Annotated in this window: 45 protein-coding genes and 1 pseudogene; 29 read left to right on the top strand and 17 right to left on the bottom strand. The window is 68.0% G+C overall.

Features of this window, described 5'->3' with window-relative positions; all coding sequences use genetic code 11:
- A partial coding sequence (locus tag Q8M82_RS07440; RefSeq protein ID WP_305690735.1) for an FAD-binding oxidoreductase occupies positions 1-1183 on the top strand: 1183 nt, incomplete at its 5' end.
- A gap of 120 nt (positions 1184-1303) precedes the next feature.
- The gene (locus Q8M82_RS07435; protein ID WP_305690734.1) at positions 1304-1600 is read left to right on the top strand and encodes a hypothetical protein; all 297 of its coding nucleotides are present in this window, start codon (positions 1304-1306) and stop codon (positions 1598-1600) included.
- A gap of 126 nt (positions 1601-1726) precedes the next feature.
- Here the strand turns inward: Q8M82_RS07435 and Q8M82_RS07430 are convergent, their stop codons facing one another.
- Positions 1727-2332, bottom strand: coding sequence for an FMN-dependent NADH-azoreductase (locus Q8M82_RS07430; protein WP_305690733.1), 606 nt, complete (start codon positions 2330-2332; stop codon positions 1727-1729).
- Between the two features lie 114 nt (positions 2333-2446).
- Between Q8M82_RS07430 and Q8M82_RS07425 the strand changes: the two genes are divergently transcribed.
- From Q8M82_RS07425 to Q8M82_RS07415, 3 genes are all read left to right on the top strand, one after another.
- The gene (locus Q8M82_RS07425) at positions 2447-3442 is read left to right on the top strand and encodes a LysR family transcriptional regulator (RefSeq protein WP_305690732.1); all 996 of its coding nucleotides are present in this window, start codon (positions 2447-2449) and stop codon (positions 3440-3442) included.
- Positions 3443-3521: 79 nt separating this feature from the next.
- A complete protein-coding gene (locus Q8M82_RS07420; RefSeq protein WP_305690731.1) occupies positions 3522-4130 on the top strand; it encodes a glutathione S-transferase family protein in 609 nt (202 codons plus the stop codon).
- A gap of 174 nt (positions 4131-4304) precedes the next feature.
- On the top strand, positions 4305-4919 hold the full coding sequence (locus tag Q8M82_RS07415) for a GNAT family N-acetyltransferase (RefSeq protein WP_305690730.1): 615 nt from the start codon (positions 4305-4307) through the stop codon (positions 4917-4919).
- 4 nt (positions 4920-4923) lie between these two features.
- Here Q8M82_RS07415 and Q8M82_RS07410 read toward each other — a convergent pair whose 3' ends face one another.
- Complete coding sequence (locus Q8M82_RS07410) at positions 4924-5613, bottom strand: AprI/Inh family metalloprotease inhibitor (RefSeq protein WP_371126264.1); 690 nt, start codon at positions 5611-5613, stop codon at positions 4924-4926.
- A gap of 205 nt (positions 5614-5818) precedes the next feature.
- Between Q8M82_RS07410 and Q8M82_RS07405 the strand changes: the two genes are divergently transcribed.
- Entirely contained in the window at positions 5819-6238 is a 420-nt protein-coding gene (locus Q8M82_RS07405; protein ID WP_305690729.1) for a RidA family protein, read from the top strand.
- Positions 6239-6251: 13 nt separating this feature from the next.
- On the opposite strand, the gene Q8M82_RS07400 is transcribed toward Q8M82_RS07405, so the two are convergent.
- Complete coding sequence (locus Q8M82_RS07400; protein WP_305690728.1) at positions 6252-7160, bottom strand: DMT family transporter; 909 nt, start codon at positions 7158-7160, stop codon at positions 6252-6254.
- A gap of 249 nt (positions 7161-7409) precedes the next feature.
- On the opposite strand from Q8M82_RS07400, the gene Q8M82_RS07395 reads away from it, so the two are divergent.
- A complete protein-coding gene (locus tag Q8M82_RS07395; protein ID WP_305690727.1) occupies positions 7410-8276 on the top strand; it encodes a LysR family transcriptional regulator in 867 nt (288 codons plus the stop codon).
- A 55-nt stretch (positions 8277-8331) separates the two neighbouring features.
- The gene (gene obgE, locus Q8M82_RS07390) at positions 8332-9375 is read left to right on the top strand and encodes a GTPase ObgE (protein WP_305690726.1); all 1044 of its coding nucleotides are present in this window, start codon (positions 8332-8334) and stop codon (positions 9373-9375) included.
- Between the two features lie 55 nt (positions 9376-9430).
- Here obgE and Q8M82_RS07385 read toward each other — a convergent pair whose 3' ends face one another.
- On the bottom strand, positions 9431-9640 hold the full coding sequence (locus Q8M82_RS07385) for a hypothetical protein (protein WP_305690725.1): 210 nt from the start codon (positions 9638-9640) through the stop codon (positions 9431-9433).
- 294 nt (positions 9641-9934) lie between these two features.
- Between Q8M82_RS07385 and ykgO the strand changes: the two genes are divergently transcribed.
- The 8 genes from ykgO to Q8M82_RS07345 all read left to right on the top strand — a co-directional run bounded on the left by ykgO (position 9935) and on the right by Q8M82_RS07345 (position 15542).
- The gene (gene ykgO, locus Q8M82_RS07380; protein WP_038363015.1) at positions 9935-10060 is read left to right on the top strand and encodes a type B 50S ribosomal protein L36; all 126 of its coding nucleotides are present in this window, start codon (positions 9935-9937) and stop codon (positions 10058-10060) included.
- Positions 10061-10199: 139 nt separating this feature from the next.
- Positions 10200-10847 carry a tetratricopeptide repeat protein gene (locus Q8M82_RS07375; protein WP_305690724.1) on the top strand — a complete coding sequence of 216 codons (648 nt, stop codon included), beginning with the start codon at positions 10200-10202 and terminating at the stop codon, positions 10845-10847.
- Between the two features lie 43 nt (positions 10848-10890).
- Positions 10891-11880, top strand: coding sequence for an alpha/beta fold hydrolase (locus Q8M82_RS07370; protein WP_305690723.1), 990 nt, complete (start codon positions 10891-10893; stop codon positions 11878-11880).
- Between the two features lie 152 nt (positions 11881-12032).
- Positions 12033-12293, top strand: a complete 261-nt coding sequence (locus Q8M82_RS07365) for a DUF4212 domain-containing protein (RefSeq protein WP_305690722.1) — start codon at positions 12033-12035, stop codon at positions 12291-12293.
- Positions 12294-12306: 13 nt separating this feature from the next.
- Complete coding sequence (locus Q8M82_RS07360) at positions 12307-14262, top strand: sodium:solute symporter family protein (RefSeq protein ID WP_305690721.1); 1956 nt, start codon at positions 12307-12309, stop codon at positions 14260-14262.
- Positions 14263-14419: 157 nt separating this feature from the next.
- Positions 14420-14743: a hypothetical protein gene (locus Q8M82_RS07355; protein ID WP_305690720.1), complete on the top strand. Its 324-nt coding sequence runs from the start codon at positions 14420-14422 to the stop codon at positions 14741-14743.
- Positions 14740-15087, top strand: a complete 348-nt coding sequence (locus Q8M82_RS07350) for a hypothetical protein (RefSeq protein ID WP_305690719.1) — start codon at positions 14740-14742, stop codon at positions 15085-15087. Before Q8M82_RS07355 ends, Q8M82_RS07350 begins: the two co-directional genes overlap by 4 nt.
- A gap of 89 nt (positions 15088-15176) precedes the next feature.
- A complete protein-coding gene (locus Q8M82_RS07345) occupies positions 15177-15542 on the top strand; it encodes a hypothetical protein (protein WP_305690718.1) in 366 nt (121 codons plus the stop codon).
- Here the strand turns inward: Q8M82_RS07345 and pyk are convergent, their stop codons facing one another.
- Genes pyk through Q8M82_RS07330 form a run of 3 tightly spaced genes read right to left on the bottom strand, consistent with a single transcriptional unit; the run spans position 15543 to position 18715 of the window.
- Positions 15543-16982 (bottom strand): pyruvate kinase, encoded by a 1440-nt coding sequence (gene pyk, locus Q8M82_RS07340; protein ID WP_305690717.1) that lies wholly within the window; start codon positions 16980-16982, stop codon positions 15543-15545.
- A gap of 11 nt (positions 16983-16993) precedes the next feature.
- Positions 16994-17437 carry a DUF1036 domain-containing protein gene (locus Q8M82_RS07335; protein ID WP_305690716.1) on the bottom strand — a complete coding sequence of 148 codons (444 nt, stop codon included), beginning with the start codon at positions 17435-17437 and terminating at the stop codon, positions 16994-16996.
- Positions 17438-17440: 3 nt separating this feature from the next.
- A complete protein-coding gene (locus tag Q8M82_RS07330) occupies positions 17441-18715 on the bottom strand; it encodes a glycerate kinase type-2 family protein (RefSeq protein ID WP_305690739.1) in 1275 nt (424 codons plus the stop codon).
- Between the two features lie 296 nt (positions 18716-19011).
- Here Q8M82_RS07330 and Q8M82_RS07325 point away from each other — a divergent pair, with 296 nt between their 5' ends.
- Positions 19012-19254 (top strand): DUF2312 domain-containing protein, encoded by a 243-nt coding sequence (locus Q8M82_RS07325; RefSeq protein ID WP_066717565.1) that lies wholly within the window; start codon positions 19012-19014, stop codon positions 19252-19254.
- Positions 19255-19347: 93 nt separating this feature from the next.
- Here Q8M82_RS07325 and Q8M82_RS07320 read toward each other — a convergent pair.
- The 4 genes and pseudogenes from Q8M82_RS07320 to Q8M82_RS07305 form a co-directional block, all read right to left on the bottom strand.
- Positions 19348-20793: pseudogene (locus tag Q8M82_RS07320) on the bottom strand (aspartate aminotransferase family protein).
- Positions 20790-21794, bottom strand: a complete 1005-nt coding sequence (locus tag Q8M82_RS07315; RefSeq protein WP_305690715.1) for an NAD-dependent epimerase/dehydratase family protein — start codon at positions 21792-21794, stop codon at positions 20790-20792. The pseudogene Q8M82_RS07320 and the gene Q8M82_RS07315 overlap by 4 nt, the downstream one beginning before the upstream one ends.
- A 138-nt stretch (positions 21795-21932) precedes the next feature.
- Positions 21933-22301, bottom strand: a complete 369-nt coding sequence (locus Q8M82_RS07310; RefSeq protein WP_305690714.1) for a DMT family transporter — start codon at positions 22299-22301, stop codon at positions 21933-21935.
- Positions 22302-22467: 166 nt separating this feature from the next.
- On the bottom strand, positions 22468-24336 hold the full coding sequence (locus Q8M82_RS07305) for a sigma 54-interacting transcriptional regulator (RefSeq protein ID WP_305690738.1): 1869 nt from the start codon (positions 24334-24336) through the stop codon (positions 22468-22470).
- 232 nt (positions 24337-24568) lie between these two features.
- On the opposite strand from Q8M82_RS07305, the gene Q8M82_RS07300 reads away from it, so the two are divergent.
- From Q8M82_RS07300 to cynS, 4 genes are all read left to right on the top strand, one after another.
- Positions 24569-25942 (top strand): CmpA/NrtA family ABC transporter substrate-binding protein, encoded by a 1374-nt coding sequence (locus Q8M82_RS07300; protein ID WP_305690713.1) that lies wholly within the window; start codon positions 24569-24571, stop codon positions 25940-25942.
- 163 nt (positions 25943-26105) lie between these two features.
- Positions 26106-26951: a nitrate ABC transporter permease gene (gene ntrB / locus Q8M82_RS07295; protein WP_305690712.1), complete on the top strand. Its 846-nt coding sequence runs from the start codon at positions 26106-26108 to the stop codon at positions 26949-26951.
- Between the two features lie 4 nt (positions 26952-26955).
- Entirely contained in the window at positions 26956-27840 is an 885-nt protein-coding gene (locus tag Q8M82_RS07290) for an ABC transporter ATP-binding protein (protein ID WP_305690711.1), read from the top strand.
- 188 nt (positions 27841-28028) lie between these two features.
- Complete coding sequence (gene cynS, locus Q8M82_RS07285; RefSeq protein WP_305690710.1) at positions 28029-28517, top strand: cyanase; 489 nt, start codon at positions 28029-28031, stop codon at positions 28515-28517.
- 18 nt (positions 28518-28535) lie between these two features.
- Here the strand turns inward: cynS and Q8M82_RS07280 are convergent, their stop codons facing one another.
- Complete coding sequence (locus Q8M82_RS07280) at positions 28536-29834, bottom strand: DUF3422 family protein (RefSeq protein WP_305690709.1); 1299 nt, start codon at positions 29832-29834, stop codon at positions 28536-28538.
- A 156-nt stretch (positions 29835-29990) separates the two neighbouring features.
- On the opposite strand from Q8M82_RS07280, the gene Q8M82_RS07275 reads away from it, so the two are divergent.
- From Q8M82_RS07275 to Q8M82_RS07260, 4 genes are all read left to right on the top strand, one after another.
- Positions 29991-30614 carry a hypothetical protein gene (locus Q8M82_RS07275; RefSeq protein WP_305690708.1) on the top strand — a complete coding sequence of 208 codons (624 nt, stop codon included), beginning with the start codon at positions 29991-29993 and terminating at the stop codon, positions 30612-30614.
- A gap of 308 nt (positions 30615-30922) precedes the next feature.
- Positions 30923-31222, top strand: coding sequence for a hypothetical protein (locus Q8M82_RS07270; protein ID WP_305690707.1), 300 nt, complete (start codon positions 30923-30925; stop codon positions 31220-31222).
- A 356-nt stretch (positions 31223-31578) separates the two neighbouring features.
- The gene (locus Q8M82_RS07265) at positions 31579-32505 is read left to right on the top strand and encodes an ABC transporter ATP-binding protein (protein WP_305690737.1); all 927 of its coding nucleotides are present in this window, start codon (positions 31579-31581) and stop codon (positions 32503-32505) included.
- Positions 32502-33293, top strand: coding sequence for an ABC transporter permease (locus tag Q8M82_RS07260; RefSeq protein WP_305690706.1), 792 nt, complete (start codon positions 32502-32504; stop codon positions 33291-33293). Before Q8M82_RS07265 ends, Q8M82_RS07260 begins: the two co-directional genes overlap by 4 nt.
- 22 nt (positions 33294-33315) lie before the next feature.
- Here Q8M82_RS07260 and Q8M82_RS07255 read toward each other — a convergent pair whose 3' ends face one another.
- From Q8M82_RS07255 to Q8M82_RS07245, 3 genes are all read right to left on the bottom strand, one after another.
- The gene (locus tag Q8M82_RS07255; RefSeq protein ID WP_305690705.1) at positions 33316-34170 is read right to left on the bottom strand and encodes an SAM-dependent methyltransferase; all 855 of its coding nucleotides are present in this window, start codon (positions 34168-34170) and stop codon (positions 33316-33318) included.
- Positions 34170-35579: an APC family permease gene (locus tag Q8M82_RS07250; protein ID WP_305690704.1), complete on the bottom strand. Its 1410-nt coding sequence runs from the start codon at positions 35577-35579 to the stop codon at positions 34170-34172. The genes Q8M82_RS07255 and Q8M82_RS07250 overlap by 1 nt, the downstream gene beginning before the upstream one ends.
- 139 nt (positions 35580-35718) lie before the next feature.
- The gene (locus Q8M82_RS07245) at positions 35719-37398 is read right to left on the bottom strand and encodes a methyl-accepting chemotaxis protein (RefSeq protein WP_305690703.1); all 1680 of its coding nucleotides are present in this window, start codon (positions 37396-37398) and stop codon (positions 35719-35721) included.
- Between the two features lie 132 nt (positions 37399-37530).
- On the opposite strand from Q8M82_RS07245, the gene Q8M82_RS07240 reads away from it, so the two are divergent.
- Complete coding sequence (locus Q8M82_RS07240; protein WP_305690702.1) at positions 37531-39153, top strand: peptide chain release factor 3; 1623 nt, start codon at positions 37531-37533, stop codon at positions 39151-39153.
- Positions 39154-39306: 153 nt separating this feature from the next.
- Entirely contained in the window at positions 39307-39993 is a 687-nt protein-coding gene (locus Q8M82_RS07235) for an OmpW/AlkL family protein (protein ID WP_305690701.1), read from the top strand.
- Positions 39994-40074: 81 nt separating this feature from the next.
- On the opposite strand, the gene Q8M82_RS07230 is transcribed toward Q8M82_RS07235, so the two are convergent.
- On the bottom strand, positions 40075-40554 hold the full coding sequence (locus Q8M82_RS07230; RefSeq protein ID WP_305690700.1) for an Lrp/AsnC family transcriptional regulator: 480 nt from the start codon (positions 40552-40554) through the stop codon (positions 40075-40077).
- Positions 40555-40734: 180 nt separating this feature from the next.
- Between Q8M82_RS07230 and Q8M82_RS07225 the strand changes: the two genes are divergently transcribed.
- Positions 40735-41256: a cysteine dioxygenase gene (locus Q8M82_RS07225; RefSeq protein ID WP_305690699.1), complete on the top strand. Its 522-nt coding sequence runs from the start codon at positions 40735-40737 to the stop codon at positions 41254-41256.
- A 100-nt stretch (positions 41257-41356) separates the two neighbouring features.
- Positions 41357-41941: a glycoside hydrolase family 19 protein gene (locus tag Q8M82_RS07220; protein ID WP_305690698.1), complete on the top strand. Its 585-nt coding sequence runs from the start codon at positions 41357-41359 to the stop codon at positions 41939-41941.
- 104 nt (positions 41942-42045) lie between these two features.
- Here Q8M82_RS07220 and Q8M82_RS07215 read toward each other — a convergent pair.
- Positions 42046-42216: PLP-dependent transferase (locus tag Q8M82_RS07215; RefSeq protein WP_305690736.1), on the bottom strand; the 171-nt coding region annotated here is incomplete at its 5' end.

Here is a 42216-nt window from a genome sequence, read left to right as displayed (position 1 = left end):
CCGCTCCTATGGCGATTCCTGCCTGAACGACGGTGGACGCCTGATCCTGGCGCGCCGCCTCGACCGCGTTCTGGCCTTCGACCGCGAGAGCGGCCTCGTCACCTGCGAGGCCGGCGTCCTGCTCGACGATCTCCTGAACCTCGTCGTGCCCGCCGGCTGGTTCCCGCCCGTGACGCCCGGCACCTGCTACGTCACCCTCGGCGGCGCGCTCGCCAACGATGTCCACGGCAAGAACCACCACCGCGCCGGCACCTTCGGCCGCCATGTCCGCGCCTTCGAGCTCGTCCGCTCCGACGGGCGGCGCCTCACCTGCGCGCCCGACATGAACGGCGCCCTCTTCGCCGCCACCATCGGCGGCATGGGTCTCACCGGCCTCGTCACGCAGGTGACGCTGCAGCTCATGCCCATCGATTCCGCCGAGATGATGCAGGAGGCCGTTCATTTCGGCGGGCTCGACGATTTCTTCGCGCTCGCCGCCGACTCTGACGCCAGCCATGACTACACCGTCGCCTGGATCGACGCGCTGGCCGGCGGCGCCGGCTTCGGCCGAGGCGTCTTCTTCCGCGCCAACCATGCGCCGGCCGGCGACGTGCCGCACCGCCGCCCCGCGCGGCGCCTCAGCTTGCCAATCAAGCCACCCTTTCCCCTGATCAACCGGTTGACGCTGAGGGCCTTCAACGCGCTCTACCGCGCCGCCCAGCCGCGCTCGCCCGAGCCGCGGCGCATCGCCTACCGCCCTTTCTTCTATCCGCTCGATCGCGTCTCCAACTGGAACCGCGCCTATGGGCCGGGAGGACTGCGCCAATTCCAGTGCGCGATTCCAACGGCACAGGCCCGGCAGGCCGTTGAGGAGATGCTGCGCCGGACGCTGGCGGCGGGCGAGGCCTCCTTCCTCACCGTGCTGAAGCTCTTCGGTGATGTGCCCTCGCCGGGAATGATGTCGTTCCCGATCGCGGGGGCGACGCTGACGCTCGACTTCCCCAACCGCGGCGCGCGCACCGAGCGTCTGCTGGCGGAGCTGGACGCCGTGACGCTGGCCGCAGGCGGCCGCGTCAACCCCTACAAGGACGCCCGCATGTCGCCGGCGACCTTCGAGGCCTCCTTCCCGCATTGGCGCGATTTCGCGGCGCATGTCGATCCGGGCTTCTCGTCGAGCTTCTGGCGCCGCGTCACCGCCGGCTGACGGCCGCCTTCCGCCCCTGCGAAAAAATCGACATCGCCTTGAACCTCCCGAGCCCGGGCCGCGACCAACGGTCATGGAGGGCGAATGGTTCGCTCCCGAAGCCTCAGGGAGACCCTGACGATGACCCGCTTCAAGACGATCGCCGCCGGCACCCTCGCCGCTCTGACCCTGGCCACCACCCTCGCCGCCACCTCCGCCGAGGCCCGCCCGCGCCATTGGGGCTATGGCCGTGGCCCGGCCATCGGCGCCGGCATCGTCGGTGCGCTCGCCGCAGGTGCTCTCGTCGCCGCCGCCACCCGCCCGGCCTATGCCCACGGCTATTACGGCTACGCCCCGGTGCGCCAGTGCGACATGATCGAGCGCGTCAACCGCTATGGCGAGGTTGTCGGCTACCGCCGCGTCTGCGGCTACTACTGACCCGGCCTTCCGGGGCCCAGGAACCCCGGCAAGCCGCCTTCCGAGTTCGAGACCTCCCGATACGACTTGGGCTCCCCGGTTTCCCGGAGAGCCCTTTTTCGTTGGGTCGGGCGTGGGCGGAGCGCGTCAGGCGACGCGGGCCAGCTCCGCCTTGGCGTCGTTGATCGCCTGCTCGCGCGCCTCCGGGCCGTAGCCCAGCTTCTCGGCGCGCACGAAGGTGACGTCGCTGATGCCGATGAAGCCCAGCATCGTGCGCAGATGCGGCTCCTGCGAATCCAGCGACTGCGTCGGGCCGGAGCTGTAGAGGCCGCCACGGCTCTCAACGACGATGGCGCGCTTGCCCTCGAGCAGGCCGACCGGGCCGTTCTCGCCATATTTGAAGGTCACGCCGGCCCGCAGCACATGGTCGAACCAGGACTTCAGCGTCGAGGGAATGCCGAAATTATACATCGGCGCACCGATGATCACGGTATCGGCTGCCTTCAGCTCGGCCACGAGCGCATCCGACAGGGCTTTCGCCGCACGCTGTGCGTCGTTGGCAGGGTCGCTACCGCGGATGGCGGCGGTGGAATCGGCAGTCAGATGCGGCACGGGGTTCGCGCCGAGATCGCGCTCCACCACGATCAGCGCGGGATCGGCCGAGCGCAGGCGGGCAACCGTCTCGTCGATGAGCTGCTTCGAGACCGAAGCCGGACCGGCGGCGCTGCTGTTGATGACGAGAAGATGGGACATGATGCTTGATCCTGAAACCGGGAACGGGTTCGATGCCGCTGATGTAGCGGCGCACATCCAGCAACGGAATGCGCAAGCGAAGCACCAAACTGTTGCGTGCATAGGAACACCGTCATGTCCGAGCTGGACGACATCCGCAGTTTCGTTGCCGTGGTCGAGAGCGGCGGCTTCGGGCGCGCCGGGCATCGGCTCGGTCTGTCCAAGTCGATCATCAGCCGCCGCGTCGCCCGGCTCGAGGCCGAGCTCGGCACGCGCCTGCTCAGCCGCACCACGCGCGGCATCGCCGCCACCGAGGCCGGTCTCGAATTCAAGGCGCGCGGCGAACGCATCCTGGCCGATCTCGCCGAAGCCCGCGACGCGGTGGCGCAGCAGGCGGGCGGGGTCGTCGGGCGGCTGCGTCTGTCGATGCCGCTGACCTTCGGCAACCGGCATGTCGCCCCCATCCTCGGCGAACTCGCCAGCCGCCATCCCGGGCTCGAACTCGATGTCGAGGCCAGCGACCGCTATGTCGACCTGATCGGCGAGCGCTTCGACGCCGCCATCCGGATCGGCACGCTGAAGGATTCGAGCCTGATCGCCCGCCGCATCGCCCCGATACACAGCGTCATCCTGGCGAGCCCGGCCTATCTCGCTTCGCGGGGGCGGCCCGCCACCCCGGCCGATCTCGCCGGCCATGACTGCCTGCTCTACACCGGCACCAGCGTTCCCGACTGGACCTTCCGGGTCGGCCGGCGCCGCGTCTCGGTTCGCCCGGCCGGGCGCCTGCGCTCGGACAGCGGCGAGACGCTGCTGGACTGGGCCAGGGCGGGGCTCGGAATCGTGCAACTGCCGACCTTCATCGCCAGCGACTCCATTCGCGACGGCGCGCTCGAGCCGCTGCTCTGGGAGTTCCCGCTGCAGGAACACGCCCTCTTCGTCGTGAGGCCACCGGGAGCCTATGTGCCGGGCAAGGTTCGCGTGCTGATCGACCTGCTGGTCGAGCGCTTCGGCGGCGCGCCCTATTGGGACCCCTGCCAGGCGGCGGCGCGCGAGCACGGCGTCACGCTGGGGTTCCAGCCCGGCTTCGAGAGCGACGCGGAGGAAGCAGAGGAGGATCATCAGCCGGCGTGATCGCGATCATCACGCGATTTCGCGTGGCATTGCGGCGCGGTCCCGGCACTCTGCCCGCCATGTTGAACGGAGACCGCCGATGCTGCTCGTGGGAATGCTCGATAGCCCCTATGTCCGCCGCGCCGCGGTCACCGGCACCTTGCTGGAGCTGGAATTCGAACACCGCTCCGTCTCCGTCTTCCGGCACATGGACGAGTTCCGGGCGATCAACCCCCTGATCAAGGCGCCGAGCCTCGTGACCGACGACGGCACGGTGATCAGCGAATCGCTGCTGATCATCCAGCATTTCGAGGATCTCGCCGGACGCTCGCTGCGCCCCGTCGAGGCGAGCGCCCGGATGCGGGACCTGTCGCTGACCGGGATCGGCATCGTCGCGGCCGACAAGGCGGTGGGCATCGAGTATGAGCGCAAGCGGCCCGAAGCGCAGCGCTACGCCCCCTGGCAGGAGCGCATCGCGACACAACTCCACACCGCGCTCGACCTGCTCGATGCGGCGGCCGGCGGCGGCGAACTCAGCGCCGGCCCCGAACTGCTGCCCAGCGACATCGCGGCGGCGATCGCCTGGGGCTTCTGCCGCTTCGTCATACCCGACTTTGCGCCCGTCGAGCGCTGGCCGGCATTGGCGGCTCAGGCCAGCGCCTGCGAGGCGCTCGACGTCTTCAAACGGTGGCCGATCGACCGCGAATAGGCTCCGAATCGAAGAAATCGGTGATTTGGCGGTCACCATGCCGAAAATTGCTGCACCGCAACAGCTCGCGCCTCTTGAAATGGGACGCGGGCAGCGCATCTTCCGCAGCGAGTTAGGGAAGAATCGCCTCCTGGTCGGTCCCGTGCATCCAGCGCTGACAGCAGGAGATGACAATTGGCTCGTTCCAGAAAGGCCGGCACGACGACCGGCCATGGCGAAGTCCGCCGGCTCTGGCCCGCGGAACGCGACCTCTTCAAGGCCCATCTGCTGAGGCTCGACGAGGCGACACGCCGCGAACGCTTCGGCACCGCGGTAAATGACGACTTTCTCGAGACCTACGCGGTCACCACCTTCGGTGTCGGCGGGCTCGTCTATGCCTATCTCGAGGATGGCGCCGTGCGCGGCGCGGCCGAGTTGCGCGGGCTCGAGGACATCATGGCCCAGACCGGCGAGGCCGCCTTCAGCGTCGAGCGCGACTGGCGCCGGCGCGGCATCGGCGGCACGTTGTTCGGCCGGCTGATCACGGCGGCGCGAAACCGCGGCATCCGCACGCTCTACATGACCTGCCTGCCGGAGAACGCGGCGATGCGCCGCCTCGCCCGCAAGTTCGAGGCCGATCTCGCCGGCGGCTATGCCGATGTCGAGGGCGTCATCGCCACCGGCGGGCCGACGCCCTTCACCATCCTCGACGAGGCGCTAGACACCGCCCGCGGCTTCGCTGCGCTGGCGCTGTCGCTGCAGCGGCGCCTCTGGCGGCCGGGCCTGTTCGGCCGCTCGCCGGGCGCCTGAACACTCAGCGGCTCAGCGAGAGCGCAGCGCCCGATTTGGTCACCGCGCCGTCCATCGCGCCGCCGCCGCTGGTGCGCAGCCGCGCCACCACCGTGCCGCCCTGCTGGTAGAGATAGACTTCGCCGTCGCGGTAATCCCAGGCCGTGACCCTCTGCAGATCGCGGTTCGAGCAGCCCGAGGCATTGGCGCGGTAGAGGTCGAGCGCCGGCGCGCTCGAGAGCTGCACCCGGCACGACCCGCCGGTGGCCTCGCGCGCGGTCCAGTTACCGATCACGCCGTCGCGCGAGGTCACGGCCGGGCGAGCGGCATTGCTCCCGGCGCCGAGCGTCGCGATCTGGCCACCGCCGCCGCGCAGCGTCGGCACTTCGCCGGGTTGCGAGCCGGCCGGGGCCGGCGTCTGCTGCGGCATGCCGGGGGCACTGGGGTTGTAATAGGGATCCTGCGGCGGCGGCAGCGCACCCGGCTGGTCCGGCATCGGCGCGGACGCGACTGGGTAACCGCCGGGTGGCGGCAGCGGCTCGGAAACGACCGGTGCCGAGCTGATCGCAGGCGCCGGCGGCAGGCTGGGTTGGCCATAGGCCTGCGGCGCAGGACCAACGAAGCGCTGCGAGCCGGCGCAGGCGGTCAGCGCCAGCAGCGGCAGCAGGCCGGCGGCTTTGAGGGTCATGGCCATGGTCTTGGTCTTCTTGGTCATGAGGCGTCGGTTCCGATCGATCGTGCGGTGCGGGCGGCGAACGCGTTGCAGGAAACGGTTGAATCCTAGACCATTCCCGTGAACGTGGCATGAGCAGGATCGTGCTGGGCGTCCATAGCCCAGTCGATCTGGTTTGCGAACCCGCCGCGCGCGCTCCGGTTCCCGTTCGTCACCCGATCGGTTGCCGCGGCGCAGGAGAGACCGGATGACGTCACCCCCCTCAACAGTGCCCGGCGCGGCGCTGCAGCCCTTGCTGCCGGCCGCGATCGCGCCGCCCTTCGCGCGCTACAGCCACGGCATCGCCGTGCCCGCCGGCCATCGGCTCGTCGCCTGCTCCGGCCAGCTTGGAATGGCGCGCGACGGCTCGGTGCCCGAGGACGTCCGCGCGCAGGCGGATCTGTGTTTCGCCAACATCGCCGCGATCCTGGCCGAGGCCGGCATGACGCTGGCCGACATCGTGCGCCTCAACGCCTATGTCACCGACCGCGCTCATATGAAGGGCTATATGGAGTCGCGCGACGCCCATGTCGCCACGCCCCCGCCCGCCTCGACGCTGATGATCGTCTCCGGCTTCACCCTGCCGGCTTTCAAGGTCGAGATCGAGGTGCTGGCGGCCGCGCCCTGAGCGCCTGCGGCCGTCAGCCCTTGCGGACCATGAGCACGGCGGCGAGGATCGCGATGCCGCCGAAGGCCTGCGCCGGCGAGGGCTGCTCGCCGAAGATCGCCCAGGCGGCGAGCACGGACACCAGCGCCGGCCAGACCATGACGAGCGAGGCCGCGCTGGCGCCGTACTGGCCGAGCGAGAGCGTGATCAGGCCCTGCCCCAGCGCATGGGAGACCAGGCCGAGCGCGATCACCGCGAGCCAGCCCTGCAGGCTCGACGGCAGGATCGCCTCGCCCAGGGCCAATGCGGCGACGAGACAGAAGACCGCGCAAATCGCGCTGGCGATCAGGCTGATGCGTCCGGCCTCGGCCCGGTCCCGGGCGCGGCGGACCGCCATGATGTAGGCGGCATAGGACAGTGCGGCACCGACCGCCAGGCTGTCGCCGAACAGGCTGCCGGGGATGCCCGACGACGCCCCGGCGATTTTCGGCAGGACCAGCATCAGCGCGCCGCCGATCGCGAGCGCCAGCGCGCCGAGGATGCGCCGGCTCGGGCGCTCGGCGAAGAGCAGCCAGCCGCCCAGCACCACCGCCACCGGCGAGAGATTGCCGAGCAGCGAGGCGTTGGCGATCGTCGTGAAGCCGAGCGCAGCGTTGTACAGAACGACGTCGACGCCGAAGGCGAGGCCGGCGAGCACGATCGGCAGCATCGCGCCGCCGGACGCGGCCGGGTGGCCCGGGCGACGCCGCTCCAGCCCCATCCAGAGCCCGAGCACCGGCAGGGCGAAGATCATCCGCCAGAACCCGGCCGCCGCCGGCCCGACATCGGCGAAGCGCACGAACACACCCGAAAAGCCGATGCAGGTCGCCCCCGTCAGCAAGGCGAGAAACATGGCGAGAGCAGGCGCGGTCGGAGCTGGCAGGACGGTCGCGGGGGCGGACATGGGTGGGACCTGATTGACCGTTGCGAGCCCTCATCCTGAGGAGGCCGCCCTGGCGGCCGTCTCGAAGGATGGTCCAGGAGGCTCCGAAGATGACTGGAGCATCCTTCGAGACGCGGCCTTTCGGCCGCTCCTCAGGATGAGGGCTGAGGATGGTGCATGACCAGGATCGCTTTACCCCTCTTCTATCCATCGGAAAAACGGATTATTCTGATTTAACCATTCTTAAAACCGATCGCAGGAGGTCACGCCATGGCCGTGCATTTCGATCTGGCAGCGCTCGACATGCTGGTGGCGGTGGTCGAGAGCGGCGGCTTCACCGCGGCCGGAGCGCGGCTCGGGCGCACGCAATCGGCGATTTCCGTCCGCATCCAGGATCTCGAGAACCAGCTCGGCCACAGGCTGCTCGAACGCTCCCGCCGCGGCGTGGTCCCGACGCCGGCCGGCGAGCGGCTGCTCGCCCATGCGCGACGCCTGCTGGCCATCCAGCGCGAGGCGCTCGATGATCTCGGCGGCTCCAGCGCCTCGGGGCGGCTGCGCATCGGCATTCCCGACGACTACGTCGACGCCTTTCTGCGGCCGCTGATCGCGCGCTTCGCCGCCGAGCATCCCAGGGTCGAGCTCGAACTCCATTGCGACCTGTCGAAGCGGATCGAACCCGCCGTTGCCGCGGGTGAATTCGATCTCGCGGTGGTCACGCAGGACCCGCGACGCCCAGTCGGCGAGGTCGTCAGGCGCGAACCCGTCGTCTGGATCGCGGCGCGCGGGCACAGGCCGGAACTGCAGGACCCGCTGCCGCTGGCGCTGTTCTCGGAGGGCTGCCGGGTCAGGCCGCGGCTGCTGGCGGCGCTGGCGGAGGCCGGGACCGACCATCGCCTCGTCTTTTCCTGCTCGCACACCTCGGGCATGCTGTCGGCGGTCGAGGCGGGCTTCTGCGTCACCGCCGTCACCGAGAGCGCCGTGCCGCCGACGGCGCGGCGGCTCGGCCCGGCGGAGGGTCTGCCGGCGCTGTTCGAGCTTTCGGTCGGGCTGATCATGGGCCCGCAGCCGGGGCTGGCGGCGCGCCGCTTCGCCGATGCGCTGCGCGAGGAGATGGCGGCACCAAGGCTCGCGGCGTGAGGCTGCCCCCCATCGCCGCATTGCCCTTTCCCCCCGCGAACACTACTGAGAGCCCATGAAATTCCTCGACCAGGCCAAGATCTATGTGAAGGCGGGAGATGGCGGCGCCGGCTGCGTCTCCTTCCGTCGCGAAAAATTCATCGAGTTCGGCGGGCCCAATGGCGGTGACGGCGGGCGCGGCGGCGACATCGTGATCGAATGCGTCCAGGGACTGAACACCCTGATCGACTTCCGCTTCCAGCAGCACTTCAAGGCGAAGATCGGCGGCCACGGCATGGGCGCCGATCGCCATGGCGCCAATGGCGAGACGAAGGTGCTCAAGGTCCCGCCGGGCACGCAGGTCTTCGACGAGGATGGCGAGACGCTGATCGCCGACCTGACGGAGCCCGGCCAGCGCTTCGTCCTGTGCAAGGGCGGCAATGGCGGCTTCGGCAACGCCTATTTCAAGACCTCGACCAACCAGGCGCCGCGCCATGCCAATCCCGGCCTCGTCGGCGAGGAGCGCTGGGTCTGGCTGCGGCTGAAGCTGATCGCCGATGCCGGGCTGATCGGCCTGCCCAATGCGGGCAAATCGACCTTCCTGGCGACCGTGACCGCCGCCAAGCCCAAGATCGCCGACTATCCCTTCACCACCCTGCATCCGGGTCTGGGCGTGGTGCGGGTCGATGGGCGCGAGATGGTGCTGGCCGATATTCCCGGCCTGATCGAGGGCGCGCATGAAGGCCATGGCCTCGGCGACCGCTTCCTCGGCCATGTCGAGCGCTGCCGCGTGCTGCTGCACCTCGTCGAGGGCACCAGCGAGCATGCCGGCAAGGCCTACAAGACCGTCCGCAACGAACTCAGCCTCTATGGCGAGGGGCTCGACGAGAAGCCGGAGATCGTCGCCCTGTCGAAGGCCGACGCGCTCTCGCCGGAACTGCTCAAGGAGCAGGTGGCGCGGCTGAAGCGCGCCGCCAAGCGCATGCCGATCGTGCTGTCATCCGCCTCGGGCGAGGGTGTCGAGGCCGCTTTGCGCGCGCTCTTTGTCCATGTCGAGGAGGCGCGCCGGGAAGAGGACAGGCAGAACGCCCCCGTCGAGGACACCGGCTGGCATCCCTGAGGACACTGGCTGGCGACCCTGAGGGCCGCCAGCCATGTCACTCAGTGCGTCTCACTCAGCGCGTCGCGCGGCGCGTCTCGCGCACGACGGTCGGCGCCGTGATGGCACCGGCCGCCCCGCCCACGACGGCCCCGACGGGGCCCGCGACGAGAGCGCCCGTCCCGGCTCCGGCCGCCGCGCCGCCGATGCGCTGTTCGGTGGTGTTGCCGCAAGCGGCGAGCAGCACGGCCGCGGCAGCGACGAGGCCCAAGGTCGAAATCTTCATGGCGTTGAATTCCCCAGCGTGACGATGCCTCTGGAACGTGCCGCACGGAACTAAAGTTCCGTCGCCTGTTCCACGCCGCCCCATCCAGACGCCACCCTGCGCTTTTCCTCGGGCCGAGGTCGCCGGCGGCCTTGCGATCTCCGCAGAAATCCGTATACAGCCGGCATCGCATCAGCCGCACCATTCGCGTGGTCGATGAGGGCCGGGTTCGGCCCACGTCGCTGATCTCGTTTTGACAGGTTCCGTTCTGACCGGTCCGCCCCGTTAAGAGAGCGGATCGATGGAGTTGAGATTATGAAGATCCGCAATTCGCTGAAGTCGCTGCGCGCCCGTCACCGCGACAACCAGCTCGTGCGCCGCAAGGGCCGCGTCTACATCATCAACAAGGTCCAGAAGCGCTTCAAGGCGCGCCAGGGCTGAACCTGCGGCGGGCTCTCGCCCGCCCGGCTGCCCGGTGGACGACGACCAGGCGGGGCGCCCCCGGGCGCACCCGTCTTTTTGCGTTGGCGGTCGCCGCTCCGTGAATTGACCTGCGCCCGTCCCCCGCTAGACTGGCGTGATGATGACCGTGCGCAAGCTGACGGCTGCCGCCGTCCTCGCCGCCCTGGCGGCAGCCCCCTCGATCGCCGCCGCCCAGGCGCAGCCCCTGCCGCCCCAGCGCCCCGGTGCGGTCGCGCCGGCGGACAAGGACGACAATCCCGCGGCGACGGCCCCCTCGCGCGGGCCAGCCGCGACGCTGGAGCGGCTCTTCGAGCGGCTCGCCGCGGCCAAGTCGCCCGAAGAGGCCAAGGGCATCGCCAATCTGATCCAGCGTCGCTGGGCCCGCTCCGGCTCGGCCACGGCCGATCTCCTGATGACGCGCGCCCAGACCGCGATGAAGGAAAAGCGCCTCGAACTCGCGATCGAACTGCTCGACCGCGTCATCAGCCTCGATCCCGACTGGGCGGAGGGCTGGAACCAGCGCGCCAATGCGCTGTTCCTCGCCGGCGATCCGATCCGCTCGATCATCGACATCGGCGAGACGCTGAAGCGCGAGCCGCGCCATTACGGCGCGATGATGGGCCTGGGGACGATCCTGCGCCAGCAGGGCGACGACAAGCGCGCCATGGTCGCCTATCGCCGCGCGCTGGAGATCTATCCGCAGCTCGAGGCCGTCAAGAGCGCGGTCGACGCGCTCAAGACCGAGGTCGACGGCCGCGACGCCTGATCGCGACGCAGAACCGGAAGCGGGCTCGGCGCGTATCCGCATCATGCTGACCCGCTCGCTCCTCGTTTTCGCTGCCGTCGTCGTCGCGGGGCTTTGGCTCTGGTCCGAATGGCTGGGGGCGCAGGCCGCCCGGAGCCATCCTCCCGCGGGCAGCTTCGTTTCCTTCGACGAGGGGCGGTTGCATTACCGCGAGCGCCCCGCGGAAGGCGAGGCGAGAGGCACCGTCGTCCTGATCCACGGTGCGTCCTCGAGCCATGCCGACATGCTGGCGACGCTCGGCCCCGAGCTCGCCCGCTATCGCATCATCGCCTTCGACCGTCCGGGCCATGGCTGGAGTGACCGCTTGGAGGGCGACGCGATGGCCGATCCCGCACGCCAGGCGGCGGCGCTGATGCGAGGCATCGACGCCATCGTTCCCGAGCGCTTCGTCCTGGTCGCCCACTCGCTGGGCGGCGCCGCGGCGACCCGCATCGCGCTGGAGCGCCCCGAGCGCCTGCACGGGCTCGTGCTGCTCGGTGCCGTCACCCATCCCTGGCCCGGCGGCATCGCCTGGTATAACCATGCCACGACTTGGCCCCTGGTCGGGCCGCTCTTCACCCGGCTCGTCGGCGTCCCCGCCGCGAGCATGCTGCTCGAATCGGGCGCCGAGAGCGTCTTCGCGCCGCGGCCCGTGACGCCGGGCTATCTCGCCGCCGCGCAGATCGAACTGCTGCTGCGGCCCGAGACCTTCCGCGCGAACTCTCAGGACATCGCCGCGACGCTGGGCTTCGTCACGGCCCAGGCGCCGCGCTATCGCGACATGAAGGTGCCCGTCATCGCGATCACCGGCGACAGCGACGCCATCGTCTCTCCCGTCATCCACTCGGCCGCGATCGCGCGGCAGGCCCCGCAGGGCCGCTTCGTCCTGCTGCCCGGCGTCGGCCACATGCCGCACCACGCCGCCCCCGAGATCGTCGCCGCAGCCATCGACGAGTTGGCCAGTCTCCGCTCGAACCTGGCGAGCCTTGCGAGCACCGACGCCCGGCACGACTAAAGGTATAAGACTTTTGTCGCGCTTTCCGAGGGTGCGCGATTCCGCCACGTTATCCCGCGCTTTAGTTCAAAACTGACGTAACGACGCCAGCCCGTCGCCCATTCCGGCGCGGGGCCAGAGACGTATTGACACGTCGCAACGGGGGAACGTTCATGCCACCAGATGACAAGGTCCAGGCCCATTGGGCCGAAACCCAGCGCCTCACCTACATCATGCTCGGCGTCTGGGCCTTCTTCGGATTCTTCATCCACATGTTCGCGCCCGCGCTCAACGGCGTGAAGATCGCCGGCTTCCCGATGGGCTTCTACATGGCTGCCCAAGGCTCCCTGATCGTATTCGTTGCCCAGCTGTTCTGGTTCGCCAAGGCCCAGGACAAGGTGGATCGCAAATACGGCATGGCCGAAGACGAGTGAGGGGAACAGATCCATGTCCGCAGGAGCTCAGAAGGGCGACTTCACCTCGAATCTAGGCCGGATCTACGGCGTCTATACGGGTGGCTTCGTCGCTTTCGTCGTTTTCATCGGGGTTCTGGAGCGCGCCGGCGTTCCCAACCACATCCTCGGTTATCTCTTCGTCGCCTTCACCATCGGCGTCTATGCCGCGATCGGCATCATGTCGCGCACCATGCAGGTCGACGAATACTATGTCGCCGGCCGCAAGGTGCCGTCCTTCTACAACGGCATGGCCACGGCGGCGGACTGGATGTCGGCCGCCTCCTTCATCGGCATGGCCGGCACGCTCTATCTGCTGGGCTATGACGGCCTCGCCTTCATCCTCGGCTGGACCGGCGGCTATGTGCTGGTGGCGACGCTGATCGCGCCCTATCTGCGCAAGTTCGGCTGCTACACCGTGCCGGACTTCCTCGCCTTCCGCTTCGGCGGCAATGCGGCGCGCATCGCCGGCATCGTCGTGCTGATGAGCTGCTCCTTCACCTATGTGGTGGCGCAGATCGTCGGCACCGGGCTGATCGGCGCACGCCTGCTCGGGATGAGCTTCGAGATCGCCGTCTTCGTCGGTCTTGTCGGCATTCTCGTCTGCTCCATGCTCGGCGGCATGCGTGCGGTGACCTGGACCCAGGTGGCCCAGTACATCGTGCTGATCGTCGCCTATCTGATCCCGGTGATCATCCTTTCGACCCAGAAGTTCGGCATCCCGATCCCGCAGCTCACCTACGGCACGGTTCTCTCCGAGATCCAGGTCAGGGAAGCGGCGCTCGGCGTCTCGGCGGCGGCCTCTCATTCCGTGCCCTTCGCCCGCTACGACCCCCTGAACTTCTTCGCCCTCGTGCTTTGCCTGATGGTCGGCACGGCCTCGCTGCCCCACGTCCTGATGCGCTACTTCACCACGCCGTCGGTGCGTGAGGCGCGCAATTCGGTCGCCTGGACGCTGCTGTTCATCTTCATCCTCTACTTCACGGCGCCGGCCTATGCCGCCTTCGCGAAGCTCGAAGTGTTCACCAACGTCATCGGCAAGCCGCTGGCCGAGCTGCCGGGCTGGCTCTACAGCTACGGCAAGATCGGCCTGATTCAGGTCTGCGGCACCAACGCCGTCGATCTGGCGACCATCACCGCCGCCTGCGGCAAGATCGCCGGCCATACCGGCATCCTGCAACTCGCCAACTTCACCATTCAGGCGGACGCGATCGTGATCGCGACGCCCGAGATCGCGGGCCTGCCCTATGTCGTCTCCGGCCTCGTCGCCGCTGGCGGCCTCGCGGCGGCGCTTTCGACCGCCGACGGCCTGCTGCTGGCGATCGCGAACGCGCTCTCGCATGACGTCTATGCCAGGATGATCAACAAGAATGCGCCGGTGGCGAGGAAGCTCGTCATCGCCCGCGTCATCCTGATCGTGGTTGCGCTGATCGCCGCCTGGGTGGCTGCGCAGCGCCCGGCCGACATCGTCGCGATGGTCGCCTGGGCCTTCTCCCTGGCCGCTGCGGGTCTGTTCCCGGCGCTGGTCATGGGCATCTGGTCGAAGAAGACCACCGCGGCCGCGGCCGTGGCGGGCATCTGGGCCGGCTTCCTGGCGACGCTGACCTATCTCGTCGTGACCCGCTACTTCCCGGGCTTCGGCGTGAACGTGCTCGGCATGTATTCGAACGTGCACCCCATCACCGGGGCCGCGCTCGTCGACATCGCCAAGCTCAAGGCCGAGCAGCCGCAGATCTTCGAGCAGGGCTGGGTGGCGATCAACCATCCGCTCGCCTCGCGGGTCGGCTACTTCAACGTCGCCAACATCTCGGCCGGCCTGTTCGGCATGCCGATCGGCTTCGTGACGATGTACATCGTCTCGAAGTTCACCACGGCACCGAACAAGGAGCTGCAGGACTTCATCGACGAGATCCGTCAGCCGCGCGGCGCGCCGGTGATGATCGAGAAGTGACCCTGAGGCTGCGGGCGCCTGCCGCCCGCGGCCTCTCCTCTTCGGGGGCGGACCATGGTCCGCCCCTTTTCATGAACGCTCCGATCATACGCTTGCCTGCTCAGCCGATGTCGGGCACAGGCAAAGTCGATCTCGACACAGCAAGGACCCATCCTGAATGGCCGATGTCGACAGCCAGGGCCTGTTCTGGCTCTATCAGGCTCCCAATCTCGCGCTGGCAGCGCTGATGTACACGCTGCTGGGCCGCTTCCTGCTGTCGATCGTCTTTCCGCCCGACAGCGAGAAGGTGATCTGGAAGACCTTCCGGCAGATCACCCAGCCGGCCATCGAAGCCGTGCGGATCGTCACGCCGCTGGCGGTCCATGAGCGCATCATCGTCCTGCTCGCCTTCGTCTGGCTGCTCTTCATCCGCATGCTGCTCTTCATCGGTTTCGCGGCCGCGGGCTGGCTGCCGACGATCGTGGGGGCCCCGAAGCCATGACCGACGATCGCGAGGACGTTCTCCGCCGGGACGGCATCACCATCGGCATCGCCGGCATGTCGCTGCTCAACGGCATGCATTTCTCGGCCTATTTCGACCCCGTCTTCATCCTGATGAAGCAGTTCGCGCCTGGCTTCTTCATCTCGTCGCCGCTGCTGATCTTCTACTTCACCTCGCTCTTCATCTCGGCCCTGACGCTCGCCATCGGCGGCATCCCGGCCGCGATCTACGAGCGGGGGAAGAATCTCGAAACCAGCAACGCCACCTCGATGTGGATCTGGCTCGGCGGCATCCTGCTGCTGACGATCCCGACCCTGCTGCAGATGACGGCGCGCCCGGCCTGAACGAACCGCGACACCCCACGTGCTCGCGACCTTGTGATGACCACCCGAGCGGGCCCGATTTAGCTTTTCCCAAAGGGAAGGGCTCAGCCATGGATCCGGCGCGGGTGCGCGAGCTGGCATTGTTGTCCGTCTCACGCGGCTGTGGTTTCGCCGGCCTCGCCATCATCTGCTTCATGATCGGGCTGGCCGGCTATCCCGATGTCGCGATGCAGACGGGCGCCATCCTGATGATGGCGACGGCCGCCGTCCTCGTCGTCAAGGCCGACGTCGCGGTCCGCAGGCCCTACAAGCGCACCGAGCTCTGGGTGCTGCTTCCGCCCTCCGAACGGCCGCGGGCGGAATTCGCGCAACAGCTGATCGGCGGCGCCCTGCGCGAGATCTACCGGCGCTTCGCCGTCACTTTCTTCGTCGGCGGCACGCTCTGCTTCCTCGCATCCTTAGTGCTGCCCGGCTGATCAGGCCTTCTCGACATGCTCCTTCGCCACGAAGGCGATGCGCGCCATGTTGGTCGCACCCGGCGTGCCGAACGGCACGCCGGCGACGACGATGATGCGGTCGCCCAGCTTGGCGAACTTCTCGCGCACGGCGAATTTGCAGGCTCGCGAGGCCATGTCGTCATTGTCGCTGGCGTCCTTCGTCACCACCGAATGCACCCCCCAGACCAAGGTGAGCTGCCGTGCCGTGGCGCGGTTGGGCGTCAGCGCGAGCACGGTCGAGTTGGGTCGCTCGCGCGCGATGCGGAAGGCGGTCGAACCGGAGGAGGTCCAGGCGGCAATAACCTTGAGCTTGAGCGTATCGGCGATCTCATGGGCCGCCTTGGCGATGGCGTCGGCGCCCGTGGCCTCCGGCTCGGCGCGCTGCGCCTCCAGGATCGAGCGATAGACCGATTCGCTCTCCACCTCCTCGGCGATGCGGTTCATCATCGTCACCGCCTCGATCGGGAACTGGCCGGCGGCGCTCTCGGCCGAGAGCATGACGGCGTCCGCGCCCTCGAAGACGGCGGTGGCGACGTCGGAGACCTCGGCGCGCGTCGGCACCGGGCTCGTGATCATGCTCTCCAGCATCTGCGTCGCGACGACGACCGGCTTGCCCATGCGCCGGCACATCCGCGTGATGCGCTTCTGCGTTCCCGGCACCTTCTCCAGCGGCATCTCGACGCCGAGATCGCCGCGCGCGACCATGATCGCATCCGACGCGTCGATGATCTCCTGCAGCCGCAGCAGCGCCTGGGGCTTCTCGATCTTGGCGAGCGCCAGCGCCCGCCCGCGCACGATCTTGCGCAGATCGGCCATGTCCTCGGGCCGCTGCACGAAGGACAGCGCGATCCAGTCGACGCCCGCCTCGGCCGCCGCTTCCGCGTCCGAGCGGTCCTTCTCCGTCATCGCCGAGACGGCGATCGTCGTATCGGGCAGGCTGACGCCCTTGCGGGAGGAGAGCCGCCCGCCGACGACGACGCGCGTCACCGCCTGCTTCTCGCTCGCCTTCTCCACGACGAGGCGCAGCTTGCCATCGTCGAGGATCAGCGTGTGGCCGGGCTCGAGCGCTGTCAGGATCTCGGGATGGGGCAGATGAACGCGCTTCACCGTGCCGGGAGCGGGATCGGAATCGAGCGTGAAGCGGGCGCCGTTGTCCAGCGTTACGCCGCCATCGCCGCCGAAGGCGCCGACGCGCAGCTTGGGACCCTGGAGATCGGCGAGGATGCCGACCGGCCGGCGGAACTGGGTCTCCAGAGCGCGCAACATCGCGACCTTCTCGGGCAAGGTCTCGCGCTGGGTGTGGCTCATATTGATGCGGAAGACGTCGACGCCGGCCTCGAACAGCTTGCCGCACATCTCGGCCGTGGCGGAGGCCGGGCCCAGCGTGGCGATGATCTTGATTCGGCGCTCGCGCTTCATGAAATGGTTCCTCAGGGCCGGGCGGGCGCGCCGCCGGTGGTGTCGGTGAGCTGGATCGTCCAGCTCTTCTGTTCGCCGGTGTCGACCTCGAAGAAGCCCGCGCGCTCATAGCCGCGCGCCAGACAGTCTTCTATGCCGCGAATGGTGAATTCCTTGTTGCGGGTGCACATCACCGACTTGCCGGTCCACTCGCCGCCACGGTCGTAGTCGACCGCGTGGACATAGTAGAACCGCGCCGCCAGCGTGCCGCGCAGCAGGGTCTCGCAGGCCCGTGGCGCGATGTTCCACCACCCTTCCGTGGTCCAGCCCTGCGCGTCGCGATAACCGATCGCGACCCCGACGCGGCTGCCGGTCGTGTTGCACATGCGCAAATCCGCCAGCGCCGGCGTGGTGGCTGCGAGCAGCCCACCGGCAATCAGGCCGAGGCTCAGAGTGGAGGTCCAGATCCGGTTCATCGCTCAGGGTTCGATCAGGATGACGCGGCAGTCATTGACGTTGGTGAAGGTCGGCCCGGTCCGCAACAGATCGCCCAGCGGCTCGAAAAAGCCGGTGGAATCGTTCTCGGCGAGGGATCGGGCGGGATCAAGGCCGAGCACAGCGGCGCGCGCGAGCGTCGTCGCATCGATCACCGCACCGGCCGGGTCGCTCGCCTCGCCGCCGCCGCCATCTGTCCCGTCGGTATCGCCGGAGAGCGCGACGATCCCGGGCGCCCCGCGGAGCGCGATCGCCAGCGCCAGCGCATATTCCTGGTTCGGCCCGCCGCGGCCCTGACCGCGCAGCGTCACCGTCAACTCGCCGCCGGAGAGGATGGCGGCGCGCTGTCCCGCGCGCTGCAGCGACAGCGCCCGTTCGGCATGGCTGGCGGCAACGTCGCGCGCCTCACCCTCCAGATCGGCGCCGAGATCATGGACCTCGTAGCCGGCCGCGACGGCCGCAGCATGGGCTGCGGCGATGGCTTCCGTCGGCCGGGCGATGATGCGGAATTCGCTGCGGGCGAAGGCGGGGTGGCCGGGCTTGGGCGTCTCGCTGGCCTCGTCGGCGAGCAGCGCCTTCACCCCCGCCGGCAGGTCGAGACCATAGCGCGCGACGATGGCCCGCGCCTGCGCCATCGTCGTCGGGTCCGGCACCGTCGGCCCCGAGGCGATCGCCGTCGGCTCGTCGCCGGGCACGTCCGAGATGGCGAGCGTCAGGAGCCGGGCCGGCGCGGCCGCCAGCGCCAGCCGCCCGCCCTTGATCCGCGACAGGCGCTTGCGGACGATGTTCATTTCGCCGATCGGCGCGCCCGAGCGCAGCAACGCCTTGTTGACCGCCTGCTTCTCCGCCAGCGTCAGCCCGCCCGCAGGCGCGACCCAGTTCGCCGAGCCGCCGCCCGACAGCAGCACCAGCACGAGGTCCTCAGTCGTCGCGGAGGAGGCCAGCTCCAGCGCGCGCGCCGCGCTGTCGATGCTGCCCCGGTCGGGAACGGGATGGCCGGCGGCCACCATCGGGATGTGGCGGGTCGCGGTCTCGTAGCCGTGCCGCGCGACCGCATGGCCGAGCAGGCGCTCCGGCGGAAGGCCGCCGTCGAGATAATGCGCCTCGGCCAGCGCCGTCATGCTGCCCGCCGCCTTGCCCGCCGCAAGCAGGATCATCCGGCCCGTCGCAGGCACGGGCGGCAGATGCGCCGGCAGGCAGCCGGAAGGGTGCGCCCGCGCCACCGCAGCGTCGAAGACCGCGCGCACGGTCGCGCGCATCCGCTCCTGCTGATCGTCGGCGTGCTGCAAGGCCCCCTCGTCTCCCCCCGGTTCCGCGAGCTCTTTCGCCCCGCTGGCATCATTGCCGAATCGTTTTAAGTGCGCGCCGCGCCGCCGTCATCAGGGTTTTGCCGCAATAATCATACTTATCGATAAGGATGGAGGCTTGCGCCGACCCTTTCTGCCCACGCGGCTGTTGAGAGCGGTCCCTATCCGGGCGCAGCCGGCTTGACGCCGGGGGCGATGCGGTGCGAACCCTCCGGCCAAATTTCCCCATCACCGAGAAGGACATTCAGATGGACGATCCGATCGCGGGCGACCAGCTCAAGAGCATCGTGGAGCGCATCGAGCGTCTCGAGGAAGAGAAGAAGACCATCGCCGACGACATCAAGGAGGTCTATGCCGAGGCCAAGGGCAACGGCTACGACGTCAAGGTGCTCAGGAAGGTCATCGCCATCCGCAAGCGCGACGCCAATGAGCGCGCCGAGGAGGAGGCGATCCTCGACCTCTATCTCCAGGCTGTCGGCGAGAGCGCCTGAGCGACCAGCCGCCCCGACAGAATCGAAACGCCCGCCCCGGTCTCCCGGAGCGGGCGTTTCGCATTTTGACAGCCGGCGCGGAGGCGGAAGGCTTCAGCCCTTCGACACCGCGACCTTGCGCAGATAGTCCGTCACGATGCGGGTGATGCCGCGCGAGAGCAGATCGTCCAGCGCGTTGATGAAGGTGTCGCAATCCTCGCGCGTCGCGATCAGCGGCGGCTCGAGCCGGATGACGTTGCGGTTGTATTCGGTGAAGGCGACGAGCACGTCGTAATCCTTCAGCAGCAGTGCCCCGATGAAGCCGCAGAGCGAGCCCTTCAGCTTGTCGTCGAGCAGCGCGACCATGTGCTTGAGCCCGAAGGGCATGGTCTCGCTGATGTCCTGGAACTCGACGCCGATCATCAGGCCGCGCCCGCGGATTTCCTTGAGCAGGCTCGGATACTTGACACGCAGCTCGTTCAGTCGCGCGATCAGGTAGTCGCCCTGGCGCTGCGCATTGCCCATGAGGTCTTCCTCATAGAGCACGTTCAGCGCCTCGATCGCGGAGACGCAGGCCTCGCCCATGCCGCCGAAGGTCGCCTGGGCATGGATCAACGCGGTCTTCGGCTTGCCATAGGCCTTCATGTAGAGTTCGCGGCGGGCGATCATCGCGCCCATCGCGGCCTTTGAGCCGCCCAGCGCCTTGGCGAGCGCCGTCACGTCCGGCACCACCCCGTCGCGCTCGAAGGCGAAGAACTGGCCGGTGCGGCCGAGACCGCACTGCACCTCGTCGGCGACCCAGAGTACGCCATGCTTGTCGCAGAGCGCGCGGAGTTCGCGCCAGAAACCGAGCGGCGCCTCGACGATGCCGCCGCCGCCCTGGATCGTCTCCATCACCACGATGCCGATCGACGGATCGCTCTCCAGCGCCTGGCGCACCGCCTCGATGTCGCCGAAGGGCACCTTGACCCGGTTTTCGACCAGCTTGAACTGCGACTGGTAGAGGCTCGAATCCGTGACAGAGAGCACGCCCTTGGTCTTGCCGTGGAAGGAGTTCGCGGCATGCAGGATCTTCGACTTGCCCGGACCCTGCGCCTGCTCGGCGACCTTCAGCGCCGCTTCCATCGCCTCCGAGCCGGTCGAGCCGAGGAAGACCATGTCGAGATCGCCGGGCGAGATCGCGGCGAGATTGGCCGCGAGCGCGGAGGCGTATTGCGACATGAACGCCATGCAGATCTCATGGCGGTTCTCGTCCTGGAATTTCTTCCGGGCCGCCACGATGCGCGGATGATTGTGGCCGAAGGCGACCGAGCAGAACCCGCCGAAGAAATCGAGGATCTTGCGGCCGTCCTTGGTGATGTAGTGCATGCCCTCGGCACGATCGACGAGGATCTAGTCGAAGCCGAGCAGCTTCAGGAAATGCACCTGGCCCGCGTTGATATGGCTGGTGAAGAGCTCCTTCACCGTCTGCACGTCGAGCTGCTTGGCCTCCTCGACGCTGTAGAGTTTCGGGCGCGCCGGAGTGGCCGCGTCGTCGGTCTTGAAAGCGGGCATGCTCATGCGGCGAGGCTCCTCTGGGCCTGGACCTGCGGATCCTTGGCCTTGCGATATTCGGTATAGGCGGCGAGCAGCATGTCCTCGTCGCGATGCAGCGGCTTCCAGCCCAGCTCGCGCTTGGCCTTGGAGGTGTCGAGAATGCAGATCTCGTCGGCGATCATGTACTGCTCGGGGTCCATGATCGGCATGTTGATCGCATCCAGCGCGTTCAGCGTCAGCTTGACCAGCGGCGCCGGCGTCGGCACCAGGATCGACTTCGAGCCGGCATGCCGGATCAGGTCGCCGAGCAGCTTCTTCACCGGCGGCGGATCGTCCGAGCCGAGATTATAGGCCGAGTTCGGGAAGTCCGCCTTCCAGGCCGCGACGCAGGCGCTGGCGCAGTCGAACACCGAGATGAACTGATAGGGGTTCTTGCCCGAACCGATCATCGGCACCGGCAGGTTGAGGTCGATCAGCTTGAACAGCTTGACGAGGATGCCCAGCCGCCCGGGCCCGATGATCAGCCGCGGCCGGAAGATCGGGATCTGAAAGCCGCGGTCGCGATAGGTCTGGGCCAGCGTCTCGGTGGCGAGCTTGCTCTCGCCATATTCGCCGAGCGGCTTGGCCGGATGCGTCTCGTCCTGCGGCACGGTCACCGAATGGCCGTAGATCATGTCGGTGGTGAAGTGGACGAGCCTGTGGGCGCCGCCCTTCTCCATCCAGCTCAGGATGTTCTGCGTGCCGTGATAATTCACCGGCCAGAAGAAATCGTGCCGCTCAGCCCGCGTGACGATCGGCGAGAGCATCTTGGCCGAGAGATTGTAGACGAGGTCGTCCTGGTGCAGCGGAATGCCGGCGACGCTCTGCGCATCCGTCACGTCGATGCGGTGGAACGGCACCGTGGCGTAATGCGGATGCGGGCTCTTGACGATGTCGGCGACCAGCACCTCCTCGCCCATGGCGAGAAGGTCGGCCGCCAGATGCGAGCCGACGAAGCCGTCGCCGCCGATGATGATGTGCTTCATCTGCAGTCTCTCCGGCTCAACGGGGCTGGCGCGGACGCGGATCGCGCACCGTAACCGGGATGGGCTTGAGCACGGGCTGGGGCTCGAGCAGGGCGCCGAGGCGCATGAACAGGCGAACGATCAGATCCATGATGTCCCTCAGCTTTGTGCGATGAAGATGGTGCCGAGCACGATGAAGCCGATGCCGGCGATGCGCGCCGGCCCGAGATCCTCGTGGAAGACGAAGAAGGCGTAGGCCGCGACCACGACATAGGCGAGGCTCAGGAAGGGGTAGGCGTAGGAGATCTGCACCTTCGACAGCACGATCAGATGCGAGGCCATGCTGATCACGAAGGTGCACAGCCCGGCGAAGACGAAGGGGTTGAAGACCACGCGGAAGACGGTCGAGACCAGGCCGTCGCCGGCGACGTCGAGCGTCCCCACGCCGGTCATACCGCGCTTCAGCATCAGCTGCGCCGCGGCGTTGGTCAGCACCGTGAACAGGATCAGGGGCAGATAGGCGTTCATCGGCGCAGGAGCACTTTCGCGGTCATCCGCCGTTTCAAGTCATCGGGCGGCTGGTGTGTCGTCGGGCCTCTGGATGACGTGGAAAATACTTCAAATGCGTTGCGCCGCGGGTCTTACCTCGCTGTAACGTTAAGATGATCCTGACGGGATCGTAGAAAGGCGCCGGCTATCCGCCGATGCGCTCGGGCGCCGGCCTCGTCCCGCTGCGCGGCGCGATGCCCAGCGTCTTCATCCGCGAGGCCAGCGTCGTTGCCGGCACACCGAGCAGGACGGCGGCGCCCTGCGGTCCGCTGACCCGGCCGCGACACGTCTCCAGCGCCGCGAGGATGCTGACGCGGTCACGCTCGCGCCGCTCCGCCTCGGTGAGGATGGGCCCGCCCGCCGGAAGGGGCACCGGCGCCGTCACCGGCGGGCGCCCGCCCTCCGGCAGCGCGATGAAGAGCCGCCCGTTGCGCGCGAGGATCGCCGCGCGCTCGATGACGTTCTGCAACTCGCGGACATTGCCCGGCCAGTCATAGGCGCGCAGCCGGGCGACGTCGCCCTCGCTCAGCTTCAGCCCCTCGGTTTTCAGCTTGCGCTGCGCCCCGCCGAGGAAATGCAGGGCCAGCAGCGGAATGTCCTCCGGACGCTCGCGCAGCGGCACCGAGACGATCGGGAACACGTCGAGCCGGAAATACAGATCCTCGCGGAAGCGGCCTTCCCGGACCTCGCGGCGCAGATCCCTGTTGGTCGCCGCGATGATGCGGACATTGACGTGCCGCGTGCGCTCCTCGCCGACGCGCTCGAACTGCCCCTCCTGCAGCACGCGCAGCAGTTTTCCCTGCAGCTCGAGCGGAATCTCCCCGACCTCGTCGAGGAAGAGCGTGCCGCCATCGGCCAGCTCGAAGCGGCCGATCCGGTCGCGCAGCGCCCCGGTGAAGGCGCCCTTCACATGGCCGAAGAACTCACTCTCGAACAGCTCGCGCGGGATCGCGGCGCAGTTCACCCGGATCAGCGGGCGCACATGGCGCTCGCTCGCCTCGTGGATCGCGCTCGCGATCAGCTCCTTGCCGGTGCCGGATTCGCCGGAGATCAGCACGGCGGCATCCGTGCGCGCCACCAGCTCGACCTGGCTCAGGATCTTCTGGATCGCGCCCGAGCGCCCGACGACGCCGCGATGGTTGCGCTCCAGCCGCATCTCCTCCTGGAGATAGGCGTTCTCCTGCTGCAGCCGCTCGCGCAGGCTGTCGACCTCGGCCAGCGCCGCCCGCAGGCGCTCATCGGCCTCGTGGCGCTGGCTGACGTCGCGGAAGATGATGACCGCCCCGACCAGCCGGCCCCGGTCGCGGATCGGCGTCGAGGTGTACTCGACCCAGAAGCCCGAGCCGTCCTTGCGGAAGAACATCTCGTTCTCGACATGGTGGACCGCCCCGTCGCGGAAGGCGGCGTAGATCGGACATTGCTCATGCGGGTAATGCGTACCGTCGGGCCGGTGGTGATGCACGCAGGCATGCATATCCCGCCCAATCAGCTCGCCCGTCTCCCAGCCCAGCATCGCCTCGCCGGCCGGATTGACGAAGGTGGTGCGGCCCTCGGCATTGACGCCGAAGATGCCCTCGCCCGCCGCGCGCAGGATCAGCTGGTTGCTGCGCTCGATCTCCTGGAACAGCCGCTCGGTGCGCCGCCATTCGGTCAGGCCGGCGCGCAGATGCTCCTGCGCGTCGGCGTCGAGATCGCGCCGGTGGCGCGCCTCGAGATCGTAGAGCGTCAGCAGGATCGACGGATCGGGTTGGGTCAAAAGCCGCGCGCCGATGCATTCGGCGTGAAGCGCCTCGCCATCGCCCCGCTGCGGCGAAAGCGAGCGTGTCCAGTAGCGGCCCTTGTGCAGCACGGCTTCGGTGAACACCGTCAGCGCCGCCGCCTGGCCCGGAAACACCGAGAGCACCGAAGCTCCGACCAGCTCGCGCTCCGGAGATGTCAGCCGGCGTCGGGCTTCCTCATTGGCCGCCAGGATCCGGCCTGTCGTCACATCCACCGCCAGCGCGGCGTCGACCATGCTCTCGAACAACCAGGTGGTCTGCGGCGAAACGGGCGAAGCGATCACGTTTGCTCACGAATTTTCGTTACTGAAGACACGATTTTTCGTGATTCACGAGAATTCGTCAAGTGTGAGCCGGCGCTAAGTCTCTGAAGTTTCGGCCTTCATCCCGGTCGGCCAAGTTGGCCCGCCGCTTGCTAATTCCCTCGAAGCGACCAGCCGCCCACTCGATCAGCCGGAGGACACGCGCATGGCCTTGTTCAAGAACCCGTTCGACGCCGACCGCCGCATCCGCCGCGGCTGCGATTGCGGCCGGCACGAGAGCCAGTCCGCGCATGAGCGGGCGATCCGGGCCGAGGCGGTCGAAATATCCGCTACGGAGGACGGACGCTATCAGCGTGTCGTCGAGAACGCCGTGATGCGGGCGCTGTTTCCACAGGATGCGCAGCGCCGCTTCTTCCTGAAGCAGGTCGGCGCCTCCACCGCGCTCGCCGCGATCTCGAGCCTCTTCCCGCTGGCGGCCGCCACCGAGGCCTTCGCCCAGGCGGTACCGGAGAAGAAGGATCTCAAGGTCGGCTTCATCCCGATCACCTGCGCGACGCCGATCATCATGGCCTCGCCGATGGGCTTCTATGCCAAGCACGGCCTCAATGTCGAAGTGATCAAGACCGCCGGCTGGGCGGTGATCCGCGACAAGACGATCAACAAGGAATACGACGCCGCCCACATGCTCTCGCCGATGCCGCTGGCGATCTCGATGGGCGCGGGCTCGACACCGATCCCCTACACGATGCCGGCCGTCGAGAACATCAACGGCCAGGCCATCACCCTGGCGATGAAGCACAAGGACAAGCGCAATCCGAAGTCCTGGAAGGGCTTCAAATTCGCCGTGCCCTTCGACTATTCGATGCACAACTACCTGCTGCGCTACTACCTCGCCGAGAACGGCATCGATCCCGACACGGACGTCCAGATCCGCGCCGTGCCGCCGCCGGAGATGGTCGCGAATCTGCGCGCCGACAACATCGACGGTTTCCTCGCGCCCGATCCGGTCAACCAGCGCGCGGTCTTCGACGGCGTCGGCTTCATCCACATGCTCTCCAAGGAGATCTGGGACGGGCATCCCTGCTGCGCCTTCGCGGCCTCCAGGGAGTTCGTGACGCAGACCCCCAACACCTATGCCGCGCTGCTGAAGGCGATCATCGACGCCACCGCCTTCGCCTCCAAGGCCGAGAACCGCAAACAGATCGCCGAAGCCATCGCGCCGGCGAACTATCTCAACCAGCCGGTGACGGTGGTCGAGCAGGTGCTGACGGGGACCTATGCCGACGGGCTCGGCAACATCAAGCGCGACCCCAAGCGCATCGATTTCGACCCCTTCCCCTGGGAAGGCTTCGCCGTCTGGATCCTCACCCAGATGAAGCGCTGGGGCCAGGTCAAGGGTGATGTCGACTACGCCAAGGTGGCCAAGGAGGTCTTCCTCCAGACCGACACGGCTAGGCTGATGGCCGAGGTCGGACTGACGCCGCCCACCGGCTCGAAGACCATCGTCGTGATGGGCAAGACCTTCGATGCCACCAAGCCGGAGGACTACATCAAGAGCTTCGCGATCAAGCGGACATGAGGCGCGCCGTCATTCCGGGGCGCGGCGCAGCCGCGAGCCTGGAACCCATAACCGCCGACTTCGCAGGACAGACCGTGCGCGTTCGCCTCTTCTACCAAGAGCTGTGTTCATGGGTTCCGGGCTCGGCCTTCGGCCGCCCCGGAATGACGGGGCAGGTGTCACGATGACCCTCCCCCTCAACCTGCGCGCGCTGGTGCTCTCGCTGGCGATCCTCGTCGTCTTCCTTACCGCCTGGCATGTCGCCACGCAGACCGGCGGAGCCGGGCCGGCGGCCAACATCGACCCCGAATACGCCAAGCTGATGGGCCTCGAGGTGACGCAGGGCAAATCGGCCATGCCGGGCCCGCTCGATGTCGGGAAGACGATCTGGGGCCATCTGCGCGACCCGTTCTACGACAAGGGGCCCAATGACAAGGGGCTCGGCATCCAGCTCGCCTACTCGCTCGGCCGCGTCCTGCTGGGCTATGCCTTGGCCGTGTTGCTCGCCGTCCCGCTGGGCTTCCTGATCGGCATGTCGCCGCTGATCTCGAAGGCGCTCGACCCGTTCATCCAGGTGCTGAAGCCGATCTCGCCCTTGGCCTGGATGCCGCTCGCGCTCTACACGATCAAGGATTCCAGCGTCTCCGCGATCTTCGTGATCTTCATCTGTTCGGTCTGGCCGATGCTGCTGAACACGGCCTTCGGCGTCTCGGCCGTGCGCAAGGAATGGCTCAACGTCGCCCGCACGCTCGAGGTCGGGCCGGTCCGGCGCGCCTTCACCATCATCCTGCCGGCGGCCGCGCCGACGATCCTGACCGGCATGCGCATCTCGATCGGCATCGCCTGGCTCGTCATCGTCGCAGCAGAGATGCTCGTGGGCGGCACCGGCATCGGCTACTTCGTCTGGAACGAGTGGAACAACCTCTCGATCACCAATGTCATCGTCGCCATCACCGTCATCGGCGTGATGGGCATGATCCTCGACCAGACGCTCGCCCGCCTGCAGCGCGCCGTCACCTATCCGGATTGAGGCGATGAGCGACCGTTACATCTCGATCGAAGGCATCGCCCGCCGCTACCCGAAGGCCGGCGGCGGCACCACCACCGTCTTCGAGGATCTCTGGTTCTCGATGAGGAAAGGCGAGTTCGTCTGCGTCATCGGCCATTCCGGCTGCGGCAAGACGACCGTGCTTAACATCCTCAACGGGCTCGACGCGCCCGATGACGGCGCGGCCATCGTCGACGGCAAGGCGATCGAGGGCCCCTCTCTCGACCGCGCCGTAATCTTCCAGGGCCATTCGCTGCTGCCCTGGCGCACGGTCCTGGGCAATGTCGCCTATGCGGTTGCCGCCAAGCACCGCGACTGGCCGAAGGCGAAGGTCACGGCCCACGCCATGGCCTTCATCGAGAAGGTCGGCCTCAAGGGCTCGGAGCTGAAGAAGCCTTCCGAGCTCTCCGGCGGCATGAAGCAGCGCGTCGGCATCGCGCGCGCGCTCTCGATCGAACCCAAGATGATGTTGATGGACGAGCCCTTCTCGGCGCTCGACGCGTTGACCCGCGGCACGCTGCAGGACGAGGTCCGCCGCATCTGCCTGGAGACCGGCCAGACCGCCTTCATGATCACCCATGACGTCGACGAAGCGATCTATCTCGCCGACCGCATCGTGCTGATGACCAACGGGCCGCAGGCGATGATCGCGGAGATCGTCGAGAACCCGCTGCCGCGCGATCGCATCCGCACTGAGGTCCATCACCACCGTGACTACTACGCCATCCGCAACCACCTGATCGACTTCCTCGTGGTCCGCTCGAAGAGCTTCAGGGACGAGATCCCCGAGGGCTACGACCGCCGTCACCCGCCGATCGTCCGGCCGGGCGCCGACGGGTCCGGCCCCGATGCTGGCCACAAGGCGGCGTGACGTCATGACCTACCACGCACGCGTCATCCCGGACGCAGCGAAGCGGAGATCCGGGATCCATTCCGGAACGGCTCAGGCATGGATCCCGGGTCTCCCGGAGCCTGTCCTTGGGCCGGCCGAAGGCCGGACCCGAGGGGTCGCCCGGGATGACCGCCATCGATTGCGTTGAACCCAAGGAGAACACCGTCATGAAGCGCGAAGAGCTCACCGAGAAGATCCTCGACATCAAGCGCGAGAAGGGCTGGAGCTGGAAATACATCACCGAGGAAATCGGCGGCATGTCCGAGGTGCTGATCGTCGGCGCCCTGCTCGGCCAGATGAAGCTGGTCAAGCCGCTCGCCGAGAAGGCCGCCGCCCTCTTCGGCCTGAGCGAGAACGAGAAGCGCATGCTCAACGAGGTCCCCTATCGCGGCACCGGCACGCCGATGCCGCCGACCGACCCGCTGATCTATCGCTTCTACGAGATGGTGATGGTCAACGGCCCGGCCTGGAAGGCGCTGATCGAGGAGGAGTTCGGCGACGGCATCATGTCGGCGATCGACTTCAACATCGAGTTCGAGCGCGAGCCGAACCCGAAGGGCGACCGCGTCAAGATCGGCATGTCCGGCAAGTTCCTGCCCTACAAGTACTACGGCAACGAGCAGGGCATCCCCGATTACGGCTTCAAGGAGGCCTGAGCCGGCATATGCGGCCGCTCACTCCTCGCGGCCATGCCCCCGGCGGATGCGCCGCACCGCCGCCCAGACGCCCAGCAGCGCGACCGGCACGAACAGCGCGGTTGCGAGGCCGGGCTCGAGCTTGAGCCAGCCCGAATCCTTGGCGCCCTTGGCGAGATAGCCGAACAGGCTGACGACGTAATAGCCGATCGCCGCGACCGAGAGCCCCTCGACCGTCTGCTGCAGCCGCAATTGCAGCCGCGTGCGTTCGTTCATCGCCGCCAGCAGGTCGCGGTTCTGCTGTTCGAGCGCGACGTCGACACGCGTCCGCAGCAGATTGGCGGCGCGCGCCAGCTTGGTCGCGAGATCGGCCTGGCGCTCCTGCAGCATCTGGCAGGTCCGCATCGCAGGCGCCATCCGCCGTGCCAGGAAGGCGGCGATCGTCGGCCAGCCGGCATGGCCCTGCTCGCCGATCGCGACGAGCCGCTGCTGGACGATGTTGTCATAGGCGCGGCTCGCCCCGAAGCGGTAGTTCGAGGAGGCGGCTTCCGCCTCCAGCCGCGAGGCCAGCGCCGTCATCTCGTCGAGCAGCGCATGGTCGGCCGCCAGCCCGTCCGTCTGCGTCATCGTGCCGGCGATGCGCACCAGCGTCTCCTCGGCGCTGCGCACGGAGGGGCCGATGCGCTGCGATTCCGGCATGCCCAGCAGCGCGAGCGTCCGGTAGGTCTCGATCTCGAGCAGGCGCTGCGCCAGCGCTCCGGCCCGCGCCGGGGTCAGTTCGCGGTCGAGCACGAGGATGCGCACGAAGCCGTCCGCTCCGGCCCGGAAATCGGTCGCCGCGATCGCCCCGCCATTGTCGACCAGCGAGGCGGCGAGGCTGGCGGGATCGAACAGCGCGCCGAGATCAGGCTCGACTGCGGCCGGCATCAGATGCAGATCGGCAGAAACGAGATGCGGCCCCGGCTGCGGCAGGCCGCGCATGCCATGCGGCAGGACCCCGGTCGGCGGCAGGAAGGGCGTCGTCTCCGTCCCCGGCAGCTCCCAGCTATAGGTGGTGAACTCGCTGTGCTGCTCCCAGCGCAGGTTCGTCTCGCCGAAACGCGCCCGATGATGCTTGGCCTCGTCGAGCGGCCCCGGCACGCCGCGTTCGGCGCAGAAGCGGCCGAGCGCCGAACGGTCGGCCGTCGCCTGGCGGGAATCGGTCATGAAGGCGAAATGTAAAAGCCGCCGTGGCGTCTCCAGCGGTGCGAAGGGCCGCGCATGGACCTCCGCCAGGATGGCGCCGCGCTCGGGATGCGGAACGAGCGAAGCCGGATCGTCGAAGCTGCTGGCCGCCATGCCCCACCCCTCCGGAGCAGGCCTGCGCCCTCTCCCGTCGGAAGCTTGCGTCATCGCGGGGCGCCTTGCCAACCCCACCGGCTGCCGCAGCCGCGCGCTGCTGTCGCGATGCGGCCGGGGTATCCCTAGGATAGCGCCGCGCATCCGGAGAGCCCCATGCCCCTGCCCAATCGCGTCGCACCTGACGGCGCCCTCTTCGCGACGGCTGCCCGCGGCCTGCTCATGGGCAATCGCGGCGGGCGCTTTCATGATCCGCAGACCCGCGCCTTGCCCCGCCGCATCCAGGCGAGCCGGCAATGGATCTGCTGCGTCCTGTCCTTCAAGAACCGCCGCCGGCAGGTCTGGAGCAGCGGCTACACCGAGCTGTTCTTCTGCGACGAGGTCACCGCGCTCGCCGCCGGCCATCGGCCCTGCATGGAATGCCGCCGCGCGGATGCGCTGGCCTACCGAGCTGCGCTGGTCCGGGGCCTCGGCCTGCGCGAGACACCGCTCTTCCCGGCGATCGACCGCCTCCTCGATGGCGCGCGCCGCGATGGCCGGGCGCAGCGCACGCATCGCCTCCCCGGTGAGATGCTGCCGGACGCAGCGGTGATCCGCGACGGCGACCGTTTTCTGGCACTACACGGCGATGCAGCCTTGCCCTGGACACCGGAGGGCTATGGCACCCGGGGAACCCGGCCGACCGGCATGGTCACGGTGCTGACGCCGCCGGCCTCTCTCGCCGCCCTGGCGCAGGGCTATCGGCCGCTCTGGCATCCGAGCGCACACGCCGCATCCTGACCATTTTTGGCGGGCCCCCGCTTCGCCGTTGATTTCGGCCACCATCGCGCCACTCTGTCCCGCGGATGCGGCACGGTCCGTGCAGCCCTGGGGGGATTCACGATGAAGAGGATCACAGGCGCCTTGGCGCTCGCGCTGCTGCTGGTCGGCCTGCCGGTCTCGGGAGCGGCAGTGGCGGGCGCGGTCGCGATCACGGCGGCGGAGCCCGTCGCGGTGGTGACGATACCCGACAGCTGGCGCAATCGGCCGTCGAACGCGGCGTCCAGATCAAGACACCCGACGAGGAGATCTACATCTGGTTCGAGCTGGTGCCCGCCGACCAGATCGACGCGCTGCAGAATGAGCACGATGCCTATTTCGCGCGCGAGGGCGTCAAGTTCACCGGCGCGACCGAGACCCTCACGCGCGAGGTCAATGGCCGCCCCTGGTCCTTCACCGAACTGAAGGCGACGACCAGCGACGGCCCCTCCATCGTCCGCTATCTCGCCATCGACCCCAAGGTCGGCAGCGGCAAGATCATCATGATGACCTATTGGGCTTCGGAAGCGGGCCACGCCACCCATGACAAGGCGATGAAAGCCATAATCGACAGCATCGCCTTCAAATAGGCGCCCACTGCCACGGCCCCGGCGAGGAACCTTCGGCGCCCGCACGGCGTTGCTTGGCCATTGTCATCATCACACTGGGGCTGATCCAATGCGTTCCATTGCTCTCTGGCTGCTCGGGGTTCCGATTCCGATCATCATCCTGCTCTGGTTCTTCATGCGCTGAGCCAGCGCCTTCGCGGAACCACCACATGGCCGGGCTCGTCCCGGCCATTCTCTTGGGCGGGATGCCACTCCCGACACCAGGCGGCAGGAGCCATCGGGCAAGGGATCCAGCGAGCGAACCGGCGCGACGACGCATTGCAGCCCTGCGTCCCCGCGCCATCGCATCCTCGCGGGAGCCCGCCTATATGCCGGCCATGTCACCGATCATCTCCGTGTCCGGCCTGTCAAAGACCTATGCTTCCGGCTTCCAGGCCCTGAAGACGGTCGACCTCGAAATCCGCCAGGGCGAGATCTTCGCACTGCTCGGCCCCAATGGCGCGGGCAAGACGACGCTGATCAGCATCATCTGCGGGCTGGTCAATCCGAGCACGGGCACGGTGAAGGCCGACGGCCACGACATCGTCACCGATTATCGCGCCGCCCGCGCCAAGATCGGCCTCGTCCCGCAAGAGTTGACCACCGACGCCTTCGAGACCGTGCGCGCCACCGTCTCCTTCAGCCGCGGGCTGTTCGGCAAGCGCAAGGACCCCGACCTGGTCGAGCGGGTGCTCAAGGACCTCTCGCTCTGGGACAAGCGCGACACCCAGATCCGTCGGCTCTCGGGCGGCATGAAGCGGCGCGTCATGATCGCCAAGGCGCTCGCCCATGAACCGCGCATCCTCTTCCTCGACGAGCCGACGGCCGGCGTCGATGTCGAATTGCGCCAGGACATGTGGCAGCTGGTGCGGCGACTGCGCGAGAGCGGCGTCACCATCATCCTGACCACGCACTACATCGAGGAGGCCGAGGAAATGGCCGACCGGGTCGGCGTGATCAGCAAGGGCGAGATCATCCTCGTCGAGGACAAGACGGAGCTGATGCGCAAGCTCGGGCGCAAGCAGCTCACGCTGAGCCTGCAGGCGCCGCTGGCGGCCCTGCCCGAGAGTCTCGCGGGCTATGATCTCATCCTTGCCGCAGGGGGCGACGAGATCGTCTTCACCTACGACACCAAGGCGGAGCGCACCGGCATCACCGCCCTGCTGCAGGCGCTGGGCGAGGCCGGCATCCGCTTCCGGGATCTGAACACGAGCCAGAGCTCGCTCGAGGACATCTTCGTCAGTCTGGTCAGGGGCCGCTCATGACATCCGTTTCCGACGCCCCGCCCGCCTTCAACGGGCGGGCCATTGCCGCGATCTATCGTTTCGAGATGGCCCGCACCCTGCGCACGCCGCTGCAGAGCGTCGTCTCCCCCGTGCTCTCGACCTCGCTCTATTTCGTGGTCTTCGGCGCCGCGATCGGCTCGCGCATGCAGGAGATCGACGGCATCGCCTATGGCGCCTTCATCGTACCGGGGCTGATCATGCTGACGCTGCTCACCCAGAGCATCGCCAACGCCTCCTTCGCGATCTACTTCCCGAAATTCACCGGCACGATCTACGAGCTGCTCTCGGCGCCCGTGGCCTGGTGGGAGGTCGTGCTCGGCTATGTCGGCGCGGCCGCGACCAAATCGGTCGTGCTCGGCCTGATCATCCTGCTGACGGCGACGTTCTTCGTGCCGCTGCGCATCGAGCATCCGTTCTGGATGCTGCTCTTCCTCGTCCTGACGGCGGTGACCTTCAGCCTCTTCGGCGTCATCATCGGCATCTGGGCCGATGGTTTCGAGCGGTTGCAGGTCGTCCCGCTGCTGGTGGTGACGCCCCTCGCCTTCCTCGGCGGCTCCTTCTACTCGATCGACATGCTGCCGCCCTTGTGGCGGACGGTCGCGCTGTTCAACCCGGTCGTCTACCTGATCAGCGGCTTCCGCTGGAGCTTCTTCGGCGTGGCCGATGTCGGCGTCGGCGTCAGCCTGGGCATGACGCTCGCCTTCCTGCTGGTCTGCATCGTGGCGACCGGCTGGATCTTCCGCACCGGCTACCGCCTAAAGAACTGAGGCGGCAGCACGGTTGGGGCAATCAGCTCGCGCTGCGCGTCGCCTGCCAGTCCTGGGCCTGGCCCGCGCCTTCGCTGCGCCCGCTCATCCGCCCGTCGGTGACGGTACCGGTATAGCGCCGGCCATCAGCCATGAAGCTGATCTCGCTGCCCTGCATCCGCGCTTCGGTGATCGGCAGCGCCTTGCCGCCGCGCGTCAGCGTGCCCTCGAGCATCTGGAATTTCTGCGTCAGGCTCAGCTCGCCATCGCCGAGCCGCCAGGTCCCGCCGACCTTGGCGGGCACGACCCAGAAATGCGCCCGGCAGAAGTTGACGCAGTTCTCGGCCAGAACGGCGGTCTCGTCGGGAGTCCAGTCATCCATGGTGAAGGTGTTGGAGACGACCCGCGTGCCCGGCTTCATGTCGAGCAGGATCGGGCGCAGCCGCAGATTGAGTTCCGGCAACAGGAACAGGGTGACGACCGTCGCCTCCTTGAAGTCGGACACGAAAATGTCGCCCTGCTCGAAGGTCGCACGGTCCGCGACGCCCTCGGCCTCGGCGCTGCGCTTCGACAGGGTGACGAGATCGGGATTGTACTCGATGCCGCGGGCCGTGAGGCCGCGCTTGGCGGCGGCGATGACGGTGCGCCCGTCTCCGGATCCGAGATCGACGAGCTTGTCCTCCTTGGTGACCTTGGCCATGTCGAGCATGCGCTGGACCAGAGCCTCCTGCGTCGGCACCCAGACCACGTCCTTGCCGGCCTGCCCCGATTGCGGGACATAGGCAGGGGTCGTCGCCGCATCCTTGCCGGCCTGGGCGGGCTGGGCCTGTGACGGCACGGCACCGAGTGCAAAAAGCGACACCGCGCAGGCGGCGGCGAGAGTCCGGAACGTCTTCATCATCTCTCTCCTGGTTGAACGAGGACGGGCTGCGGCGGCGGCACCATCGCCACGGCATCCGCTGAGGGCATGGCGGCCTCATCGCCTGGAGCGACGCGGCGGCTCTGGAACAACAGCAGCGGCAGGCCCGCCAGCACGACACCGAGGCCGATCAGAGCCCCCTTGCCGGTGTAGGCGAGGCTGGCATGCAGCATATACACGCAAGTGAGGCCGAACAGCGCCGGCGTCAGCGGGTAGAGCGGGACCTTGAAGGGCAGGACCCTGTCGGGTTCCCGCCAGCGCAGGATCGGCAGGGCCAGTGCGACCAGCAGCAGGAACGCCCAGAACACCGGCGCGCTGTAGTCGACCATGGCCTGGAAGCCGTCGCGGCTCGCGGCGCCGAGCGCGACCAGCAGCAGCGCGACGGCGCCCTGCGCGATGAGCCCGTTGGCCGGCGCCCTTCCCCGCTCGTCCCACTCACCGACGCGCGGCAGCAGCGTGATGTCGCGGGCCATCGCGAAATAGACCCGCGCGCCGGTGAAGATCGTCGCGTTGAGCGTCGAAAGCGCTGCGACCACGATGGCGAGGCTGACGACGAGGGCGCCGGACTCGCCCGCGACGCGGCGCATCATGTCGGTGGCCACGGCCTGCGAGCCGCGCAGTCCATCGAGCCCGAGGATCGCCAGCAGCGCCGCATTGGCCGCGAGATAGAGCGCCACCAGCACGCCGGTGCCGATCAGGAGCACCCGCACCATGTTGCGGCCGGGGTCGCGCAACTCGCCGGACAGATAGGCCGCTTCGTTCCACCCGCCATAGGTCAGCAGCACGAAGATCATCGCCAGGCCCAGCGCGGCGGACGGCGGCGCGGCGGTCGCGGCCGGAACGGCCTCTCCGGCACTGCCGAGCAGTCCCCAGGCGATGATCGCCGCGATCAGCCCGACCTCGATGAAGGTCACCACGATCTGCAGTGTCTTGCTCTGGACCGTGCCGGCGACGTTGAGCCCCGTCAGGACGATGATCGCGACCGCGGCATAGATGGCCGATCCATAGGGACCCAGAGGCACGACCTGCGCCGCATAATCGCCCAGGACGAAGGCAACCGCCGCGATCGCACCGGTCTGGATCACCGAACCCCGCGCCCAGCCGAACAGCACGGCGACGGGGCGCCCATAGGCCCGCCCGAGGAAGTGATACTCGCCCCCCGCATGGGGATGCGCGGCGGCGAGCTCCGCATAGCAGAGCGCCCCGATCAGGGTGACGAGGCCGCCGGCGACCCAGACGCCGAGAAAGGCCGCCTCGCTGTCGACATTGGCCGCGATCAGCGATGGCGTCTTGAAGATGCCGACGCCGACGACGATCCCCACCATGATCGTAACGGCATCGAAGATCGACAGCGTTGGCTGCGGATCGGACTTGCTTTGAACTGACATCCTGCCCCTCGCGCGAAATCGCACTGAAGGGAACGCATGAGCACCGGATGCGACAGCCCTTGGGCCGTCACGAAGTCGTTCGAACCGGTCACCAAGACGTGAAGTCGGCGCTCATCTTCCGCCCCCGGAGCCGCCCCGGTCAGGCAGCCTTCATGTCGGCGAAGAATGTCTCGACCGCGCTGCGCAGCGCATGTGCCTCGCGCGCCAGGCTCTCGGCCGTCGTCAGGGCCCGGCTCGCCGACAGCCTGGCAGCCTCCGACGTCGCGGTGACGTCTTCCATCTGCCGCGCGACGCCCGCCGTCCCGCTCGCGGTCGCCTGGGCGCTGCTCGCGATCTCCGAGGTCGCGGCCATCTGTTGGGCGGTCGCTCCGGCGATGACGACCGTGTGCTCGACCACCTCGCCCATCACGCGGGCGATCGTCTCGATCGCCGCCACGGCGCCATGCGTCTCGCTCTCGAAGGCGGTGATCCGTTCGGCGATCTCGTCGGTGGCCTGGGCGGTGCGGCTCGCCAGCAGCTTGACCTCGCCGGCGACGACGGCGAAGCCCCGTCCGGCCTCACCCGCCCGCGCCGCCTCGATCGTCGCGTTGAGTGCCAGGAGATTCGTCTGCGCGGCGATTTCGCGGATCAGCCCGATCACCCGCCCGATGCTCTCGGCTGCGCCGAGCAGATTGGCGACATTGGCGCGGGCTCTCGCCGCGTCGCCGGCCGCATTCCTGATGACGCCGTCGGTATGCCCGATGCGCTGGGCGATCTCGGCGATCGATTCCGAGAGCTGCTCCGATGCGGCCGCGATCGACCGCACATTGTCCGAAGCGTCGAGCGCCGCGCCCCGCGCCTCGTTGGCCTGTGAGGTGGCGCTGGTCGCGACGGCGTTCAGGCTGCGCGCCGTCTCCTCCATCTCGTCGGCGCTGCCGTGGACGGTTTCGAGGATCTGGTCGATGCGGATGTTGAAATCGGCCGTGAGATCCTCGCGCTTCGCCTGGCGCCGGATCCGGGCCGTATCGGCGCTCTTGGCATCGGCCTCCAGCGCCGTCCGCGCGATCGCCGTGTCACGGAACACCGCCACCGAGCGTGCCATGTCGCCGACCTCGTCGCGCTGGCCCACGGAAGGAATTGCACCGACCTCCTGGCCGGCGGCGAGCCGCTGCATCGTCTTGGCGAGGCTGCGCAGCGGCCGCGCCACGCGGACATGGACGAGGACGAGCGCAACCGCGAGCCCGAGACCCATCAGCAACGCGCCGCCGGCCTGCAGCCAGAGGCTGTGGCTCTGCAGCACGTCGCGCTCGGCATCCGTCACGGCGGCCCGGCTCTCGTTGAGCATGGCGACATGCCTGAGCGCCGTGTTGAGAGCCTTGCGGTTGCTGCGATTGTCCTCGTTGTTGCCGAAAGCGTTGGCGGCGGCCGGGCCCAGCTCCCGCCCCAGCCTGACCAGTTCGGTCCTGAAGGCGATGAAATCGTCGAGCTTCCGCGCCACCGCCTCGAAGGCGGCCTGCTCGTGGGGACCATGCAGCGCCCGCCACTCGCCGGCGAGCCCCTTCATCTGGCTGAGATCGGCGAGCAGCGGCAGGGCGAAGCGTTCGGCGTCCTGTGCATCGGCGCTCATATAGATTCCGCGCGACTCCATCACGATCGCATTGACGAGGCTGTCCATGCGCTCGGCCAGGACGGTGCGCTGCGTCACCGCTTCCATCTCGCTCGTCATCGCGGCGTAGCGCGACAGCGCATGGGCGCCGATGCCGACCGCGAGGAGGGCGGCAACCGCGAACACGGCGAAAGCGCCGAAGATCTGTGTCGAGATTTTCCGCGGGCCGACCATGGAGACGCTTTCCGCAAGGGAATCATGCTCCCCCGTTCGCCGGGATGATGGGGTCAAACGGTTAATGGCGACTGACCGCTGCCCCAGCCGATGTGATTGACTTCGCAGCCCCCATCCTGTTCTCACACCGCCATGACCGACAGCCAGACCTCCACCGCGCCGACAGGCGACGCCGCCCCGCATGCGCGGCGCCGCACCTTCGCGATCATCTCCCACCCCGACGCCGGCAAGACCACGCTGACCGAGAAGCTGCTCTATTTCGGCGGCGCGATTCAGCTCGCCGGCGAGGTGCGCGCCAAGCAGGGCCGGCGCCAGACCTCCTCGGACTGGATGAAGATCGAGCGCCAGCGCGGCATCTCGGTCGTCACCTCGGTGATGACCTTCGAATATGGCGGCCACGTCTTCAACCTGCTGGACACGCCGGGCCACGAGGACTTCTCGGAGGACACCTACCGCACCCTGACCGCCGTCGATTCCGCCGTGATGGTGATCGACGCCGCCAAGGGCATCGAGGCGCGCACCAAGAAGCTGTTCGAGGTCTGCCGGCTCAGAGACATCCCGATCGTCACCTTCATCAACAAGGTCGACCGCGAAACGCGCGACCTGTTCGACCTGATCAACGAGATCGAGACGACGCTGGCGCTCGACGTCGCGCCGATGACCTGGCCGGTCGGACGCGGGCGCGAATTCGTCGGCACCTATGATCTCAAGGCCAACAGCTTCCGCCGCAACCAGAAGGGCGACGAGAGCGCGCAGGACCTCGCCGTCTCCGGCCCTAACGACAAGCTCTTCGACGAACTCCTGCCCCATGGCGCGGCCGAGACCTGGCGCGAGGAGGTCTTCCTCGCCAGCGAGGGGCTGAAGCCCTTCGACCTCGAGGCCTTCCGCGAGGGCCATCTGACGCCGCTCTATTTCGGCGCGGCGCTGCGCGACTACGGCGTGCGCGACCTCATCGACGCGCTGGGAGCCCTGGCGCCGAGCCCGCGCGCGCAGATCGCCGACAAGCGCACGATCCAGGCCGGCGAGCCGAAGATGACCGGCTTCGTCTTCAAGATCCAGGCGAACATGGACCCCAACCATCGCGACCGCATCGCCTTCATGCGCGTCTGCTCGGGCAAGCTCGCGCGCGGCATGAAGGCCAAGCTCGTGCGCACCGGCAAGCCGATGCCGCTCAACGCGCCGCAGTTTTTCTTCGCCCGCGACCGATCAATCGCGGAGGAGGCCTTCGCCGGCGACATCGTCGGCCTGCCCAACCACGGCACGCTGCGCATCGGCGACACGCTGACCGAGGGCGAGGACGTCGTCTTCAAGGGCGTGCCGAGCTTCGCGCCGGAAATCCTGCGCCGCGTGAAGCTCAAGGACGCGATGAAGGCCAAGAAGCTGCGCGAGGCGCTGCAGCAGATGGCCGAGGAAGGCGTCGTCCAGATCTTCCTGCCCCATGACGGCGCGCCCGCCATCGTCGGCGTCGTCGGCGCGCTGCAGCTCGACGTGCTGAAGGAGCGCATGGACGTCGAGTATTCGCTGCCCGTCGATTTCGAGCCCTGCCAGTACGCGATCGCGCGCTGGGTCTCGTCGGAGGACAAGGCGGCCCTGCAGAAATTCGTGGCCTCGAAGCCCTCCTCCATGGCCGACGACCTCGACGGCGACCCGGTCTTCATGGCCTCCAGCCAGTTCACCCTGAAATACGACGCCGAGCGCGCCCCCGAGATCACCTTCTCCGACATCAAGGACTACCAGAAGGTCGCCAGGGCCTGAGCCACCCCGGCCTGTGGCGCCGAAGCCACAGGCTCCGCGACGCGCCTTCGGATTTGATCAGGGTCAAATCAATCCCGGCGGGATTGAGGCTGTTGGGAGGCATGAGCCGCGAGCGCGCAGACGCGCCGCGCTCCGATCCTGGGGGCCTTCGCCATGTCACGCATTGTTCGTCTCGCCACCTGCGCCGCGCTGCTCGCCGGCACGGCCCTGACCTCCGCCGGGGCCGCCGATCTGCCTTCGGCCAAGACGGCCCCGCTCGCGCCGGTCATGACCCAGTGGAGCCCGTGGATGATCCGCGGCCGCGCCCTCTTCGTCGTCCCGCAGGAAAGCGCCAAGCTGAAGCTCGGCGGCGCGCCGATCCTCGGCGGCGATGTCGACATTTCGAACTCGGTCGTGCCCGAGCTCGACATCAGCTACTTCTTCACCCGGAATATCGCCGTCGAGCTCATCCTCGGCGTCACCCCGCACAATGTGAAGGGCGCGGGGACCTTGGCCGGTGCGCGCATCGGCTCGGCCTGGCTGCTGCCGCCGACCCTGATGCTGCAGTATCACTTCACCGATCTCGGCGCCTTCAAGCCCTATGTCGGCGTCGGCGTGAACTATACGGTGTTCTTCAACGAGAAGGCCAAGGGCGGCTTCGCCAGCTTCGATCTGAAGGACAGCTTCGGCCTCGCTTTGCAGGCCGGCTTCGACTACATGATCGACCGGCACTGGGGCATCAACTTCGACGTCAAGAAGATCTTCCTCGAGCCCAAGGTCAAGGTCAATAACGGCCTGATCTCCGGCAAGGTCAGGATCGACCCCTGGCTGATCGGCGCCGGCGTCACCTATCGCTTCTGAGATCCGCTCCCGTTCGGCTGGGGGGCTCCGGGGGCTGGGGGAGGAAGGGAGCGGTTCGCCGCTCCCTTCTTCGTTTTCGCCTCAGCCTTCGGGCTGCGCGAAGCCGAGCGGAATAGCCGTGGTCGACTTCAACTCCTCCATCGCGAACCTCGAGGTCACGTCGTTGAGGTCGATGCGCGAGATCAGCTTCTTGTAGAGCGCGTCATAGGCCGCGATGTCGGGCACGCAGGCCTTGAGCAGATAATCGATCTCGCCGCTCATCCGGTAGAAGTCGACGATTTCCGGCAGGTCGCGCACCGCCGCGTGGAAACGCTCGAGCCATTCCATCGAATGCCGCGCCGTCTTCACCGCGATGAAGACCGTGACGCCCGCCTGCAGCTTGCTGCGGTCGAGCAGCGCCACGCGCTTGCGGATATAGCCGGCGGCCTCCAGCTTCTGCACCCGCCGCCAGCACGGCGTCGCGGACAATCCCACTGCCTCGGACAATTCGGCCAGTGGCAAGCTCGCATCCTCCTGCAGGCAGGCGAGGATGCCCAGATCGAAGGCGTCGAGCTTGGCCATGGCACCCCGGGACTCGCAAAAGAATCGCCATGCCGGCACCATGCCCGCAAAGCAATTCTCAATTTGATGCCATAAGCGCCATTGGTTTCCAAGATCACCGCATTCGGCCGCAAGATAGCAAACCATTTCCCCGCCCCGTCGCTATCCTGAGCGGGTGGACGGTGCGACGGGAATTTGCGGATGCAGGGGTATTTGAATGCACAGCGGCGCGGCGCGGTTCTCGCCAGCCTGCGGAGCGATGAGGGCACGTGCTCGCGCGATTATCTCGCTGCTGCCCGCTCGGTCCTGCGCGAACTCGTCGCCCTGCCTGACCTCGTCGCGCGCCTGCCGCTCGAGCGCAAAGCCGGCGGCTACACGCGCAACCTGCTGGCCGGCGACGAGACGGTCAGCGTCTGGGCGATCGTCTGGGCCGCCGGTGCGACCACCTGCATCCATGACCACCACTGCTCCTGCTGCTTCGGCGTCGTCAGCGGCACCGTCACCGAAACCTGGTATCGCGCGATCGATGCGCAGCGCGCCATCGCCACCGAGCAGCATGACCGCCAGCCCGGCTATGTCGCCTGCATGCTGCCGACAGGCCCCAACATCCACCGCATGCGCAATCTCGGGACGGAAGACGCGATCTCGATCCACATCTACGGCTTCGACCACGAGGCCCACGACTCCTCGATCGAGACGCAATTCACTGCCGTCGAGGGCTGACGTTTCGCCGAAACGACCGCCCGCCGGGGACAAGCCGTCCCGCCAATCCCCGCTCGCCCGCCCCCGGCGATGATGGCCCCTCTTCACGAGGGAGGCCACCATGTCGATGCAGGGATCGAGCGCAACCGCCGCGCCGGGGCAATCCGCAGCCCTCTCCGTCACCACCGAGCGCCTGCTGCGCCTCGCCCCCGTCGGCAGAAGCGCGATCGTCGAGGGAGTCGCCGCCGGCTTCGACCGGTCGGCCGCTGCCGCCGGCATCATCACGCGCGTGCGACTGTGCCATTTCCTGGCCCAGGCCGCCCATGAGACCGACCGCTTCCGGACGCTGGAGGAATATGGCGGCCCGGCCTATTTCGCCCGCTATGACGGGCGCCGCGATCTCGGCAACACGCAGGCCGGCGACGGCGCGCGCTATCGCGGCCGAGGCATCTTCCAGCTCACCGGCCGCGCCAATTACCGCCGCTACGGCGTCCTGATCGGCCTCGACCTCGAGGCCGCGCCCGAACGGGCGAAGGAGCCGGCGGTCTCGCTGGCCATCGCCTTCGCCTATTGGCGCGACCGCGGCTGCAACGCCGCCGCCGATGCCGACGACATCGTCGCCGTAACCCGCCTGATCAATGGCGGGCGCAACGGGCTGGCGCAGCGCGCGCAGTTGCTGGCGCTGGCCAAGACGATCTGGGTCTGAGATCTCCGTCATTCTCGGGCTTGACCCGAGAATCTCACGACCCGTTTCCCTCTGGTCTCCGAGATGGTCGGGTCAAGCCCGACCATGACGTGCGAGGCGGGCCTTTACGCGTGCCCGGCCTTCAGCGCCTGGTCGAGATCGCCATAGAGATCCTCGAGATCCTCGATGCCGGTCGAGAGGCGCAGCAGGTCCGGCGGGCAGGGCGAGCCGGCGCCCTCGATCGAGGCGCGATGCTCGATCAGGCTCTCGACGCCGCCGAGCGAGGTCGCGCGCTT

Source organism: Allobosea sp., assembly GCF_030694325.1.
Classification (GTDB): domain Bacteria; phylum Pseudomonadota; class Alphaproteobacteria; order Rhizobiales; family Beijerinckiaceae; genus Allobosea.
Note: the sequence above shows the minus strand (reverse complement) of the source record. Positions and strands in the feature narration are given on the sequence as shown.

Excerpts from the sequence above, each read along its gene's own strand:
- Q8M82_RS07300 (WP_305690713.1), top strand. The coding sequence starts at position 24,569 with ATGGCCTTGTTCAAGAACCCGTTCGACGCCGACCGCCGCATCCGCCGC.
- Q8M82_RS07365 (WP_305690722.1), top strand. The coding sequence starts at position 12,033 with ATGCCACCAGATGACAAGGTCCAGGCCCATTGGGCCGAAACCCAGCGC.
- Q8M82_RS07250 (WP_305690704.1), bottom strand. The coding sequence starts at position 35,579 with ATGTCAGTTCAAAGCAAGTCCGATCCGCAGCCAACGCTGTCGATCTTC.
- cynS (WP_305690710.1), top strand. The coding sequence starts at position 28,029 with ATGAAGCGCGAAGAGCTCACCGAGAAGATCCTCGACATCAAGCGCGAG.
- Q8M82_RS07405 (WP_305690729.1), top strand. The coding sequence starts at position 5,819 with ATGACGTCACCCCCCTCAACAGTGCCCGGCGCGGCGCTGCAGCCCTTG.
- Q8M82_RS07230 (WP_305690700.1), bottom strand. The coding sequence starts at position 40,554 with ATGGCCAAGCTCGACGCCTTCGATCTGGGCATCCTCGCCTGCCTGCAG.
- ykgO (WP_038363015.1), top strand. The coding sequence starts at position 9,935 with ATGAAGATCCGCAATTCGCTGAAGTCGCTGCGCGCCCGTCACCGCGAC.
- Q8M82_RS07355 (WP_305690720.1), top strand. The coding sequence starts at position 14,420 with ATGGCCGATGTCGACAGCCAGGGCCTGTTCTGGCTCTATCAGGCTCCC.
- Q8M82_RS07240 (WP_305690702.1), top strand. The coding sequence starts at position 37,531 with ATGACCGACAGCCAGACCTCCACCGCGCCGACAGGCGACGCCGCCCCG.
- Q8M82_RS07315 (WP_305690715.1), bottom strand. The coding sequence starts at position 21,794 with ATGAAGCACATCATCATCGGCGGCGACGGCTTCGTCGGCTCGCATCTG.
- Q8M82_RS07275 (WP_305690708.1), top strand. The coding sequence starts at position 29,991 with ATGCCCCTGCCCAATCGCGTCGCACCTGACGGCGCCCTCTTCGCGACG.
- Q8M82_RS07435 (WP_305690734.1), top strand. The coding sequence starts at position 1,304 with ATGACCCGCTTCAAGACGATCGCCGCCGGCACCCTCGCCGCTCTGACC.
- Q8M82_RS07370 (WP_305690723.1), top strand. The coding sequence starts at position 10,891 with ATGCTGACCCGCTCGCTCCTCGTTTTCGCTGCCGTCGTCGTCGCGGGG.
- Q8M82_RS07220 (WP_305690698.1), top strand. The coding sequence starts at position 41,357 with ATGTCGATGCAGGGATCGAGCGCAACCGCCGCGCCGGGGCAATCCGCA.
- Q8M82_RS07280 (WP_305690709.1), bottom strand. The coding sequence starts at position 29,834 with ATGGCGGCCAGCAGCTTCGACGATCCGGCTTCGCTCGTTCCGCATCCC.
- Q8M82_RS07225 (WP_305690699.1), top strand. The coding sequence starts at position 40,735 with ATGCAGGGGTATTTGAATGCACAGCGGCGCGGCGCGGTTCTCGCCAGC.
- Q8M82_RS07305 (WP_305690738.1), bottom strand. The coding sequence starts at position 24,336 with ATGGTCGACGCCGCGCTGGCGGTGGATGTGACGACAGGCCGGATCCTG.
- Q8M82_RS07290 (WP_305690711.1), top strand. The coding sequence starts at position 26,956 with ATGAGCGACCGTTACATCTCGATCGAAGGCATCGCCCGCCGCTACCCG.
- Q8M82_RS07400 (WP_305690728.1), bottom strand. The coding sequence starts at position 7,160 with ATGTCCGCCCCCGCGACCGTCCTGCCAGCTCCGACCGCGCCTGCTCTC.
- Q8M82_RS07235 (WP_305690701.1), top strand. The coding sequence starts at position 39,307 with ATGTCACGCATTGTTCGTCTCGCCACCTGCGCCGCGCTGCTCGCCGGC.
- Q8M82_RS07425 (WP_305690732.1), top strand. The coding sequence starts at position 2,447 with ATGTCCGAGCTGGACGACATCCGCAGTTTCGTTGCCGTGGTCGAGAGC.
- Q8M82_RS07385 (WP_305690725.1), bottom strand. The coding sequence starts at position 9,640 with ATGAAGATTTCGACCTTGGGCCTCGTCGCTGCCGCGGCCGTGCTGCTC.
- Q8M82_RS07335 (WP_305690716.1), bottom strand. The coding sequence starts at position 17,437 with ATGAACCGGATCTGGACCTCCACTCTGAGCCTCGGCCTGATTGCCGGT.
- Q8M82_RS07265 (WP_305690737.1), top strand. The coding sequence starts at position 31,579 with ATGTCACCGATCATCTCCGTGTCCGGCCTGTCAAAGACCTATGCTTCC.
- Q8M82_RS07395 (WP_305690727.1), top strand. The coding sequence starts at position 7,410 with ATGGCCGTGCATTTCGATCTGGCAGCGCTCGACATGCTGGTGGCGGTG.
- obgE (WP_305690726.1), top strand. The coding sequence starts at position 8,332 with ATGAAATTCCTCGACCAGGCCAAGATCTATGTGAAGGCGGGAGATGGC.
- Q8M82_RS07430 (WP_305690733.1), bottom strand. The coding sequence starts at position 2,332 with ATGTCCCATCTTCTCGTCATCAACAGCAGCGCCGCCGGTCCGGCTTCG.
- Q8M82_RS07245 (WP_305690703.1), bottom strand. The coding sequence starts at position 37,398 with ATGGTCGGCCCGCGGAAAATCTCGACACAGATCTTCGGCGCTTTCGCC.
- Q8M82_RS07350 (WP_305690719.1), top strand. The coding sequence starts at position 14,740 with ATGACCGACGATCGCGAGGACGTTCTCCGCCGGGACGGCATCACCATC.
- Q8M82_RS07410 (WP_371126264.1), bottom strand. The coding sequence starts at position 5,613 with ATGACCAAGAAGACCAAGACCATGGCCATGACCCTCAAAGCCGCCGGC.
- Q8M82_RS07345 (WP_305690718.1), top strand. The coding sequence starts at position 15,177 with ATGGATCCGGCGCGGGTGCGCGAGCTGGCATTGTTGTCCGTCTCACGC.
- Q8M82_RS07420 (WP_305690731.1), top strand. The coding sequence starts at position 3,522 with ATGCTGCTCGTGGGAATGCTCGATAGCCCCTATGTCCGCCGCGCCGCG.
- Q8M82_RS07325 (WP_066717565.1), top strand. The coding sequence starts at position 19,012 with ATGGACGATCCGATCGCGGGCGACCAGCTCAAGAGCATCGTGGAGCGC.
- Q8M82_RS07360 (WP_305690721.1), top strand. The coding sequence starts at position 12,307 with ATGTCCGCAGGAGCTCAGAAGGGCGACTTCACCTCGAATCTAGGCCGG.
- Q8M82_RS07375 (WP_305690724.1), top strand. The coding sequence starts at position 10,200 with ATGATGACCGTGCGCAAGCTGACGGCTGCCGCCGTCCTCGCCGCCCTG.
- Q8M82_RS07330 (WP_305690739.1), bottom strand. The coding sequence starts at position 18,715 with ATGCGCGCGACCGTGCGCGCGGTCTTCGACGCTGCGGTGGCGCGGGCG.
- Q8M82_RS07255 (WP_305690705.1), bottom strand. The coding sequence starts at position 34,170 with ATGAAGACGTTCCGGACTCTCGCCGCCGCCTGCGCGGTGTCGCTTTTT.
- Q8M82_RS07260 (WP_305690706.1), top strand. The coding sequence starts at position 32,502 with ATGACATCCGTTTCCGACGCCCCGCCCGCCTTCAACGGGCGGGCCATT.
- Q8M82_RS07310 (WP_305690714.1), bottom strand. The coding sequence starts at position 22,301 with ATGAACGCCTATCTGCCCCTGATCCTGTTCACGGTGCTGACCAACGCC.
- ntrB (WP_305690712.1), top strand. The coding sequence starts at position 26,106 with ATGACCCTCCCCCTCAACCTGCGCGCGCTGGTGCTCTCGCTGGCGATC.
- pyk (WP_305690717.1), bottom strand. The coding sequence starts at position 16,982 with ATGAAGCGCGAGCGCCGAATCAAGATCATCGCCACGCTGGGCCCGGCC.